Origin of the sequence: Pseudomonas sp. CFBP 13710 (assembly GCF_014842235.1) — a bacterium.
GTDB lineage: Bacteria > Pseudomonadota > Gammaproteobacteria > Pseudomonadales > Pseudomonadaceae > Aquipseudomonas > Aquipseudomonas baltica.
The window spans coordinates 113,658-169,855 of sequence record NZ_JACYVJ010000001.1; the positions used below are offsets into that span (position 1 = coordinate 113,658).

The 56,198-nt window shown below is 63.7% G+C and carries 51 protein-coding genes (2 of these 51 cut by a window edge); 29 read left to right on the forward strand and 22 right to left on the reverse strand.

Annotated features, from left to right (window positions below):
* Both IFT44_RS00530 and IFT44_RS00535 read right to left on the reverse strand, forming a co-directional pair.
* A protein-coding gene (locus IFT44_RS00530; RefSeq protein WP_192054391.1) for a heavy metal sensor histidine kinase crosses the window boundary here: on the reverse strand, positions 1-308 show its 5' portion. The gene continues 1,096 nt to the left of window position 1, outside the view; only the first 308 of its 1,404 coding nucleotides appear in the window; its start codon is at positions 306-308; its stop codon lies off the left edge, out of view.
* Complete coding sequence (locus IFT44_RS00535; RefSeq protein ID WP_122478529.1) at positions 281-976, reverse strand: heavy metal response regulator transcription factor; 696 nt, start codon at positions 974-976, stop codon at positions 281-283. Before IFT44_RS00535 ends, IFT44_RS00530 begins: the two co-directional genes overlap by 28 nt.
* A 222-nt stretch (positions 977-1,198) precedes the next feature.
* Here IFT44_RS00535 and IFT44_RS00540 point away from each other — a divergent pair, with 222 nt between their 5' ends.
* The 3 genes from IFT44_RS00540 to IFT44_RS00550 all read left to right on the forward strand — a co-directional run bounded on the left by IFT44_RS00540 (position 1,199) and on the right by IFT44_RS00550 (position 3,429).
* A complete protein-coding gene (locus IFT44_RS00540; protein ID WP_192054513.1) occupies positions 1,199-1,804 on the forward strand; it encodes a hypothetical protein in 606 nt (201 codons plus the stop codon).
* Positions 1,805-2,042: 238 nt separating this feature from the next.
* Positions 2,043-2,666, forward strand: a complete 624-nt coding sequence (locus tag IFT44_RS00545) for a cytochrome b/b6 domain-containing protein (protein ID WP_192175227.1) — start codon at positions 2,043-2,045, stop codon at positions 2,664-2,666.
* Positions 2,659-3,429, forward strand: a complete 771-nt coding sequence (locus IFT44_RS00550; protein WP_192102208.1) for a molybdopterin-dependent oxidoreductase — start codon at positions 2,659-2,661, stop codon at positions 3,427-3,429. The genes IFT44_RS00545 and IFT44_RS00550 overlap by 8 nt, the downstream gene beginning before the upstream one ends.
* 303 nt (positions 3,430-3,732) lie before the next feature.
* On the opposite strand, the gene IFT44_RS00555 is transcribed toward IFT44_RS00550, so the two are convergent.
* The 3 genes from IFT44_RS00555 to IFT44_RS00565 form a co-directional block, all read right to left on the reverse strand.
* Positions 3,733-4,698, reverse strand: coding sequence for a methyltransferase (locus IFT44_RS00555; protein WP_192102207.1), 966 nt, complete (start codon positions 4,696-4,698; stop codon positions 3,733-3,735).
* 16 nt (positions 4,699-4,714) lie between these two features.
* Complete coding sequence (locus IFT44_RS00560; protein WP_192102206.1) at positions 4,715-6,076, reverse strand: iron-containing redox enzyme family protein; 1,362 nt, start codon at positions 6,074-6,076, stop codon at positions 4,715-4,717.
* 85 nt (positions 6,077-6,161) lie between these two features.
* A complete protein-coding gene (locus IFT44_RS00565) occupies positions 6,162-7,679 on the reverse strand; it encodes an MFS transporter (RefSeq protein WP_342214247.1) in 1,518 nt (505 codons plus the stop codon).
* A gap of 104 nt (positions 7,680-7,783) precedes the next feature.
* Here IFT44_RS00565 and IFT44_RS00570 point away from each other — a divergent pair, with 104 nt between their 5' ends.
* The 9 genes from IFT44_RS00570 (at position 7,784) to IFT44_RS00610 (ending at position 19,778) form a co-directional block, all read left to right on the forward strand.
* Positions 7,784-8,836 (forward strand): LacI family DNA-binding transcriptional regulator, encoded by a 1,053-nt coding sequence (locus IFT44_RS00570; RefSeq protein ID WP_192054399.1) that lies wholly within the window; start codon positions 7,784-7,786, stop codon positions 8,834-8,836.
* A gap of 817 nt (positions 8,837-9,653) precedes the next feature.
* A complete protein-coding gene (gene gmd, locus IFT44_RS00575) occupies positions 9,654-10,685 on the forward strand; it encodes a GDP-mannose 4,6-dehydratase (protein WP_122478519.1) in 1,032 nt (343 codons plus the stop codon).
* A 43-nt stretch (positions 10,686-10,728) separates the two neighbouring features.
* Positions 10,729-11,883, forward strand: a complete 1,155-nt coding sequence (locus IFT44_RS00580; RefSeq protein WP_192047287.1) for an outer membrane beta-barrel protein — start codon at positions 10,729-10,731, stop codon at positions 11,881-11,883.
* A 26-nt stretch (positions 11,884-11,909) separates the two neighbouring features.
* Positions 11,910-12,416, forward strand: a complete 507-nt coding sequence (locus tag IFT44_RS00585; RefSeq protein WP_122478517.1) for a polysaccharide biosynthesis/export family protein — start codon at positions 11,910-11,912, stop codon at positions 12,414-12,416.
* A 1-nt stretch (position 12,417) separates the two neighbouring features.
* Entirely contained in the window at positions 12,418-14,640 is a 2,223-nt protein-coding gene (locus tag IFT44_RS00590) for a GumC family protein (protein ID WP_122478515.1), read from the forward strand.
* A 114-nt stretch (positions 14,641-14,754) separates the two neighbouring features.
* On the forward strand, positions 14,755-16,149 hold the full coding sequence (locus IFT44_RS00595; protein ID WP_122478513.1) for an undecaprenyl-phosphate glucose phosphotransferase: 1,395 nt from the start codon (positions 14,755-14,757) through the stop codon (positions 16,147-16,149).
* A 14-nt stretch (positions 16,150-16,163) separates the two neighbouring features.
* Positions 16,164-17,522, forward strand: coding sequence for a lipopolysaccharide biosynthesis protein (locus IFT44_RS00600; RefSeq protein ID WP_185793558.1), 1,359 nt, complete (start codon positions 16,164-16,166; stop codon positions 17,520-17,522).
* Positions 17,519-18,466, forward strand: a complete 948-nt coding sequence (locus IFT44_RS00605; protein ID WP_122478509.1) for a glycosyltransferase family 2 protein — start codon at positions 17,519-17,521, stop codon at positions 18,464-18,466. Before IFT44_RS00600 ends, IFT44_RS00605 begins: the two co-directional genes overlap by 4 nt.
* 28 nt (positions 18,467-18,494) lie before the next feature.
* Positions 18,495-19,778 carry a hypothetical protein gene (locus IFT44_RS00610; RefSeq protein ID WP_122478508.1) on the forward strand — a complete coding sequence of 428 codons (1,284 nt, stop codon included), beginning with the start codon at positions 18,495-18,497 and terminating at the stop codon, positions 19,776-19,778.
* Here the strand turns inward: IFT44_RS00610 and IFT44_RS00615 are convergent.
* Positions 19,762-20,811, reverse strand: coding sequence for a glycoside hydrolase family 5 protein (locus tag IFT44_RS00615; RefSeq protein WP_342214248.1), 1,050 nt, complete (start codon positions 20,809-20,811; stop codon positions 19,762-19,764). The genes IFT44_RS00610 and IFT44_RS00615 overlap by 17 nt on opposite strands.
* Positions 20,812-20,992: 181 nt before the next feature.
* Here IFT44_RS00615 and IFT44_RS00620 point away from each other — a divergent pair, with 181 nt between their 5' ends.
* Positions 20,993-21,727, forward strand: a complete 735-nt coding sequence (locus tag IFT44_RS00620; protein ID WP_122478503.1) for a WecB/TagA/CpsF family glycosyltransferase — start codon at positions 20,993-20,995, stop codon at positions 21,725-21,727.
* Between the two features lie 67 nt (positions 21,728-21,794).
* Here the strand turns inward: IFT44_RS00620 and IFT44_RS00625 are convergent, their stop codons facing one another.
* The 3 genes from IFT44_RS00625 to IFT44_RS00635 form a co-directional block, all read right to left on the reverse strand.
* Positions 21,795-22,007, reverse strand: coding sequence for a hypothetical protein (locus IFT44_RS00625; protein WP_185793556.1), 213 nt, complete (start codon positions 22,005-22,007; stop codon positions 21,795-21,797).
* 93 nt (positions 22,008-22,100) lie between these two features.
* Positions 22,101-22,775, reverse strand: a complete 675-nt coding sequence (locus IFT44_RS00630; RefSeq protein WP_122478499.1) for a histidine phosphatase family protein — start codon at positions 22,773-22,775, stop codon at positions 22,101-22,103.
* 184 nt (positions 22,776-22,959) lie between these two features.
* Positions 22,960-23,736, reverse strand: a complete 777-nt coding sequence (locus IFT44_RS00635; RefSeq protein WP_122478497.1) for an IclR family transcriptional regulator — start codon at positions 23,734-23,736, stop codon at positions 22,960-22,962.
* 146 nt (positions 23,737-23,882) lie between these two features.
* Here IFT44_RS00635 and IFT44_RS00640 point away from each other — a divergent pair, with 146 nt between their 5' ends.
* The 5 genes from IFT44_RS00640 to dld all read left to right on the forward strand — a co-directional run bounded on the left by IFT44_RS00640 (position 23,883) and on the right by dld (position 30,012).
* Positions 23,883-25,406 (forward strand): MFS transporter, encoded by a 1,524-nt coding sequence (locus tag IFT44_RS00640; protein ID WP_342214249.1) that lies wholly within the window; start codon positions 23,883-23,885, stop codon positions 25,404-25,406.
* 8 nt (positions 25,407-25,414) lie between these two features.
* A complete protein-coding gene (locus tag IFT44_RS00645; protein WP_240998795.1) occupies positions 25,415-26,443 on the forward strand; it encodes an HlyD family secretion protein in 1,029 nt (342 codons plus the stop codon).
* 1 nt (position 26,444) lies between these two features.
* On the forward strand, positions 26,445-27,851 hold the full coding sequence (locus IFT44_RS00650) for an efflux transporter outer membrane subunit (protein ID WP_192054411.1): 1,407 nt from the start codon (positions 26,445-26,447) through the stop codon (positions 27,849-27,851).
* Positions 27,852-27,916: 65 nt separating this feature from the next.
* The gene (locus tag IFT44_RS00655) at positions 27,917-28,333 is read left to right on the forward strand and encodes a RidA family protein (RefSeq protein WP_192175228.1); all 417 of its coding nucleotides are present in this window, start codon (positions 27,917-27,919) and stop codon (positions 28,331-28,333) included.
* Positions 28,330-30,012, forward strand: coding sequence for a D-lactate dehydrogenase (dld, locus tag IFT44_RS00660; RefSeq protein ID WP_192175229.1), 1,683 nt, complete (start codon positions 28,330-28,332; stop codon positions 30,010-30,012). Before IFT44_RS00655 ends, dld begins: the two co-directional genes overlap by 4 nt.
* A gap of 591 nt (positions 30,013-30,603) precedes the next feature.
* On the opposite strand, the gene IFT44_RS00665 is transcribed toward dld, so the two are convergent.
* The 4 genes from IFT44_RS00665 to IFT44_RS00680 are packed head-to-tail and all read right to left on the reverse strand — an operon-like array spanning position 30,604 to position 34,305.
* Positions 30,604-31,014, reverse strand: a complete 411-nt coding sequence (locus IFT44_RS00665) for a PPC domain-containing DNA-binding protein (RefSeq protein ID WP_122714218.1) — start codon at positions 31,012-31,014, stop codon at positions 30,604-30,606.
* Positions 31,011-31,562 carry a hypothetical protein gene (locus IFT44_RS00670; protein ID WP_122478483.1) on the reverse strand — a complete coding sequence of 184 codons (552 nt, stop codon included), beginning with the start codon at positions 31,560-31,562 and terminating at the stop codon, positions 31,011-31,013. Before IFT44_RS00670 ends, IFT44_RS00665 begins: the two co-directional genes overlap by 4 nt.
* Entirely contained in the window at positions 31,562-33,139 is a 1,578-nt protein-coding gene (locus tag IFT44_RS00675) for an acyl-CoA synthetase (protein WP_199861451.1), read from the reverse strand. The genes IFT44_RS00670 and IFT44_RS00675 overlap by 1 nt, the downstream gene beginning before the upstream one ends.
* Entirely contained in the window at positions 33,136-34,305 is a 1,170-nt protein-coding gene (locus IFT44_RS00680; RefSeq protein WP_192175230.1) for an acetyl-CoA acetyltransferase, read from the reverse strand. Before IFT44_RS00680 ends, IFT44_RS00675 begins: the two co-directional genes overlap by 4 nt.
* Before the next feature lie 412 nt (positions 34,306-34,717).
* Here IFT44_RS00680 and IFT44_RS00685 point away from each other — a divergent pair, with 412 nt between their 5' ends.
* The 3 genes from IFT44_RS00685 to IFT44_RS00695 are packed head-to-tail and all read left to right on the forward strand — an operon-like array spanning position 34,718 to position 38,437.
* Positions 34,718-35,749: a TRAP transporter substrate-binding protein gene (locus IFT44_RS00685; protein WP_122478479.1), complete on the forward strand. Its 1,032-nt coding sequence runs from the start codon at positions 34,718-34,720 to the stop codon at positions 35,747-35,749.
* Positions 35,746-37,629: a TRAP transporter large permease gene (locus IFT44_RS00690; protein ID WP_197975690.1), complete on the forward strand. Its 1,884-nt coding sequence runs from the start codon at positions 35,746-35,748 to the stop codon at positions 37,627-37,629. Before IFT44_RS00685 ends, IFT44_RS00690 begins: the two co-directional genes overlap by 4 nt.
* Positions 37,630-37,642: 13 nt before the next feature.
* Positions 37,643-38,437 carry an SDR family NAD(P)-dependent oxidoreductase gene (locus tag IFT44_RS00695; RefSeq protein ID WP_192054420.1) on the forward strand — a complete coding sequence of 265 codons (795 nt, stop codon included), beginning with the start codon at positions 37,643-37,645 and terminating at the stop codon, positions 38,435-38,437.
* A 267-nt stretch (positions 38,438-38,704) separates the two neighbouring features.
* Here the strand turns inward: IFT44_RS00695 and IFT44_RS00700 are convergent, their stop codons facing one another.
* Positions 38,705-39,607, reverse strand: coding sequence for a LysR family transcriptional regulator (locus IFT44_RS00700; RefSeq protein WP_122714213.1), 903 nt, complete (start codon positions 39,605-39,607; stop codon positions 38,705-38,707).
* 155 nt (positions 39,608-39,762) lie between these two features.
* On the opposite strand from IFT44_RS00700, the gene IFT44_RS00705 reads away from it, so the two are divergent.
* Both IFT44_RS00705 and IFT44_RS00710 read left to right on the forward strand, forming a co-directional pair.
* Positions 39,763-40,830: a sigma-54-dependent Fis family transcriptional regulator gene (locus IFT44_RS00705; protein ID WP_192175231.1), complete on the forward strand. Its 1,068-nt coding sequence runs from the start codon at positions 39,763-39,765 to the stop codon at positions 40,828-40,830.
* Between the two features lie 45 nt (positions 40,831-40,875).
* Positions 40,876-41,643: an SDR family NAD(P)-dependent oxidoreductase gene (locus IFT44_RS00710; RefSeq protein WP_192175232.1), complete on the forward strand. Its 768-nt coding sequence runs from the start codon at positions 40,876-40,878 to the stop codon at positions 41,641-41,643.
* On the opposite strand, the gene IFT44_RS00715 is transcribed toward IFT44_RS00710, so the two are convergent.
* On the reverse strand, positions 41,640-42,587 hold the full coding sequence (locus IFT44_RS00715) for an AEC family transporter (protein ID WP_185793546.1): 948 nt from the start codon (positions 42,585-42,587) through the stop codon (positions 41,640-41,642). The genes IFT44_RS00710 and IFT44_RS00715 overlap by 4 nt on opposite strands.
* 211 nt (positions 42,588-42,798) lie before the next feature.
* Here IFT44_RS00715 and IFT44_RS00720 point away from each other — a divergent pair, with 211 nt between their 5' ends.
* Positions 42,799-43,992 carry a sensor domain-containing phosphodiesterase gene (locus tag IFT44_RS00720; protein WP_192175233.1) on the forward strand — a complete coding sequence of 398 codons (1,194 nt, stop codon included), beginning with the start codon at positions 42,799-42,801 and terminating at the stop codon, positions 43,990-43,992.
* A gap of 136 nt (positions 43,993-44,128) precedes the next feature.
* Here IFT44_RS00720 and IFT44_RS00725 read toward each other — a convergent pair whose 3' ends face one another.
* From IFT44_RS00725 to potE, 3 genes are all read right to left on the reverse strand, one after another.
* A complete protein-coding gene (locus IFT44_RS00725) occupies positions 44,129-45,715 on the reverse strand; it encodes an ABC-F family ATPase (RefSeq protein ID WP_122478465.1) in 1,587 nt (528 codons plus the stop codon).
* A gap of 157 nt (positions 45,716-45,872) precedes the next feature.
* A complete protein-coding gene (locus tag IFT44_RS00730; protein WP_192175234.1) occupies positions 45,873-48,158 on the reverse strand; it encodes an Orn/Lys/Arg family decarboxylase in 2,286 nt (761 codons plus the stop codon).
* A complete protein-coding gene (gene potE / locus IFT44_RS00735) occupies positions 48,155-49,579 on the reverse strand; it encodes a putrescine-ornithine antiporter (protein ID WP_192175235.1) in 1,425 nt (474 codons plus the stop codon). The genes IFT44_RS00730 and potE overlap by 4 nt, the downstream gene beginning before the upstream one ends.
* A gap of 177 nt (positions 49,580-49,756) precedes the next feature.
* On the opposite strand from potE, the gene IFT44_RS00740 reads away from it, so the two are divergent.
* The gene (locus IFT44_RS00740) at positions 49,757-49,975 is read left to right on the forward strand and encodes a hypothetical protein (RefSeq protein WP_122478457.1); all 219 of its coding nucleotides are present in this window, start codon (positions 49,757-49,759) and stop codon (positions 49,973-49,975) included.
* A gap of 70 nt (positions 49,976-50,045) precedes the next feature.
* Here the strand turns inward: IFT44_RS00740 and IFT44_RS00745 are convergent, their stop codons facing one another.
* The gene (locus tag IFT44_RS00745; RefSeq protein WP_192057235.1) at positions 50,046-50,378 is read right to left on the reverse strand and encodes a DUF6388 family protein; all 333 of its coding nucleotides are present in this window, start codon (positions 50,376-50,378) and stop codon (positions 50,046-50,048) included.
* 166 nt (positions 50,379-50,544) lie between these two features.
* Here IFT44_RS00745 and IFT44_RS00750 point away from each other — a divergent pair, with 166 nt between their 5' ends.
* From IFT44_RS00750 to IFT44_RS00760, 3 genes are all read left to right on the forward strand, one after another.
* Positions 50,545-50,727 (forward strand): hypothetical protein, encoded by a 183-nt coding sequence (locus IFT44_RS00750; RefSeq protein ID WP_192136687.1) that lies wholly within the window; start codon positions 50,545-50,547, stop codon positions 50,725-50,727.
* A gap of 66 nt (positions 50,728-50,793) precedes the next feature.
* Positions 50,794-51,141: a hypothetical protein gene (locus tag IFT44_RS00755; protein WP_192057234.1), complete on the forward strand. Its 348-nt coding sequence runs from the start codon at positions 50,794-50,796 to the stop codon at positions 51,139-51,141.
* Positions 51,142-51,232: 91 nt separating this feature from the next.
* Complete coding sequence (locus IFT44_RS00760; RefSeq protein WP_122478450.1) at positions 51,233-51,451, forward strand: hypothetical protein; 219 nt, start codon at positions 51,233-51,235, stop codon at positions 51,449-51,451.
* A 2-nt stretch (positions 51,452-51,453) separates the two neighbouring features.
* On the opposite strand, the gene IFT44_RS00765 is transcribed toward IFT44_RS00760, so the two are convergent.
* Together IFT44_RS00765 and ku are read right to left on the reverse strand one after the other, a co-directional pair.
* Positions 51,454-54,249: an autotransporter outer membrane beta-barrel domain-containing protein gene (locus tag IFT44_RS00765; RefSeq protein ID WP_192175236.1), complete on the reverse strand. Its 2,796-nt coding sequence runs from the start codon at positions 54,247-54,249 to the stop codon at positions 51,454-51,456.
* 214 nt (positions 54,250-54,463) lie between these two features.
* Complete coding sequence (ku, locus tag IFT44_RS00770; RefSeq protein ID WP_185793537.1) at positions 54,464-55,342, reverse strand: non-homologous end joining protein Ku; 879 nt, start codon at positions 55,340-55,342, stop codon at positions 54,464-54,466.
* A 253-nt stretch (positions 55,343-55,595) separates the two neighbouring features.
* Here ku and IFT44_RS00775 point away from each other — a divergent pair, with 253 nt between their 5' ends.
* Entirely contained in the window at positions 55,596-55,853 is a 258-nt protein-coding gene (locus IFT44_RS00775; RefSeq protein WP_122714198.1) for a DUF1652 domain-containing protein, read from the forward strand.
* A gap of 121 nt (positions 55,854-55,974) precedes the next feature.
* On the opposite strand, the gene IFT44_RS00780 is transcribed toward IFT44_RS00775, so the two are convergent.
* Positions 55,975-56,198, reverse strand: the 3' portion of a protein-coding gene (locus tag IFT44_RS00780; protein ID WP_043189034.1) for a peptidylprolyl isomerase. It continues 52 nt past the right edge of the window; the window shows 224 of its 276 coding nt (coding positions 53-276); its start codon lies off the right edge, out of view; it ends in the stop codon at positions 55,975-55,977.

The following is a 56,198-nucleotide window of genomic DNA, read 5'->3' on the forward strand; positions in this document are numbered from 1 at the left end:
TGCAGCGGGTTGACTTGAATCACCGGTGGCTGGCCGGTCTCGGCAATGACGAAGATGTCGTCTTCGCTGCCGAGCATGTTCTGGAAGATCTGCGGGCTGCTCGACAGCTTGTCCAGGGTCAGGTCGTAGTGCAGCAGTTTGCGAAAGTGGTCGAGCCGCCCGAGCACGGCGTTGTCGCTGCGCTGCAGCACCGAAGCTTTCATTGATTCGTACAGGTACCAGCCGGCGCCGGCCACGGTGAGCATGGCCACCAGAGAGAAGGCCAGGGTCGAGCGCAGGGTCAGGGAAGGTTGGCGTCGGCTTCGCATGCCCGCACCTCGCAGACGTAACCGATGCCGCGCACGGTGTGGATGAGCTTGACCGGGTAGGGCTGGTCGACCTTGCTGCGCAGGCGCTTGACCGCAACGTCGACCACATTGGTATCGCTGTCGAAATTCATGTCCCATACCTCCGAGGCGATCTGGGTGCGCGAGAGCACGTCGCCCTCGCGCCGCAGCAGCAGGTGCAGCAGGGCGAACTCCTTGTTGGTCAGGGTGATCACTTCCTGTTGCCGCGTCACCCGGCGCCGCAGCAGGTCCAGTTCGAGGTCGGCGAGGTGGAAGCGATCGGCTTCACGGGCGCCGCCGCGGCGCAGGATGGTACGAATGCGCAACAGCAGTTCGGTGAACGAAAAGGGCTTTACCAAGTAGTCGTCGGCGCCCAGCTCCAGGCCCCGAATGCGGTCTTGCAACTGGTCGCGGGCGGTCAGGAACAGCACCGGTACATTCTGCCGCGCGCGCAGCACCTCCATGATCTGGAAGCCGTCGATGCCGGGCAGCATGACGTCGAGCACCAGCAGGTCGTAGGGATTCTCCAGGGCCAGGTGCAAGCCATCGGCGCCGTGCTGCGCCCAGTCGACGTTGTAGCCGGATTCGCCGAGGCCCTTTTTCAGGTACTCGCCGGTCTTGGTGTCGTCTTCGATCAAGAGGATGTGCATCGATCAGGCTCGCTCGGGCGTTCGCGGTTGCCGTGGAGGGTTCGTGGCGGGTGGGTTCGCACAGCGCAGTCTAACCAAGCGGCGCGGCGCTGTCGGTTACATTACCGTCATTGAGGCGCATGCCGCGCGAATGACAGAAATGTCATCGAGCGGTCATGCGCGCGTGCGGGTTGGTGGCCGAGGATGGGTGCACACCTACCGCAAGGAGTCGTACCGATGAAGATCAAAACTGCCCTGTCGACCACTCTGGGCACGTTGCTGCTCAGTGCCGCCGTGATGGCTTCGGCTGCAGACATGCCGGTGGTCAAGCCGATGCGTGGCACGGTCGATGGCCTGGACAACAACACCTTGTCTTTCACCACTCGCAGCGGCGCGCACCAGACCATCGGCCTGACCGACAAGACCGGCATCCGCTTGGTGTCCAAGGCCAACATCGACTCGATCAAGGCTGACAGCTTCATCGGCTCGGCGGCTACTCCCCAGGCAGATGGCACGCTGAAAGCGCTGGAAGTGACCGTGTTCGAACCCAGCCTGAAGGGCAGCGGGGAAGGGCACTACGGTTGGGAAAACGCCGACGGTACCACCGGCACCATGACCAATGGCACGGTCGGCAAGCTGGCCCAGGCCAATGGTCGGACCTTGACCGTGAACTACAAGGGCGGCGAGAAGCAGGTCGTCGTGCCTGAAGATGTGCCGATCGCCTATGTCGAAGCCGGCAAGTCGGAGCAGCTGGTGAAAGGCGCCAAGGTCGTCGTGTTCCCTGCCGAAGACGGCAAGACCGCCCGTGGCGTGGCAGTAGGCAAGGATGGCTTCCAGCCACCGATGTAACCTTTGTCATACCCCCGTGGCCGCGCTCCCACAGGTGGCAGGCGCATCCTTTTCCTTGTGGGAGCGGGTCTCTGCCCGCGAAGGGCGCGCCGCGGTATGGCTGATCCACCGCGGCGCCCTTTTCGCGGGCAGAGCCCGCTCCCACAGGGGATCGGTGCATGCTTCCCCCCATGTGGGAGCGGGTCTCTGCCCGCGAAGGGCGCGGTGGTGTGTTTACTTGACATGGGAGGGCCATTCCATGGCCGTGCGTCGCATACATTCACTGACGGTACGCCTCACCCACTGGATCAATGCCTTCGGCATGACCTGCATGTTCATGAGTGGCTGGGGCATCTACAACGCCTCTCCATTGTTTGCGTTCCGTTTTCCGCCCTCGTTCACTCTGGGTGGTTGGCTGGGTGGCGCGATAGCTTGGCATTTCGCGGTGATGTGGCTGTTGGTGATCAATGGCCTCGTCTACGTCCTCTACGGATTGATCAGCCGCCACTTCAAGCGTGATTTGCTGCCGATCACTCCCCGCGCGGTCAAACGCGACCTGCGCGATGCCCTGCGTTTGCGGCTGATCCATGAAAAGGGCGTCTACAACGCGGTGCAACGCCTCATGTACTGGCTGGTACTGGCGGCCGGGGTGCTGATTCTGGTATCCGGGGTAGCCATCTGGAAGCCCATCCAGTTCCAGGAGCTGGTAGCACTGCTGGGCGGCTACGATTTCGCCCGCTACGTCCATTTCGCCGCGATGTCTGCCATCGGCGCCTTTACAGTGGTGCACCTGGTCCTGGTGCTGCTGGTGCCCAAGACGCTGCCGCCGATGATCACCGGCGGGGTAAGGCCTTCGACTACCGGGAAGACCGATCATGAATGAACCCAAATCCCGCCGGGTGGCTCCGATAATCCTGGAACCGGCCCAGCGCAGCCAGCTCGAAAGCCTGCAACGCCGACATTTCCTGCGCGGCGGCCTCACCGTCGGCGCCATGGCGATGCTCAGCGGCTGCAATCTGCAGGACGGTGATCAGGTCGACAAGGTGCTCTGGGCCATGTCGCGCTGGAACGATCGAGTGCAAGCCTGGCTGTTCAACGGCCAGCGTCTGGCGCCTACCTACAGCAAGGCGCAGATGACCCAACCGTTCCCGTTCAACGCGTTCTACAGCGAGGACGACATCCCCGATATCGACGTATCGGGCTACGCCCTGGCAGTATCCGGCCTGGTGCGCGACAAGGCGTCGTGGACACTCGAAGGCCTGCGCAAGCTTCCGCAGCAGACAGACATCACCCGGCTGATCTGCGTCGAAGGCTGGAGCGCCATTGGCCAGTGGGGCGGGGTGCCGTTGAAAACCTTCCTCGAGCACATTGGCGCCGATACCACAGCCAAATTCGTCGGATTCAAGTGCGCCGACCGCTACTACTCGAGCCTGGACATGCCCACCGCGCTGCATCCGCAGACGCTCCTGGCCCTGGACTATGGCGAGGTTGCGCTGCCGCCCGAATATGGCTACCCATTGCGGGTCCGTGTGCCGACCAAGCTGGGCTTCAAGAACCCCAAGCACATCGTCGAGATCTTCGTCAGCAACGATTATCCCGGCGGCTATTGGGAAGACCAGGGCTACAACTGGTTCAGCGGCATATAGCCGCGCGCGACGCGGCTCGCGCCGCTGCTACAGGGGTTCAGCGGCATCTGGAAGCGCGCATCCCCCTGTAGCAGCGGCGCAAGCCGCGTCGGCGGTAAATGCGGCCCCCCCTGACACACCGCAGTAAACCCGGACGCGGCTTGCGCCGCTGCTACAGGGGTTCAGCGGCATCTGGAAGCGCGCATCCCCCTGTAGCAGCGGCGCAAGCCGCGTCGGCGGTAAATGCGGTCCCCCTGATACACCGCAGTGAACCCGGACGCGGCTTGCGCCGCTGCTACAGAGCTTTGCAAAACCCTCGCAAGGTCAGGTTCTGGTGACGGTGAGGACCACGGCGGCGATTCGTTCGGCCTGGCGATACCCGGGGGTTTCCAGCTCTTCGCCGAATACGTCCGGGTCCACCTCTTCGTAGGTCCATTGAAACCCTGGTACGTCCACCAGCGGCTGCACCTGGGTCAGAAACAAATCGACGCCGGCCATCGACGGCGCGCCGGTGTACAGCAGCAGACTGCCGCCGGGCGCCAATCGACCCAACGCCTCGCTGGCGATGCGCACCGACAAGGCCGACCCCAGTTCGCCGCCGCCGTCGCGGTAGGCCCGTGCCTGGGGATCCTGCATGTACGGAGGGTTGGCAACGATCAGATCGAAATCCCCGCTGGTGCCCTGCAGCACGTCGCTGTGCCAGGCCGCTACATTGGCTACGCCCGCCAGTGCCGCATTGACTGCAGTGAAACGCAACGCCGCAGGATTGATATCCACTGCCTGAACCTGCGCTTCGCGGCGCGCCAGGGCAATCAGAATCGCCCCTGCGCCGCTGCCGCAACCGATATCGACCGCGCTGCGGATCGGCTGCCGGGACTCGTGCAGGTGCTTCTCGATGGCCCGTGCAAAACGATAGGTATCGGGCCCAAAGAAAACCGAATCGTGGGCGACGGTCGGATAGGCCGAGTGAACGAACAACTGCCCGCCCAGGCTGGACCAGCGCACCTCGCTGCGCAGCAGCCCCGACTGCTCGCTGACGATGGCATTTTCCAGCAATGCCGCCGTCTCCACTTCGGGTAACAGGTTGGATTCGAACGGGCGACTCCAGCCGAACACATCGCGCAGGTCACGGGCGACCGCGTTGCCAGGCCGCTCGTTGTTGCGCTGATGGGTCAGCGGCGTCACCGTCACAAAGCGGTAGCCATCTGCTTGCAAGCGGCGACCCAGCTGGAGCAGCACCTGGTCCAGTTCCGCGCCCTCGACGGTTGGGCACACGTTCACCTGGTTCATGTCAGAGCCTCGTACCTCAATATTCATGGCTCAGCGCTCCCTCGCTCAGTCGCTGAGTGAATGCCCGGGTCGCTTCCAACCCCTCGGGCGATGCGTGCAGCGATGGCGACATCTTGCGAATCAGTGCCTGGGTCGGTTCCGCAGGCCGGGCTGTGCCGGTCGCAATGGCGACCGCGGGTGCGCGTTGGCGAAAGCGTGCCCTGAACGGATTGCTGGCGCCGGACTGATCGTCCAGCCAATCGCCGGCGATCCAGTCCTTGAGCAACTGCCGTTCGTAACCGTTGAACACGCCGAACATGGGCGCGCCCGGCCCATCGAGCATCTGCCAGAAACGGCTGGCCTCGGGGTCCTGGTGTCGCTTGATCCAGCCCTTGTTTTCCAGCGCGGTCAGAAAAGCGCCGCACTGGCCCGGCTTGGCCAGCCACTCGTTGACGGTCCTGCCTTCGAGGCGGCAGTAGTCTGAATGCATGTACTGGCCAAAGCCGCGCTTGCGCTCCAGCATCTGCACCACCTCATGGTCCAGATCGAAGCCCTCGATCACTGCGGCAGAGCCGATACCCAAGTCGTTGAGGTTGTAGCCTGCCCGCAGCCTCTGCAGAAACGCAGCGTTGTCCGCACCGCCCGGCAGCAGATCGAGCACGGCCGCTACCGCCTTGTGGGCATGCCCAGTGCCAGCGTTGTCGATGGTCACGTGCAAGGTGAAATAGTAAGGGTCGATGCCCAGCTCGTTCAGTTCGAACGCAGTGATCAGCAGGTGCAGCGGCAGTTGCTCGTAGCCCAGGTTGTAGCCGATCACCTCGGGCAGGAAGTCCTCGCTGGCCTGGCCCAAGGCCAACTGAATGGCGCCTTGCAGGTACAGCTCGTCGGCCAGGTCGTGGGTCGCCAGGCAGTCGTGCTCGGCCAACAGCGCGCGGTACAGCGTGACGTGGTTGAGTGAGGGATCACCGTCGCCCAACTCTTCGAGGTAGGTGCGGATCAGGCCGTGATAGCGCCAGTCCGCCGCATGCTTGACGGTGCCGAACAACCACGCGCCATCGACCAGCTTGCTCGGTGCCACCTGTTGCAGGAAATACAGGGCGTGGGCCTTGTTGCTGAAAAACCGTCGGGGCGCGCCGGCGTGGCGCAGGGCAAGATACTCGGAATACTGGCGACCCACCGCCGCGGCGTTGTCGGCCACCCACTGCAGCAGCTGCGCAGGGTTCGAGGGCATCGGGCAGGGCAGCTCGGCCGCCAGCGCCAGTTGTTCTTCGAGAAACTGCTTCGCCCGTCCTGGCTCGGTGGCGTCGGTCTGGTCGAGCAGCGACCGGTAGAGCGGCAGGGCAGTAGGCTCGGGCCTGGCCCCTGAATGCGGATGGCCAGTGGATTCAAGCGGGATCATGACAGCACCCATCGTGTTTTTGGTGTCTGGTTTCGAGTGAGCCCGCCTGCAGAAATTCACCTGGACCGACGAACGCCCCTGCCGATCACGCCGCTTGGCTGTGGGTGTGCCCATGGCGATGCAGCGCCACCCAGATCACTACACTGAGAACCCCGATCAAGGTCGCTGCCGATCCCAGCACCAGGTTGTGCGAAGTGCTGAACGCGGCTTGGCCAGCGGCGACCAGCTCGGCAGCCTGCGGGCCACCCAGCACCTTCGCCGCGCTCATGGTTTCACCGATCGAATGCCGGGCGGTCTCCGCGATTGCCGGGGGTAGCCCTTCAGGCAGCTGGATAGAGCGGGTGTAGCCGCTGCCCAGGACGATACCGAACCCGGTGATGCCCAGCCCTGTGCCCAGGTCATAGCTGGTGGCTTCGAGCGCGCCGGCCGAGCCGGCCTTGTGCGGCGGCGTACTGCTCATGATCGCTACCGACGATGCCGTCAGGCCAATGCTCAGGGACAGACCCAGCATCACCAGCAGGCCGATCACGGCCCATCCGCTGTGGTGCAGGTCAGCCATGGCCAGCCCTGCCAGGCTGGCGCTGGCAGCAGCCAGCGACAGACTGCCCACCCAGCGCAGGCCAATGGCACGCAACAGCAGACCCGCCAAGGGCCCGCCGACCGCCGAGGCGATCATCAACGGCAAGAGGAACATGCCGGCCTGGAGCGGTGTCTGGCCGAGCACGAATTGCAGCTCCTGGGCCAGCATCAATTCGACCCCGGCCAGGGCGCCCATCACCACCAATGCCATGACCACGCCTGCGCTGATCGCCGGTGAGCGGAACAGGCTGAGGTCGAGCATGGGGCGTGCGGCGTGCAATTGCTTGTGCCCGAACCAGCCCAGCATGCTCAGGCCGATCAGTGCCGAGGCGCTGGTGACGAACACCGAGCTGCCGGGCTTGAACCCGGACTTGAGCGCATAGACAGTGGCCATGATACCCAGCATCAGGATCAATGCCTGGCCGATGGTCCAGTTGCCGTCGCCGGTGATGGAGGTGCGCGGCACATGCTTGAGCACCAGCGGCATCACCACCAGCATCACCGGCACATTGACCAGAAACACCGCGCCCCACCAGAAATGCTCGAGCAGGGCGCCGCCCACCAATGGCCCGATGGCCGCACCTGCCGAGCCGGTGGCACCCCAGACGCCCAGCGCCAGGGCCCGCTCGCGCTCGTCGTCGAAGGTTTGGCGGATGATCGCCAACGTGCAGGGAATGATCATCGCCGAGCCGAAGGCCATGAACGCCCGAGCGGCGATCAGAGTGGCCACGCTGGGCGAGAACGCCGCAAGCACCGAGCCGAGGCTGAAGATGCACAACCCGGTGATCAACAGCTGGCGATGGCCGATCCGATCGGCGAGGGTACCCATGGGGATCAGCAGGCTGGCCATGATCAACGGGTAGATATCGATGATCCACAGCACCTCGGTGCCAGTGGCCTGCAGCGCCAGGGTCAGCGAGGGGACCGCCACGTGCAGGATGGTCACGTCCAGCACCACGGGCAGAAACACCATCATGACCGCGACCAGTACCCACCAGCGTTTTGCAGATTGAGACGACGACACGGGACTTCCTTGAATTATCGAACGGGCCGCAGGTGCGGCGGCCCGGCACGCGCTGATACCATCACGCCATTGTTCCTGAAGCAAGCTGAGGCATGCGGCACACCATGACGGCAAAGCAACCGGGCAGCAAGGGACGCAGTACCCGCGGTATCACCTTGGTGGATGTCGCGCGTCTGGCAGGTGTGGCGCCGATGACCGTCTCGCGTTATCTGAACGCGCCGGACGCGGTGCGCGAGGAAACCCGGCTGAAGATTCAGCAGGCCATCGTCCAGACCGGCTACGTGCAGAACCGCCTGGCCAGCTCCCTGGCGAGCAATCGCAGCCGTCTGGTCGCCGTGGTCCTGCCGATGGTCACCAATCCGCTGTTCTCCGACACCTTCCAGGCGATCAACGAACGCCTGATGCAGGCAGGCTACCAAGTGCTGCTCGGCGTTTCCGGTTATCAGAGCGAACAGGAGCAGCATCTGCTCGACGTCATCCTCAGTCGACGCCCCGACGGCATCATCCTCACCGGCACCCTGCACACCCAGGCCAGTCGCGCGCGCTTGCGTGCCGCGGCTGTACCCGTGGTGGAGACCTGGGACCTGACCGACGACCCCATCGACATGCTGGTGGGCTTTTCCCATGAACGCGTGGGCAGCGAGGTCGCGCAACGCCTGCTGCGACTGGGCTACCGTCGATTCGCCCTGCTGGCGGTGGACGATCCGCGTGGATTGCGCCGTGCCCAGAGTCTGCTCGATGCTCTCACCCAGGCCGGCATCGGCGATGTTCAGCAGCAGATCTTCGCCGGCTTGCCGACCCTGGAGCAGGGGCGACGGGGGCTCGCTGCGCTGCTCGAGGACGATTGGCCAACCCCGCAGACGCCACCCTTGATGGTGGTTTGTACCTCCGACACCCTCGCTCATGGCGTGCTCACCGAAGCGGCTGCGCGTGGCTTGCCGGTGCCCGAGCGACTGGGTGTGATGGGCTTTGGTGACATGAACTTCGCCAGCCATACCTTTCCGGCCTTGTCCACGGTGCGCATCGACGGTGCGCAGTTGGGTGCCTGTGCGGCTGACCTGTTGCTGCGCCGTCTGCAGCAGCCCGAGCAGGTTGCCGAGATCGTCGATATCGGCTTCTCCCTCATCGAGCGACAGAGCACTCGCGCCGTGTTCTGATTCAACACCGCTGGAAGTCTTCTGCGTCTGCCGAAGCGACCGAAACCGATTTGAAGGAGTGGGTTCAGTAACGTACCCACGGTGCCTGGTCTTGGCACAGCGCTGCGCACGCAAGTCAAGGCCCGTGCCGATGCACTGATCGATGAGACCCGTTGAGTCGGTTTACTGGCGTTTGTGCCTTCGCCATCGGTCAGGGTCCTGGCGGTACGGCCGCAAAACTGTTTCGCGTGCGTTGCACAGTGTTCCGTGGCCGATAGGTGCAGCCCTCGGCCACCGGGGGCTGTAGCGTGTCGGTCGTCGGGCGGTGGGCAATTTCGCCAATGAACCGTCGCTTTGCGCTGGCGATCTGCCATACACTGTCGCCATGAGCTTCATTGACGCCAATAAAATTGACGAATTGGGCCTGCAGATATTTGGCGCCATCAATCCAGTTTGCATAAGTAGCTGATTTATAAGAACTTTATAAAAAAATACAGCCCTGATAATTTATTTACATGCGGGTGATAGCACTCGGCTTGCACTGCCGGACTTCTGCCACCTAGTATCACCTCGCCTTACCGATGCCGCCCCAGAGTCGGCACTGACAAACAGCGACCTGTTGGTCGCACGAGATCGCCAATGCCTGGGTCACGCCGATTCGTTTCAGCGCCTTTGAGGACTAAACGAGACGTGTACCTGTTTTTTTTGCTCCGATGCTGCGTTTAAACGACGTCCGGACTGAACCTTGTCGCAATAGCTTGTCCAAGGTCAGCTTCGCAGGATGTGCCGTTGGCGTTGCACCGGTCGTTGTTGCTTACCAAAGACTCTGGAGATTTGCATGAAAGCGATTGTCACCGGTGTAACCGGCCAGGATGGAGCGTATCTGACGCAGCTGTTGCTGGAAAAAGGCTACACCGTCTACGGTACCTACCGCCGCACCAGTTCGGTGAATTTCTGGCGCCTGGAAGAGCTGGGTGTCGCTGGCCACGCCAACCTGCACCTGGTCGAGTACGACCTGACCGACCTGTCGGCCAGCATTCGCCTGCTGCAGAACACCGAAGCCACCGAGGTCTACAACCTTGCAGCGCAGAGTTTCGTCGGCGTGTCGTTCGACCAGCCGTTGACTACCGCCGAGATCACCGGAGTAGGGGTGGTCAACCTGCTCGAAGCGATCCGCATCGTCAATCCGAAGATCCGCTTCTACCAGGCGTCCACCTCGGAGATGTTCGGCAAGGTGCAGGCGATCCCGCAGATCGAGAGCACGCCGTTCTATCCGCGCAGCCCGTACGGTGTCGCCAAGCTCTACGCCCACTGGATGACCATCAATTACCGCGAGTCCTACGGGCTGTTCGCCACCAGCGGCATCCTTTTCAACCACGAGTCGCCACTGCGCGGCCGTGAGTTCGTGACCCGCAAGATCACCGACAGCGTGGCCAAGATCAAGCTCGGCAAGCTCGACGTGCTCGAACTGGGCAACCTCGACGCCAAGCGCGACTGGGGTTTCGCCAAGGAATACGTGGAAGGCATGTGGCGCATGCTGCAGGCCGACGAACCCGACACCTTCGTGCTGGCGACCAACCGTACCGAAACCGTGCGCGATTTCGTCAGCATGGCGTTCAAAGCGGTGGATATCAGCCTGGACTGGTCGGGCAAGGATGATGCGGAATGCGGCACCTGCCGCGCGACCGGCAAGGTGCTGGTCAAGGTCAACCCGATGTTTCACCGTCCGGCCGAAGTCGATCTGTTGATCGGTGATCCGGCCAAGGCGCGCGAGATACTGGGCTGGCAGCCGCAGACCAGTCTCGAGGAGCTTTGCCGAATGATGGTCGAGGCAGATCTGCGACGCAACGAAATCGGCTTTTCTTTCTAGGCGCCCTTGGCGTCTACCCCGAATCACGGCAGTGGGAATGGATATGAATAAACAACAGTGGATGGCATGCCTGGCGCTGGCGCCTTGGCCCTTGAGCGCTTGGGCGTTGGAACCGGCAAAAGTCGAGCTTGGTCCCGTGAACTTCACTCCGACTTTGGAGATAAGCGAACGCTACGACGACAACTTTCGTGCAGTGGATCGCAATGAGGACGCGTCGTGGATCACCTCGGTCAAGCCGACCCTGTTGTTTACCCGCGAAACCCGCAACACCGGCTACAAGTTCCAGTATTCGGCCGACAGCCAGACCTACCTGGACCACGCCGACGCCAGTCACATCGACCACGATGCCGAGCTGAGCGGCGTGTGGGCCTTCGATTCGCGCAATCGTCTGGACGCCATTCTCGACTACAAGCGTGGTGAAGAAACCGTCGATTCCGCCGACGAGCGCGAAAACGACAAGTACACCCGTCAGGGCGGTCGCCTGAAGTACACCTTTGGCGCACTCAGCGCCATGAACCAGATCGAACTGGGCGGCGGCTACCGCCAGCAGCGCTATCGCAATGCCGAAGGCATCAACGATGACAAGGAATACGACGCTACCAGCGTCAGCGGTACCTGGTTCCATCGCCTGGGCGGCAGCACCCGTGCCCTGGTCGAGCTGAACCACGTCGACTACGACTACCTGGACTTCGATCGTCGCAACAGCAAAGGCAACCGCGTGCTGTTCGGTATCGACCGCGATGTCACCGCCAAGCTCAGCGGTACCGCCCGCCTGGGTTACGAGCGCAAGGATTTCGAAAGCTCGCAGAGCAACGACTACGGCAGCGGCACCTGGGAAGTGGGCATGGACTACAAGCCACGCACCTATTCCACCATCTCGGTGAACATGCGCCGCGCCTTCGACGAAGGTGACGACGGTGCCAACACCGTGCACGTGACCAGCAGCCGCCTGGGCTGGCGCCACAGCTGGTCGTCGTTCTTCGCCACCGACGTCAACTATCGCTACGCAGATCGCGAGTACCTGGGCACGGGCGGTCGCGACGACAAGCAGAACGCCGCCGGCGCCGAGATCATCTACACCGCCAGCCGCTGGGCCGAGGTTGGCCTGGGCTACAGCCGCGTCGACAACAACTCGAACGTGAACAGCGAAGACTACGTTCGCAACATCTACCTGCTCAGCCTCAAGCTGTCCCTGTGAACTCAACCCAAAGGGGAGAAGCCACCATGTTCAAGCATGCATTGATTGTCGTACTGGCACTGTTCAGCCTGGGAGCCCAGGCCGATGCCTACAAACTCGCTTCGGGCGATGTCATCCGGGTGTCCGTACTGGGTGAACCCGATCTGACCAACGAGGAAGTCCACCTCAACGATTCCGGTACCTTTTCCTACCCCTTTCTCGGCAACGTGAAAGCCCTGGGCAAGACCACCGACGAGATCGAACGCGTCATCACCAAAGGTCTGAGCGGTGATTACCTCAAAGATCCGAAAGTGACCGTGAGCGTGGTCGAATACCGCCCCTTCTATATTGGCGGCGAAGTCAAGGCACCGGGTGGGTATCCCTACAAGCCGGGCCTGACCATGGACCGTGCCATCGCGCTGGCCGGCGGCCTGACCGAGCGTGCTTCGGTCAACCGCATCAACATCAATCGCGGCGGCAGTGCCAAAGCGGCCCAGTTGGCAACACCGGTAGAACCGGGCGACACCATCACCATTGACCAGGGGTTCTTCTGACATGAGCCAGATTGCCGTAAGAAACAGCCAGGGCGTTGCTCCCTGGCAGGCTGTGCCCGCGTCAGAAGAACGCGATGCGCTGGATTCGCGCAAACTGTGGCGCACGCTGTGGCGTCGCCGCGGCATGATCCTCGGCGTTTTCGCGGTAGGCACCGCCGCCGCCGTGATCTACGCGCTGAACATGACCCCGACCTATCGCTCCGTCGCCACTCTGGTCATCGAGCCCAGCGGTAACCAGGTCATCACGTTCCAGCAGACCCCGGACCGTCCCGATCCCAACAGCGATTACCTGCAGACCCAGATGGGCCTGATCCAGAGTCGCGAAGTGGCCGAGCGCGCCGTGCGCGAGCTCGACCTGTCGCACCACGAGGAACTGGACCCACGGCAGAAGCAGTCGCGCCTGGCCAAGATCAAGGCCCAGCTGTCCAACTGGCATGCCGACTGGTTCCCGCAGAGCTGGCATCAGGAGCTCAACTACACCGAGCAGCAGGCGTTCAACAGCGCCGTGATGGAACTGCGCCAGCGCACCAGCGTGACCGTCGTGGGCAAGAGCCACCTGGTCAGCATCGGCGTGACCATGGCCGATGCCGAAACCGGCGCGGCCACCGCCAACGCCTTGGCCCAGGGTTACCTGGCCAGCCGGCAGAACTCGCAGCAGCAGGAATCGCTGACCGCCAGCCGCTGGATGAACACCCGCATGGTCGAGCTGCGCACCCAGCTGCAGCAGGCTGAAAGCAAGTTGCAGGCTTATCGCGATGGCCAGGGCCTGGTCGATGTCGGCGGCGTGGCTACCATCACTGCCAACGAACTGGCTCGTACCAGCGACCGTCTGGTCGACGCACGCCGCGAACGTGCCGATGCCCAGAGCCAGTACCGTCAGGTGCAGGGTCTGTTGGCCCGCGGTGGCAACCTGGACCTGTCCAGCGTGCCTGCGGTCATCAACAACCCGGTGATCCAGCAGTTCCAGGCCGTGGCCGCTACTGCCCAGGCGCGGGTCGACGAGTACAGCCAGCGCTACGGCGACAAGCATCCGCAGATGGTTGCCGCACGCTCCGAACTGCAAGCCGCCCAGGCCAGCCTGCGCAGCCAGGTCAGCCAGGTCGTCGCCGGTCTGCAGCACAACTACCAGTTGGCGCAGGACAACGAGAACTCGTTGCGCTCCTCGTTCAACACCAACAAGCAGGAAATCCAGGACATCTCCCGCAAGGAGTTCGCCCTGCGTGAACTGCAGCGCGATGTCGACAGCAACCGTGACGTGTACAACACGTTCATGACCAAGCTGCGCGAAACCATGGCGACTGCCGACCTGGTCTCGGGCAACGCCCGCGTGGTCGACCCTGCCATTGCACCGCTGTTCCCGACCACGCCGCGCAAGGCCATTCTGGTAGTGCTGGCCGCGCTGCTGTCGCTGATCGCCGGTTGCGCCATTGCCCTGCTGCGTGAAGCCTTGAACAACAGCTTCAAGAACAGCGCCGACGTCGAGCGTGCCCTGCAGCTGCCGGTACTGAGCGTGGTGCCGTTGCTCAAGCGCCGCAACCGTTCGCGCATCCACCGCCAGTTCGAGCGCAACGACGACGCGGCATTCGCCGAAGCCGTACGTACCCTGCGCACCGGCGTGATGCTCAACGACGACGATGTACGTCGCAAGACCCTGGTCCTGACCTCGACCACTCCGGGCGAAGGCAAGACCACCCTGGCGATCAACCTGGCCGGTGCCATGGCCCGCGTCGAACGCGTGCTGTTGGTGGAAGCCGACCTGCGCCGTCCGAAAGTGGCCACCAACCTGGGCCTGGACGCTCAGCACATCGGCCTGGCCGAGTTACTGGCGGGCAAGGCGGGCGTCGATGACTGCCTGCAGACCATCGGTAGCCTGGACGTGATCTGCGCTGGTGAAATGCCCTACAACCCACAGGAACTGCTGGCCAGCACGCGCATGCAGACCTTCCTGGAGTGGGCACGCCACCGCTACGACCGCGTGATTCTGGACACCCCGGCCAGCCAGTCGGTGAGTGACGCAGCACTGCTGTGCGGCATGGCCGATTCGGTGATCTACGTGATCAAGTCCGAAGCCACCAGCATGCCGCTCGTGCGCAAGAGCATCGGTCAGCTGTTGCAGACCGGCGCGCCGATCACCGGTGTGGTCCTCAACCAGGTGTCGCGTCCCGAACCCGGTCAGCGTCGCGACCACTACTATGACTACCTGCCGGCAGCCCCGGCTCAGTAAACCTTTCCGACCTTGCAGCCGCGCCGCTCTCCCTTCGGGGTGAGCCGTGCGCACGGCTGGTCGCGTTACGGAAAATGCCCAACCACGCCGCACTTGTCTGCAGAGGATACATCTATGATTGCGCCTCGCTTGCACCCGATGGTAAATCGTCGGGGCCTGACGTTCTGGACCATGTGGCTCGCGGGTGCCACGCTGGCATGCGCGCTGACATTCAGTGTCCTGTACGCACACTTCAACGAATTCCCGCCCCAGTATCGGGTCCTGATGATGATCGGGGTTCTTGCTTCGGTCCCCGTCTACAGTTTCCTGCACGTTTACCACAAGCGCCTGAACTACCTGAGCGGCCTGTTGCGCCTGCTCGGCGGCTGGCTGACCCTGGTCGCGGCCCTGGCCGTGGTCATCTGGCTCAGTGGCAGCCCGCAGACGCTGGCGCCCGGCATGGCCGTCAAGCTGATCGCCTACGGTTTCCTGGCCCAGGCGGCAACCTTCATCCCGCTGCGCTTCCTGCTCAACCGCCACAACCAGCGCCTGAAGAACGAGCGCAAGGCCGTGATCATCGGCGCCGGTGAACTGGCCGGCAAGCTGGCGCGCCAGCTCAAGCCGCGGGTTCCGGTGCTGGGCGTCATCGCGCCGGACGCCGAAGTCGATGCCGACTGGGTACCGGTGCCGGGCGTGCCGCACCTGGGCGGTTTCGACGAACTGCGCGACATCGTTCAGCGCGAGCAAGTGCGTCGGGTGTACATCGCCCTGCCACTGGATCGCATGGTGCAGATCGAATCGATCTACGTCGACCTGCTCGACCTGGCGGTGGACGTGGTCTGGGTGCCGGACTTCGGCAGCATGATGCTGCTCAACCAGTCGATCTCGCAGATCGAGCAGTTCCCGGCCATCTACCTCAACGAAACCCCGCTGAGCTCGCACCCTGCTGCGGCCATGGCCAAGGACCTGATCGACCGCAGCCTGGCGCTGCTGGCGATCATCGCCCTGGCACCGGTACTGATCAGCTGCGCAGTGGCGGTCAAGCTGTCCTCGCCAGGCCCGGTGTTCTTCCGCCAGGGTCGCGACGGCTGCAACGGCACCGTGATTCACGTCTACAAGTTCCGTTCGATGCGCATGCACGACGACCAGGAAGTGAAGCAGGCCACCCGCAACGATTCGCGCGTAACCCGCGTCGGTGCGTTCCTGCGTCGTTCTTCGCTCGACGAGCTGCCACAGCTGATCAACGTACTGCGCGGCGAAATGGCCCTGGTCGGTCCGCGTCCCCACGCCATCGCCCACAACCATTACTACTGCGACAAATTGATGGCCTACATGGCACGTCATCGCATCAAGCCAGGCATCACCGGCCTGGCCCAGGTCAGCGGCTTCCGTGGCGAAACCGATACCCTGGACAAGATGCAGGGGCGCCTGGAGCGTGACCTGGCCTACATCAATCACTGGTCGTTGTGGCTGGACATCAAGATCCTGATCAAGACCCCGTTCACCCTGTTCTCACGGAACATCTATTGAGCCCGGAGGCTGGGATGGAACACGACTTGAGCCAGGGGCCGACACCGGCCCCCGGCCTCATTCAGCAGTTGCGCCAGAACCGCATGGTGCGGAATCTGGCGACTGCGCTCGGCGGCTCGGCCGGCGCGCAGCTGATCAACCTCGCGCTGATCCCGGTGATCATGCGTATCTACGGCCCCGAAGCGTTCGGGGTGGTGGGTACCTTCCTCAGCCTGACGATCATTCTGATCCCGGCCTGCAGCCTGACCTGGTCGATGGCCATCGTCCTGCCGCAGACCCACCGCGACGCCAGCGGACTGGCCAAGCTGGCGACCGTGGTCGCCTTGCTGGTTTCCATACTGGTTGCCGGCGTGCTGTTGTGGTGGGGGCCGATGCTGGCCGAGCGCTGGAACCTGTCACTGCTCACCCCGTACCTGATGCTGCTACCGCTGGTGATGTTCAGCTCGGCGGTGCTCGAAGTGCTGCAGCAGTGGCTCTATCGCCATGGGCGCTATCGCCTGACCGCCCGAGCCGCCACCAGCCATGCGCTGGTCTACAATGGCATGCGCAGTGTCGGCGGCCTGTTCAACAACAGCGCAACCATGCTGGTGGTCACCAGTGCTCTGTACTACGTGGTGCACAGCCTGCTGATCCTGATCGGCATGGCCATGAGCAAGCCGGCCCCGGCCGAGGTTGCCGAAACCGACGAGGCGCCGCGCAAGACCCTGCGCCAACTGGCCAGCGAATACCGCGACTTCCCACTTTTCCGTGCCCCGCAGGTGTTGATCAACGCCTTGTCGGTGCACATGCCCACACTGGTACTGGCCTCGCTGTTCGGCGCCATACCGGCCGGCTATTTCGCCCTGTGCCTGCAAGTGCTGGCAATGCCCAGCAACTTCATCGGCAAGGCCATGGGCAGCGTCTTCTACCCGCGCATCGCCGCCGCCGTCCATGCGCGTGAAGCGGTGGTCGGCCTGCTGCTCAAGGGCGTCGGCGCGATGACGGCGATCGGCTCGGCGGGTTTCCTGATCCTGGTCATTGCCGGGCCCTGGCTGTTCACCGTGGCCTTCGGTGCCCAGTGGCACGAAGCGGGCGAATACGCGCGCTGGCTGGCCCTGGCGGAATTGGCCCGGTTCGCGGCGATGCCGTGCGAAGTAGCCATCCCGGCCTTGCGCCTGCAGGCCTACTTCCTGGGCTTCGAAGTCTTCGCGACTTCGCTGCGCTTCGGCGCGGTGGCCCTGGGCGCCTTCTGGGGCGGCTCGGCCCTGGCGGTGGTGATGGCCATCGCGGCGGCAAACATTTTCATCTATCTGGCGATGCTGTCGATCGTCGTATTCAAGGCGCGTGCCTGGCAGAACCGCCAGCGTGGCACTCTACAGGAGGCTGAAGCATGACCAGATCCAATAATGACGTATGCGCGATCATCCTCAACTGGAATGGCGCCGATACCACCATCGACTGCATCCGTGCTCTGGACGCGCACTGCCGCGTTCCGGTCGTGGTGATCGACAACGATTCCAAGGACGACAGCGTGTCGCGCCTGCAGCAGTTCCTCAACGATTCGACCGGCCCGGACGTACGGGTGATCGACGAGCGTGCCGCCGGCAGCTATGACACGCCCCATGAGCGCGTCTTGATCGTCAACGAAGGCAACCACGGCTACGCCGGCGGCAACAACGTGGGCATCGACTACGCGATACGCGCAGGCTATCGCTACATCTGGCTGCTCAACAACGACGTGACCGTCGAGGCCGGTGCACTGGAAGCGCTGCGCGATACCCTGGAGCAGTCGCCCAAATGCGGCTTCTCGGCTTCCGTGCTGGTGTATTCGGACCGGCCACAGGTGGTCCAGTGCGTGGGTGGCGGAATGCTCTTCCCCTGGCTGGGCAAGACCAAGCTGATGGGCAAGAACCTGGATCGCACGCAACTGGCCACAGCCGGGCTGCCCGAGCCCGACTACCTGATGGGCGCCAGCCTGATGGTACGTCGCGAGGTGATCGAAGAGGTCGGCATGATGGACCACCGCTACTTCATGTATTCCGAAGAAGTGGACTGGGAACGTCGCGCCGCCGCCGTGGGCTGGCATGGTCGTGTCGCTCTGAACAGCTTCGCTCGCCATGGCGACAGCGGCAGCACCCGTGGCCGCAGCCACATGTTCCACTTCTACCGCAACCGCGCGGCCATCATGTACAACAAGCGCTTTCATTCGACCGCGTGCACTTTCGTCTCGGCGATCGCGCTGGGCGCGATCACCGTGCTGCAGAACCGCGGCAGTGCCAAGAACATCAAGTTCGGCATCAAGGGCATCACCGAGGGCTTGGCGTTCAAATGGCGCTGAGTGATCTATCGTCCACGAGGTAACGGACATGCTCCAGGCTTTGTTCAATCCGCGCACGTTGCTGTGCCTGCTGGTGGTGGTCAACTCCGGCTTCGTTTTCCTGACCGACAACAAGCTGGCGGGGCTGCCGTACCTGCGTGAGCTGTACCTGGCCGGTGTGGTGGGCGCAGCGGTGTTGTTGCTGGCCATGTGGCAACGCCCGTGGCAGTCACGGGCCAGTATGTGGATCCTGTTCATGGGCGTGGCCCTGCCGGTGATGTCCGCACTGTTCTCCTGGTATCACTTCGAGCAGCCGCTGTTCTACGGCCTGCTCGAAGAGCGCCGCAACTTCCTCTACCTGCTGTTCTTCCCGGCCTTGTACCTGATGTTGAAGGCGCAACCGACCCAGGAGCAGCTCGAGCGCTATTTCCTGATCGGTGGCCTGGCGTGCGTGGCGGTAGGCTTCCTCTACTACTTCAAGATCGTCCCGGAAAACGCCGCCGTGGCGTTCAACGTCGACGAGAAGGACTACGGCCTCAACCCGTTGCGTCCGGATCGCTTCAGCATTGGCGGGTCGTATGTGTCGCTGTGCGCGATGATGCTGATGTACCGCCTGCGCCGTCGTATCGAATTGGTCCCGGTGCTGTTGCTCGGCCTGTTCGCCGCCTACCTGTGGCTGGTTCTGCAGACGCGTAACACGATGCTGGTGTGGACCCTGGCGGCGCTGTGGATCTTCCGTGCGCACCTGCATGTGCTGGTCAAGCTGGGCCTGGCAATGATCGTGGTGGGCGGAATCGCCTACATGGTGATGCCGGCGCCGTTCGAAGCGCAGTACGAGCGACTGATGGCCCTGGTGCAGGAAGCGACCGAGCCGGGTGGGGTGCGTGCCGATACCACGGCGATCATTCTGCGTGACACCGCGGCGAACTGGTACGTAGGGATGGGGGCGTTGTCGCTGCAGTGGCAGGGCGGGTTCTCGCGCCTGTACAGCTCGTACTTCTACCTGTCGGACGTGGGCTTGCTGGGCGTGCTGTATCGCTACGGCTTCATCATGCCGCTGATCATTCTGGTGTACTTCGTCGGATTCTGGAGAATCAGCCGTCAGTGCCGCAACAAAGGCGACCTGCTGGCTGCCTTTGTCCTGGACATGTGCTTCAACCTGATCAACCTGTTCCTGTCGCCGGCCATGATGTACGACGGCAACATCGCAGCGCTCGCGGTTGCGGCATTCGTCTATTACGGTCAGGTGAGGGTGCCGGCATCGCAACCGGCCGATCGTCCCTTGGAACGACCGGCCGGCCCTGTGGGCCTGGCGATCAGGTCGGGCCGATAGCCTTGCACTTCGGCTCTTTCAGGTACCTGCCCATGACCGACCATTGAGGACGGGCCTTGCCGTTGATCGGCTCGACCGCCATGAAGTAGCCACCCCAGTAAGGGCCGCTCGACCAGTAGGTGAGCGGCATGCACTGCAGGGCCAGGTACTTGTGCAGCCGCTCGGCCGCGTCCAGCCAGCGGGGGTCATTGTCAGGGACGCCGAACTCGCCGATGTGGCCTTTCTTGCCGTTGCGCTTGAGCCACTCGACGAAGGGCTTGGCTCGGTTTACCCCGATATCCGGATCCCATTTGCCGGAAATTCGATTCTTGTAGTTACCACTGCCGTCTGGATCGATGTAGATATGCGCGGAAAAGATCAGCTTGTTCGACGGGTCCTTGAGTTTGAGCAGCTCGTCGTTATAGTGCGGCCAGCGTTCGGCACTGGCCCACGAGCGGCCCTCGACGTAGATCGGACGAGTCTTGTCGATGCTGCGTATGGCGTCGATGCCAGCCTGCGCCGCAGTCGGCCAGATGGCGTCGGATTCGTCGTGCGGCTCGTTCATCAGGTCGTAGCCGGCCAGCGCACTGTAGGGGCTCCAGCGGCGGGCCATCTGAGTCATGAGGTTCTTGTAGTGAGCCACGGTGACTTCCCTGGTGCCGATGATCTTGCCGCGGTAGCGCCCGTAGTTGTGCACGTCGAGGATCACTTGCATGTTCGCCTGTGCAGCCTGCACCAGCATCTTGTCGATCAACTTGGCATAGGTGGGGTCGAATGCCCCACCCAGCGTGGGTTGCAGGCGCTCCCACTTGAGCGGAAAACGCACGCTTTGAATGCCGCGACGCTTCCAGTTGGCAAAGAAACCTTCGCGCGGAAAGAAATAATGCGTACCTTCCACGCCCGGAAACGCATTCTCGGAGAACTCCGCCCCCGATACGTTGATCTGAACCATCGGCACATCCGCGAATGCGGCGCCAGAGCCCAGCACCAGCGCCATCGACATCGCCGCACTCAACAGTGCACGACGAGGACGAGACGGGTGGAGTTGAGGCACGAAAGGTACTGCGCGCCCGGAATCTGCACGTGAATACAACCTTTTGCTGTTCATTGGCTCAGCCTATGGATGGAAACCAGTCAATTACCATGCTTCAGACGAATAAGCCGAATCGTCCAAGCTCCCGCAGCCTTTCTATGGCGCTGCATTAACGCATTCTAGAACTGATAGGACGGCCTGGATGAAAGTTTTTGGAATAGATTTCTACAAAGGTGACCAAACGCACTTGATCCGTGCCATCAAGGGCGACGTGAACAAGCCGTTTGGCTACGTGGTTACCGCCAACGTGAACCACGTTGTGCTGCTTGAAAACGACTCGGTTTTCCGCAATGCCTATGACGCGGCGGCCTACCGGGTCTGCGACAGCCGCGTACTGATGCCCGTGCTGCGCAAGTTCGACGCCGGTGTGCCCGAAGCCATCCCAGGCAGCACCCTGACCGTGTCGGTGATGGATGAAGCCCAGCGTGAAGGCTGGACCGTGACGGTCGTCGGCTCGACCACCGATGTGCTGCAGGTGCTGGCCCAGCGCTACCCGGCGGTGACGTTCCTGCACTACAACCCGCCGATGGGCTTCATCGACAACCCTGCAGAAGTGGAGGCCACCCTGCAGTTCGTCGAACAGCATCGGGCGCAGCTGGTGATCATGTCGGTCGGTTCGCCGCGCCAGGAACTGCTGTGCAAGATGATCGCCGACCGCGGCCTGGCCCACGGCGTAGGCTTGTGCACGGGCGCAGCGCTGAACTTCCTGTCGGGCAAGGTGCAACGCGCGCCGATGTGGGTGCAGAAGCTGTCACTGGAGTGGCTGCACCGCATCCTCAGCGAGCCGCGTCGCCTGGCCGGGCGCTATTGGCACGACGGACGGCGTATCGTGCCGATCATCGCGCGGCAGTATTCCCAGCAGCGCCAGAAGCCCTGAAAATCACAAAGCCACCCTAGGGTGGCTTTGTCGTTGTGCATTCCGGGGTTTTGCCTACGGCGGGCGCTCAGCGCTTGCCCATGGAGCGGCGCGTGCCGTTCGGCGCGCGGCCTGGGGTCTTGTCGTGGTTGGACTTGCCGGCGCCGGGGTAGCGAGCCGCTTCCTTGGCTGCGAAAGCACCGGGCTTGAACGGGAAGGTGAACGCCGGGACCGCTGCCTGGCTGTCGAGCTCGGCGTCCTGGACGAGCGGATCGGCATCGGGATGTTGACTGACAGGCATGGTGACTCCGGGGCAAGCGCGTTGAAAGGGAGGGGCAGTATACCCGAGCCTCCCTTGCAGCGCTTGGTGCCACTCACACGGCCCTGGCCGGTGTCAGACCGGGCAAGCCGTATGGCCGTTGTCCAGACCCTGCTTGACGTTGCGCGAGAGCAGGCTGGCCTTGCCGTCGTGCCAGGTCAGGGTCAGCACGTAGAGTGAGTCGAAATCGCCGGATTCCCAGTCGTCGGTGATGTTCATTTTCTGGCCCACGGCGCGGCCGGCCACTTCGTTGATCAGTTCCGGTAGGTAGCCATGCGACCAGGCGGTGTAGATGACGGCATTGTGGTACTTGTCGCGCATCAGTTCCTTGGCCAGGTCTTGGGTGTCGTTGGCGCCGTATTCGATGTTCACCGGCAGGCCGAGCTTGATGGCGCTGGGGCTGATGGTCATGAGCGGGCGCAGGTAGCTGTAGGATTCGTCGTTCTCGCCTTCCTCGACGTGCCGGCCAGGGTCGGCGGCGAACACGAAATCGGCATTGCCGAACCGTTGTGGCAGCACCTCGGCCAGATTCAGCGCGCGGTTGAGGCCCTGACAGTTGAGCTGGCCGAGGCCACCTGCGGGTTTCTCGGCGTGGCGCAGGAACACCAGGGTCTGCGTGCCATCCACTGGAGCCGCACGGCTGTCGCTGATTTCGAAGGCCAGGAAGGAACAGGTACCGGCCAACAGCATGGCGGGTAATGCATAGTAGTAGCGTTTCAACTGCCGGGCACAGTTGCTCAAAGTTTTCATAGGATGGGTCTTGAACTCTCTTTGGGTTAGCTGACACACCCGTCCAATGCGTGCTGCGAGCAGCCGCCTGGGTCTCCCTGTCTTTGTTTTTCCTGCCTGTTATCCTGTGGCAGGGGCGACTCTCTGAGTGTCATGTTGCCTTTAGGTTCGGCACTTGTGCCAATCAAGATAGTGGCATTTTGTTTCAAATTGACGACGTCTCGCCTGTGCGCAGGCCTGCGCCCAGAGCACGCGTCAAGGCTTGGCGGGTATCGAACAACGCCTGGCGAAACACCTCATGCTGCGCCTCGACCCTCCATACCGGACCTACCAGCGCCAGGGCGTACTGACCTTGCGAGGTCTGCAGGGCCACGGCCACGGCACCAACGCCCATCATGTGCTCATTGGCGTCGCAGGCATAGTCCCGCGCGCGGACCTCAGCCAATTGTTCAAGCAAGTGCGGCAGGTCCGGTGTGCTGGGCGTCAGCGGCTCGAGCACCGGGCCGAGCAGTTGCACGACGGCTTCGTCGCTCATCTTGGCCAGCAATGCCTTGCCCCCCGAGGTCGCGTAGACGCTGAGGAAACTCCCGGAGGAGGGCGCCACACGCAGCGGCTGCGGCGACACCACCGAGTGCAGCAGCATCAGGTGGGTGCCGTTGCGGTTGACCAGTACCGAGGTTTCTCCGGTGCGCTCGGTCAGTGCCTCCATATAGGGGCGGACCTGCTGGATGATGTCGACATGGCTGTTGGAGGCCAGGCGCATCAATGCCGGGCCCAGGCACACGCCGCCGGCGCCGTGCACCTTGAGCAGCTCTTCGTGGGCCAGGGCGTCGACCAGCCGCTGCACCGTGGAGCGGGGTAGCTCGATGCGCTTGGCGATTGCGCCCAGGCTCAAGCCGTCGGGTTCGCTTTCGAGGCAGCGCAGGATAGCCGCTGCCCGGGAAATGACTTGAATACCGTTGCGATCGTTGTCGCTGCTCATGCAATTTGCCTTTTGTATCGCTGTTCGGTACAGTGTATCGCATAAGTTACCAAGCCAACAGGTTAACCAGCCAACAGGTTAACCAGCCAACAGGTTACCGAGCCAACAGTCAGTCTGTCGTTGGTTGCCGCCAGCAGGATTTCTTTGTGTCCCCACCTTCACCCCCAGCCCCGACCCCTTTCGGCGGGCGCCTGGCACTCGGCCTGATCGGCGTATTGATCGCCGCGCTGACGTCCGGCATCAATGACCGTGTCACCGACATTACCCTGGCCGACCTGTTGGGCATCTACGGTTTCGGCCATGATGAAGGCAGTTGGGTCAGTTCTGCCTATGCGGCCGCCGAGGTCTCGGCGATGCTGCTGGCGCCCTGGCTGGCGGTGACGTTTTCGCTGCGCCGCTTCGCCATCGTGGTCACCGTGGCCTTCGCCGGTTTCGGCGCACTGTGCCCGTTCGCGCCCAACCTGGAGAGTCTGCTGGTTTTGCGCGTGCTTCAGGGCCTTGCCGGAGGGGCGTTGCCGCCGCTGCTGATGACCGCCGCGCTGCGTTTTCTGCCTTGGCACATCAAGTTGTACGGGCTGTCGGCCTATGCGCTTACCGCCACCTTCGGGCCGAACCTGGCGATGCCGCTCGCCGCGCTGTGGACCGAGGGCGGTGACTGGCGCATGGTGTTCTGGCAGATCATTCCAGCGTGCCTCATCGGCGCTGCCTGCATTGCCTACGGCCTGCCCCAGGATCCCTTGCGCCTGGAGCGCTTCAAGCAGGCCGACTGGCGCGGTGCCTTGCTCGGGACCGCGGGCATCAGCATGCTGATCATCGGCCTGACCCAGGGCGAACGGCTCGACTGGCTCGACTCGCCGTTGATCGCCTTGTTGTTGATCGGCGCCGGCGTCTGCCTGCCGCTGTTTCTGCTCAACGAGTGGTTCCACCCGCTGCCACTGTTCAAGCTGCAGTTGCTGGGCCGGCGCAACTTCGCCTTTGGCATCACCACGTTGTGCCTGTTCCTGTTCGTCGGCATGGCCGGCAGCGCGATTCCGGCAGGCTACCTGACCCACATCCAGGGCTACCGGCCGCTGCAGACCATGCCCACCGCGCTGTGCATCGCCTTGCCGCAGCTGCTCGTCGCGCCACTGGTGGCGTTCGTCATCAACCGCAACTGGGTGGATTCGCGCTATGTGATGGCGGCCGGTTTCGGCCTGCTGACCCTGGCCCTGCTCGGCGGCTCGCAGATCACCGGCGAGTGGATCCGCGACGACTTCTATCTGTTGCAGGCTTTGCACACGTTTGGCCAACCGATGGTGGTGGTGCCGTTGCTGATGATCGCCACCGGCGTGATTCATCCGCTGGAGGGCCCGTTCGCCTCGTCCATGGTCAACACCCTGCGCGGGCTGTCTTCGGTGGTGGCCGGCGTGGTGCTGGAGAATTTCGTCACCGCCCGCGAGCACCTGCACTCCAACACCTTGCTCGATCAGCTCGGCAACAGCTACCAGAGCCTGATGCCGCTCTACGGCGAACCGGCCGCCGAGATGGCCGGTCGCGTGCGCGCGCAAGCGTTCGTGCTCAGCTACAGCGACGCATTCCTCGCGCTGCTGGCCTTCATCGCCGTGCTGCTGGTGGTGTTGGTAACCCTGCCCAAACGCGCCTATCCACCGCAACCCCCGGTACCGTCATGAAATCCGTTATGAACAACCGAACCGCTGTATCCCTCATCGGCGCCGCCATCCTCGTCTGCGCGGCCTATGGCCTTTATCACGTGCTGCACAGCGATGGTGTGCAGCGCACCGACGATGCCTACATCCGCGCCGACTCGGTGCTGGTGGCGCCACGGGTAGCCGGGGTGGTCACCGAGGTGCTGGTGCAGGACAACCAATCGGTCCAGGCCGGGCAGTTGCTCGCGCGTCTGGACGAGCGCGACTACGCGGCATCGGTCGCGGCCGCCCAGGCCAATGTCGGTGCCGCACAGGCACAGGTGAAGAATCTGCGCGCCAGCATCGAGCGTCAGGCGGCCGTGATCGACCAGGCCAGCGCCGCGACCCGTGCCACTGCCGCTTCGCTGAAGTTTGCCCAGGCCAACGCCCAGCGTTACCGCAACCTGTCCCAGGCCGGCGCCGGCACCCAGGAAGAGCGGCAGAAGGCCGAGGCCGAACTGCAGGGCTGGGAAGCCTCGCGTGACCGCGATGCGGCCTCGCGGGTCGCGGCCCAGCGCACCCTGGACGTGCTCAAGGCCGAACTGGAAGTGGCCGAGGCAGCAGTGGACAAGGACCGCTCGGCGTTGCAGCAGGCCGAGCTGAACCTGTCGTACACGCAGATTCTGGCACCCGCCGATGGCATGATCGGCCAGCGTTCGGTGCGTGTGGGCGCCTACGTCGCGCCGGGCCGACCCCTGCTGGCCCTGGTGCCGCTGCACCAGGCGTTCGTGGTCGCCAACTTCCGCGAAACCCAGTTGGCGCACATGCACGCCAGGCAGCGTGTGGACATTCGTGTCGACAGCATTCCCGACCAGGTATTCCGCGGCCATATCGACAGCGTGGCACCGGCCACCGGCCTGTCGTTCGCGCCGATCAGCCCGGACAACGCTACCGGCAACTTCACCAAGGTGGTGCAGCGCATCCCGGTCAAGGTGGTGTTCGAGGCCGACCAACCGCACCTTGACCGTCTGCGGGTGGGCCTGTCGGTGGTCGCGTCGGTCGATACCACCCAGGAGCCCTGAAATGAAACGTGCATTGCTGGTTCTAGCCTTGAGCAGCCTGGGCGCCTGCAGCGTCGGCCCGGACTTCCAGCGTCCTCGGGCAGCGTTGCCAACCCAGTGGCAGGACAGCGCCGGGACGCGCGCCGACGCGGCGCTTGACGCCGCCTGGTGGCAGCAGCTGGGCGACCCGCAACTGACCGCGCTGGTCACCCGTGCGGCCAAAGCCAACCTGGACATCCGCTCGGCGAGCAACCGCGTGCAGCAAAGCCAGGCCCTGCGCCAGGTCAGCGGCAGCCAGCAATTGCCCGGGCTCAGCGCGCGTGGCGGCTACCAGCGCGAGCGCAACAGTGGCGAGGGGTTGAACGATCCGTCCGGCCAGAACGGCCGGGCGCCTTTCGAACTGTGGAGCGGGGCGCTCGACGCCAGCTGGGAAGTGGACCTGTGGGGCCACGTCCAGCGCAGCGTGGAGATGGCCGAGGCCGACGTCCAGTTCAGCCAGGCCGAGCGCGATGCGGTCGGCTTGAGTATCGCGGCGCGCACCGCCACCGACTACATCCGCCTGCGTGGCGTGCAGGCACGCCTGGCGGTGGCGCGGCAGAACCTGGATATAGCCCGGCAAAGCCAGCGCCTGACGCAGACCCGGTACGACAACGGCGTCACCACCAACCTGGACACCGCCAACGCCGCCGCACTGGTGGCAACCATCGAAGCGTCGCTGCCGATGCTGCAGGCGCAACAGGACCGCTTGATCAACGCCCTGAGCTACTTGCTGGCGGAGCCGCCCCGGGCCCTGGCCGACGAACTGCGCACCCCGCAGGCCATTCCCAACCCCGCCCCGGACGTGCCCATGGGGGTGCCCTCGGAGCTGGCGCGGCGCCGGCCCGACATCCAGCGCAGCGAAGCCGCCCTGCATCGCGCCACGGCAGCCATCGGCGTGGCCAAGGCGGATTTCTATCCGCGGGTCAGCCTGGGCGCCAGCTTCGGTTTTCAGGCGCTGGCCGGCTCGGACCTGGGCGGCTGGGATTCGCGCAGCTGGTCGTTCGGCCCCAGCCTGTACCTGCCGATCTTCCAGGGCGGGCGACTGACCGGCACCCTCGAGCTGCGCGAGCACCAGCAGCAGCAAGCGGCGCTGGACTACCAACGGGTGGTGCTGGCGGCCTGGCACGAGGTCGACGATGCCATGAGCGACTATGCCGCCGAACAGCAGCACCACGCGGCGCTGGGCGAGGCAGTGCGGCAGAACACCGTGGCCCTGGGCACTGCCCGCGACCGCTACAACCAGGGCGCCACCGACTTCATCAACGTACTGGGTGTACAGCGCGCGCTGCTGGCCACGCAAACCCAGCTGGTCGACAGCGCCACCGCGGCGGCGATCGACCGTGTGCGTCTGTATCGGGCCCTTGGCGGAGGATGGCCGAAAGACGCCTGAAGAACCCGCGATGTGCCCGGCCAGCCGTGCTAGGGTAAGGTCTGTCAGCCAACAGGAGCCTGCCCATGCCCGACCTCGCCCCGCTCACGCTCAGCAACCCGCCCGGCCTTTTCGACCCGGCGCCTTATGGCTACTCCCATGTGGCCGAGGTCGCCGCTGGCAGCAAGTTGCTGTTCATCGCCGGCCAGGGCGGTGAAAGCCTGGACAGCAGCATCTCCGCGGACTTCCAGCTGCAGGCCGGGCAGGCCCTGGCCAACCTGCGCACCGCGCTGGCCTCGGTCGGTGCCGATTATTGCCATGTCGCCAAGCTGACCGTGCTGGTGGTCGATCACGACCACGAGCGCCTGGCCATCTGGAGCGACACCCTGCGCGAGGCGTGGGGCGACGAAATGACCCCTGCCTGCACGTTGATCCCGGTGCCGCGCCTGGCCCTGGACGGCATGCTCATCGAAGTCGATGCCGTCGCGGTGGTGCCGCAATGAACGAGTTGATCAGCGCCCTGCGCGGCATCGTCGGCGCCACCCACGTGCTGACCGAATCGGCCGAGACCGAACGTTTCCGCCAGGGCTTCCGCTTTGGCAGCGGCAACGCACTGGCCGTGGTCCGCCCCGGCTCGCTGCTGGAGCAGTGGCAGGTGGTCAAGGCCTGCGTGGCGGCGGACGTCATCGTCATCATGCAGGCGGCCAATACCGGCCTGACCGGTGGTTCCACGCCCGACGGCGGCTACGACCGCGAAGTGGTGATCATCAGTACCTTGCGCATGCGCACGGTGCATGTGATCGAGGAGGGTCGGCAGGTCATCTGCTTCCCCGGTTCCACCCTCGATCAGCTGGAAAAGGTGCTCAAGCCGCTGGGCCGCGAGCCCCATTCGGTGATCGGTTCTTCGTGCATCGGAGCGTCGGTGTTCGGCGGTGTCTGCAACAATTCCGGCGGCTCGCTGGTGCGCCGCGGCCCGGCCTATACGCAGATGGCCGTGTATGCCCAGCTCGGCGCGGACGGCACCTTGCAGCTGGTCAACCACCTTGGCGTCGAATTGGGCGACACGCCCGAGCAGATTCTGGGCAACCTCGACGCCCAGCGCTACACCGCAACCGACATCAAGGCCGATGCCGGGCTCGGTTCCGACCATGGCTATGCCGCCTATGTGCGCGAGGTCGACGCGCCTACCCCGGCGCGCTTCAACGCCGACCACCAGCGCCTGCACGAGGCCAGCGGCAGTGCCGGCAAGCTGGCGGTGTTCGCCGTGCGCCTGGACACCTTCGCCGCCGAGCGCGACACCGCCGTGTTCTACATCGGCAGCAACGACACCGCCGACCTCACGCAGATTCGCCGGCACATGCTCGAGCAGTTCGACGAACTGCCGATTGCCGGCGAGTACATGCATCGCGACGCCTATGACGTGGCTGCCGAGTACGGCAAGGACACCTTCCTGATGATCCACCACCTGGGCACGCAGCGGCTGCCCAGGATGTTTGCCCTCAAGAGCCGCGCCGACACCTTTCTCAAGCGCTTTCCCTGGCTGCGCGCCAACCTCGCCGACCGGGTCCTGCAGGTCGCCGCGCGCTGCTTCCCCGATCACCTGCCACCCCGCATCCGCGATTTCCGGCAGCGTTACGAGCATTACCTGATGCTCAAGGTGTCAGCCGGCTCGGTGGCACCGACCCAGAAGCTGCTCGAAGGATTGTTCGCCGGGCGCGAGGGAGACTTCTTCCGCTGTACCGCAGAGGAGGGCAGCAAGGCCTTCCTGCATCGGTTTGCCGCTGCCGGTGCGGCGGTTCGCTATCGCGCGGTGCATGACCGCGAGGTAGAGGACATCGTGGCCCTGGATATCGCCCTGGCGCGCAACGATCGGCAGTGGTTCGAGACGCTGCCCGACGACATCGAGCAGCAGATGATCGTCAAGCTGTACTACGGGCATTTCTTCTGCCACGTCTTCCACCAGGACTACATCCTGCGCAAGGGCAGTGATTGCCTGGCGGTGGAGCATCGCATGTGGGCACTGCTCGACGAGCGCGGCGCCGAGTACCCCGCAGAGCACAACGTCGGCCATCTGTACCCGGCCAAGCCGGCGCTCAAGGCGTTCTACCAGCAGCTGGACCCTTGCAACGCGTTCAACCCGGGTGTCGGCCAGACATCCAAATGTCGCCACTGGCAGGAGTGATAGAGCGGGCAATCCGAGATTGTGCACGACCCTGTAGGAGCGGTCCGTGGCCGCGAAAGGTTGACGCGGTAGGCCTGATCCACTGCGATAGCTTTTTCGCGGCCGCTGACCGCTCCTACGGGGAACCGAAAACCGCGCAGAACCTTGTAGGAGCGGTCCGTGGCCGCGAAAGGTTGACGCGGTCGGCCTGATCCACCGCGATAGCTTTTTCGCGGCCGATGACCGCTCCTACGGGGAACCGAAAACCGCGCAGAACCTTGTAGGAGCGGTCCGTGGCCGCGAAAGGTTGACGCGGTCGGCCTGATCCACCGCGATAGCTTCTTCGCAGCCGCTGACCGCTCCTACGGGGAACCGAAAACCGCGCAGGACCTTGTAGGAGCGGTCCGTGGCCGCGAAAGGTTGACGCGGTCGGCCTGATCCACCGCGATAGCTTTTTCGCGGCCGATGACCGCTCCTACGGGGAACCGAAAACCGCGCAGAACCTTGTAGGAGCGGTCCGTGGCCGCGAAAGGTTGACGCGGTCGGCCTGATCCACCGCGATAGCTTCTTCGCGGCCGCTGACCGCTCCTACGTGAGGGCCACGGGGGGGCGTCAGTCCGGCAGCCACTCCTGCAGGGTCAACTCGACGGTGATGAACGACAGGTTGCGGCCGCGCTCCAGCCGTCCGGCGAAGATGTTGCCGTCGGCGTCCGCAACCACCGCCTGCAGGCGACTCTCGCCGATGACGATCTCGCCACTGATGCTCAGAATCTCCACTCCCGGTCCCGGCACGTTCAGGGTCTTCATGCCGTGTCGGCCCAGATAGCCCAGCTGTGCATCGATCAGGCTGCCCAGCCCGCCACGAATCACGGCCAGTGCAATCCCGTGGCTGGCGCACAGCGCTTCGGCGCTTTCAACGATGTCTTCGTTGGGTTTGAGCCGGGCGACCACGAGTCGGCCCAGGCGGCCGGTCTGGATGCTGGAAGCGGACAGGTCGGGTTCGAGTACGGCGCTGGCGTTCATGAGGCCTCCTGGTCGATCGGGTGCAAGAGATTGAAGTGGGTTTCGGCATCGGGCTGTGCCTGATAGGCGACCTGATCGAACAGGCACAGGCGGATCACCAGGTTTTCGCTGCCCACAATCAGTTTGTCGAGCACCAGATGGCCACCGTGCTGCTGCCCGTCGCGGTCCAGGAACCCGGCGTGGCAATGCAGCAACGGCATGTTCTGCGCATCGCGGCCCACGGTGATGGCGCCGCTGATGAACGTGATGTAGCCGTCCAGTACCACTGGCGCACCGTAGTCGTAGGGGCGCTCGGCCTTGTCGGTGACCACCATGCGGTGGTAGCTCAGGTGCGCCGCGCCGCCACAGAGGATGCGCCCCACCGCGCTGCCGTAGCGGCGCCCGCGCAGGGCGGCCAGCAAGCCTTCGGCGACGTTGCACGCCAGGGGCAACACGATGCGCAACTCTTCACCCTGGGCCACGCTGCGGTCCAGGCGCCGCGGCTGCTGCGCCGGCCCGCCGTGGACGAACACCCGTACGCCATCGCGCTGTTCGAAATGGGGGTTCATCAGGCTACCTCCTCGCGTTCCTGCAGCAGTGCGCGGATCTGCTTCTTGACGATCTTGCCGTAGCCGGACTTGGGCATGTCGTCCCAGCGCACGAAGTGCTTGGGCCATTTGTAGCGAGCCAGACGCGGTTCCAGATGGGCCAGTAACTGCTCGTCACTGACCGGGCCGGTGGTGACGATCACCGCGCAGCCGCATTCGCCCCATTTCGCGTCCGGCATGCCCAGCACGGCCACTTCGTTGACAGCAGGGTGGGTCAGCAGGGCTTCCTCGACCTCGCGCGGGTAAACGTTGGAACCGCCGGAAATGTACATGTCCGAGGCCCGGCCGGTGATGAACAGGTAGCCGTGCTCGTCGACGTGGCCCAGGTCGCCGGTGTGGAACCAGCCGTGCTTGAAGCAGCTGGCGTTGGCCTCGGGGTTGTTGTAGTAGCCGCTGAACACCGCCGGGCCTCGCACGCAGATCTCGCCGTCCTCGCCGGTCGCCAGTTCCTGGCCCGACTCGTCGAGAATCGCCACTTGCATGCCAGTGCGCGGATAGCCGCAACTGCCGACCTTGGCGGCCGGGGAATCCTCGGCATCGTGGCAATCGGCGGGCAGCACGGTGATGTTGCCGGTAACTTCGCCCAGCCCGTAATACTGCACCAGCACCTTGCCCAGCTTGCGCAGGGCGTGACATTGGTCGGCGCGGTACATCGGCGCGCCGGCATAGATCACCTGGCGCAGGCTGCTGTGGTCGTAGCGGTCGACGGCCGGGTCTTCGGTGAGCATCTTGACGATGGTCGGCACGGTGAACAGGTTGTCGACCCGGTGTTCCTGCACCAGGCGCCAGGCTTCGTCGCAGTCCAGTCGATCGCCGGCCGGCAACACGCAGGCGGCGCCGCGTGCGACGTTGACCAGCGCATGGATGCCGGCGCCATGGGACAACGGCGCCAGCACCAGGGAGCGCGAATGCTGGGTCAGGCTGGGCATCAGGTCGGCGATGTGGTTGTTGATGACGAAGGCCATCTGCCCGTGGGTGAGCACTCCGGCCTTGGGGTGGCCGGTGGTGCCCGAGGTGTAGAAGAACCACAGCGGGTCATGGTAGTTGACGTCGGCGGGGCGGAAAGCGCTGGCGTGCGGCGCGCCTTCGTCCAGCAACTGCCCGTAGCTGAGTTCGCCTTCGCGGGGTTCGCCAAGGGCGATCACATGCACCAGGGCCGGCGACTCGGCGCGCACGGCATCCACGTAGTGAGCCAGGCCGTCGTCGTAGAACATGGCCACCGCGCCGCTGGAACTGCCCAGATAGGCAGCCTCGGGCGGAGTGATGCGCACGTTGGTCGGTACCCATACCGCGCCCAGGCGGAACGCCACCCAGGCGCTCTCGAACAGCGGCAGGTTATTGCGCGAATGCACCAGCAATTTGTCGCCCTTGCCCAGCCCGCGCGCGCGCAGTGCGGCGGCGACGCGGTCGACCCGCTGCGAGATGCTGCGCCAGGTGTGCACCTGGTCACCGCGGATGAACCCCGGTGCATCCGGGTAGCGGCGGGCAATCTGGTTGAGCAGTTCGCCCAGGTTCATCACATTGTCGATGCCGGTCATTGCACGCGCTCCAGAATGCTCACGTAGTTGGTCACCGCAGCGCCGCCCATATTGAACACGCCAGCGCGGTCGGCCTTGGCCAGTTGCATGTCGCCGGCCTGGCCGCTGAGCTGCATGGCCGCCATCACGTGCATCGACACGCCGGTGGCGCCGATCGGGTGGCCCTTGGACTTGAGCCCGCCAGAAGGATTGATCGGCAGCCGGCCGTCCTTGCGGCTGATGCCCTCGGCGATCACCCGTGCGCCCTGGCCGCGTTCGGCCAGGCCCATGGCTTCGTATTCGAGCAGTTCGGCAATGGTGAAGCAGTCGTGGGTTTCCACCAGCGACAGGTCGGCCAGGCTCAGGCCAGAGGTGCCCAGCGCTTGCTGCCAGGCGCGCGCCGCGCCTTCGAAGAAAGTCGGGTCGCGGCGCGACAGCGGCAGGTAGTCATTGACCTGCACTGCCGCGCGGAAACTCACCGCCTGGCCACGGCCGGGCGCATGGTCGTCGCGACTGATGACCAGGGCGGCGGCGCCGTCGGTGATCAGCGAGCAGTCGGTGCGCTTGAGTGGCCCGGCCACGAACGGGTTCTTTGCCGACGGCTCGCGGCAGAATTCATAGCCCAGGTCGCGACGCATGTGTGCATAGGGGTTCAACGCGCCGTTGGCGTGGTTCTTCGCGGCGATCATCGCCAGCGCGTCCGACTGGTCGCCGTAGCGGTCGAAATAGGTCTGGGCGATGGTGCCGAACACCCCGGCGAAGCCACCCTCGATCTGTGCTTCCTCCTTGGCGTAGCAGCATTTGAGCAGGATCTTGCCGACTTCCTCGGTGGGCAGCGTGTTCATCTTCTCGAAGCCCACCACCAGCGCGTGGCGCGCCTGGCCGGAGAGCACTGCCTGCAACGCCGAATGGATCGCCGCCGAGCCGGTGGAACAGGCGTTCTCTACGCGCACCGAAGGGGTGAAGCGCAGGGCCGGAATGTGGTTGGCGAGCAGGGCGGAGGGGAAATCCTGATAGAGAAAGCCGGCGTTGAAATGGCCGACGTGGACCGAATCGATCTGTTCGGCGTCCAGCCCTGCATGCTCGAGCGCGGCCACGGCCGCATCGGCCATCATCTGCTCGGGGTCGAGCTGGTCGAATTTGCCGAAGGGGGAGTGGTACCAACCGCTGATGACTGGCGAACCCATGAGGTCTTTCCTCGAATGAAATCTGGATTGATGTTGTTTGCCAAGGTCGATAGCAAGAGCGGTGCCAAGGGCTTGAAACGCCGGCCCGTGGCGGGCTGGCTGTTACCGTGGCGAGGTGTCGTGTCGCCACAGGTGTCGCTTCGTTCGCGGCAGGCGACACCTGCGGGAGACACCTGTTACATCAGGCTGTACGGCGCTTTAGGCGTGAAACGTGCGGATACATTCGAGTCGGTACAGTTTTGTTCAAGCAAAACAGGGGCTTGCTTGCCGGCGGGCGCCCTTGGATACGCTTTTTGCGCCGACGGGGCAGGGGTGGCACCCGATTTGCTTTCTCACCCTGCATCCCCAGCGCCAGCCACGGCAGCCCGGTCATCAAACCGGTCAATAAAAACAAGAAGGTCAGGAGAGCTACATGAGTGATTTCTCGCGCCGCAGTTTCATCAAGACCGCCACCCTCGCATCGGCGGCGGTCGCAGCCACTGGCCTGGGCTTGTACAGCTCGAAAAGCCAGGCGGCGGACTTCAAGCTCAAGTTCGCCAACAACCTGCCCATGATTCACCCGATGAACGTCCGGGCGCGGGAAATGGCCAAGGCGATCAAGGAAGAGACCGACGGCGCGGTGCAGATCCAGGTGTTCCCCAGCAGCCAGTTGGGCAGCGACACCGACACCCTGGCCCAGGTGCGCTCCGGCGCGGTGGACATGTTCGCCCTGTCGCCGGTGATCCTCGGCACCCTGGTGCCTTCGGTACAGATCAGCGCCGTGGGCTTCGCCTTCAAGGACTACGACCAGGTCTGGAGTGCGATGGACGGCGAGCTGGGCGCCCATGTCCGCGGGGAGATCGCCAAGACCGAGACCCTGTTCGCCTTCGACAAGATCTGGGACAACGGCTTTCGCGTCACCACCACCAGTACCCGTCCGGTGCTCAAGCCCGAAGACCTGGTCGGCATGAAGCTGCGCGTGCCGCCCAGCCCGATCATCATGTCGATCTTCAAGGCGTTCGATGCGGCGCCCACCAGCATCAACTTCGCCGAGGTGTATTCGGCCCTGCAGACCCGCATCGTCGAGGGTCAGGAAAACCCGCTGACCCTGGTGTCGTCGGCCAAGCTCTATGAAGTGCAGAAGTATTGCTCGCTGACCAACCACGTGTGGGACGGCTTCTGGATGCTCGGCAACAGCAAGTCGTTCGCCCGCCTGCCGGCGGACATGCAGGCCGTGGTGCGCAAGCACGTCGATGCCGCGGTCATGAGCCAGCGCGCCGACCTGGCGGCCTTGCAGGGCAGCATCCGCGACACCCTCAAGGAAAAGGGCCTGGAGCTGGCCGACACCGAGCCGCAGGCGTTCCGCGAGAAGCTGCGCAGCGCCAACTACTACGCCGACTGGCACGAGAAGTTCGGTGAAGCGGCCTGGGCCATCCTCGAAAAATACTCCGGGAAGCTGGCATGATGAGCGCCGAGGCGATGCCGGTCGAAAACGCTGCCATGCCCCTGCCGGCCCGGGCGCTCATCTGCCTCAACCGCGGCGCCATGCGCGTGGTCGAGGTGCTTGCCGTAGCCTTGATGCTGGTCGAGACCTGTGTACTGCTGGCCGGCGTGGTCTCGCGCTACGTGTTTCACAACCCGCTGGTGTGGACCGATGAGCTGGCCTCGTCGCTGTTCATCTGGCTGGCGATGTTCGGCGCCGTGCTGGCCCTGGATCGGGGCGAGCACATGCGCATGTCGGCGCTGGTGAACAAGCTGCCACCGGCCTGGCGTGGTTTCAGCGAAACCCTGTCGGCGCTGATCGTGGTGCTGTTCGTGGCCATGATCATCACCCCGGCGATGGTCCACTCCCACGAGCAGATGGCGATCACCACCCCGGCGCTGGGCATCCCCGACGGGGTGCGCGCGGCAGCCTTGCCGGTTGGCGCCATGCTCATGCTGCTGGCAGCGGTGTCACGCATGGCGCGCTACTCCACGCTGCGCCAGTTCGTGGCCGGCGTCGCCGTGGTCGCGGTAGTCGGCGGCACGCTGTGGCTGTCCCAGCCGCTGCTGGCGGAGATCGGCAACTACAACCTGGTGGTGTTCTTCCTGGTGCTGCTGGGTGCCTGCGTGTTCGGTGGCATCCCGATCGCGTTCGCCTTTGGCACCGCGACCATGGCCTATCTGGCGCTGGCCACCCATGCACCTTTGTCCATCGTGGTCGGGCGCATGGACGAGGGCATGTCGCACATGGTCCTGCTCGCCGTGCCGCTGTTCGTTCTGCTGGGGGTGGTGTTGCAGCTGTCGGGCATGGCCCGCACCCTGATCGATTTCATGGCCTCGCTGCTGGGCCATGTGCGCGGTGGCCTGCAATACGTGCTGCTCGGCGCGATGTTCCTGGTGTCGGGAATCTCCGGCTCCAAGGTGGCCGACATGGCCGCGGTGGCGCCGGCGCTGTTCCCGGAAATGAAGAAGCGCGGCTCCGAGCCGGAAGAACTGGCCGCCTTGCTGGCCGCCACCGGCGCCATGACCGAGACCATTCCGCCCAGCCTGGTGCTGATCACCATCGGTGCGGTGTGCAGTGTCTCGATCACCGCGTTGTTCATCGGCGGGCTGATGCCGGCGGTGGTGGCCACCGTGGTCATCGCCATCGTCTGCTGGTGGCGTTCGCGCAAGGAAGCCATGCCCACCGTCAAGCGCGCACCGATGTCGGTGGTCGCCAAGACGTTCATGATCGCCTTGCCGGCCCTGGCGTTGCCGCTGCTGATCCGCGTGGCCGTGCTCGAAGGGGCGGCGACCGCCACCGAGGTGTCGACCATCGGTGTGGCCTACGTGGTGCTGGTGGGGCTGGTGATGCACCTGTTCATGCGCCACATCGAGTTCCGCAAGGTCTACCCGATGATGATCGAGGCTGCGGCACTGTCCGGGGCAATCCTGTTGATCATCGGCATGGCTTCGGCGATGGCCTGGGCCCTGACCCAGTCGGGGTTCTCGGCCAACCTGGTCGACCTGATCAGCGAGATACCGGGCGGGGCGATCGGCTTCATGTTCGTCACCATCGTCACTTTCCTGATCCTGGGCAGCGTGCTCGAAGGCATTCCGGCCATCGTGCTGTTCGGCCCCTTGATGTTCCCGTTGGCCGAAATGCTCGGCATCCACCCGGTGCACTACGCCATGGTGGTGATCCTGGCCATGGGCATCGGTCTGTTCGCGCCGCCGTTGGGGGTGGGTTTCTACGCTGCCTGTGCCATCAGCAAGACGTCGTCCGACCACGTCATCCGGCGTGTCTGGGGGTACTTGGCGGCACTGGTGGTGGCCTTGGTCATCGTTGCCTGTTTCCCGTGGATTTCCATCGGTTTCCTTTAAGAGAGTCCTGGTCATGAGCCAAGCAGTCAGACAGCTTTCAAGCACCACCGGCGTGAAGAGCATTGGCGCAGGTCGGGTAGCTTTCATCACCGGCGCGGCCATGGGCATTGGCGCGGCAATCGCCCAGCGCCTGGGCGAGGACGGCCACCGCGTGGTGGTCGCCGACATCAACCGCGGCGCCGCCGAGGAAATGGTCGCCGGCCTGCGCGCGCAGGGGATCGATGCCGAGGCGGCGATGATCGACATCGGTGATGCCGAGTCGATCGCCGAGGTGTTCGCGAGCCTGCCGCGCTGCGACGTGCTGGTGAACAACGCCGGCATCGCCAGGACGCAAGCCTTCCTGGATTGCGACCTGGCCGATTGGCAGCGGGTACTCAACATCAATGTGACCGGCGCACTGTTGTGCGGTCAGCACGCGGCACGCTTGATGAAGGCGCAGGGCTGGGGGCGGATCATCAACGTCGCCTCCATCAGCGGCATGCGCGCGAGCGCGGGGCGCACCGCGTACGGCACGTCGAAGGCAGCGGTCATTGGCCTCACCCGGCAAATGGCGATCGAGCTGGCCGAGTACGGGATTACCGTCAACGGCATCGCGCCGGGGCCGGTGGACACGCCGCTGACCCAACGCCTGCACTCGAGTGCCACCCGCGAGTCCTACGCCCGCGCCGTGCCCATGCGTCGTTACGGCACCCCCGCGGAAATGGCCGGCGCGGTGGCCTTCCTGGCATCCGACGATGCTTCCTACATCAGCGGACACGTGATCCCGGTGGACGGCGGCTACATGGCCTCCGGCATCCTCGAAATCTGACTGCCAGGTAAAAATACACTGCGGCGTGTCAGGCATACCGCGTCAACCCTTCGCGGCCACTGACCGCTCCTACAAAGGATCTGCACAATCGCAAGCTCTCCTGTAGGAGCGGTCATCGGCCGCGAAAAGGGCACCGCGGTGTGTCAGGCATACCGCGTCAATCCTTCGCGGCCGCTGACCGCTCCTACACAGGCCCTGCACAATCGCAAGGCCCCCCTGTAGGAGCGGTCATCGGCCGCGAAAAGAGCGCCGCGATACCTCAGGGGTTCACTGATCCTGCAGCGTCGCCTCTTCCCCGGCGCGCATGGCGCTTTCCACGAACGTGGCGATGCAGGGGTTGTGGTTGTCGGCCTTCCATACCGCGACCACTTCGATCACCGGCGGTGCCACCAGCGGCCGAAAGGTGGTGGTGGTCAGGCGCATGTTACGCATCGAACGCGGAACGATGGCGATGCCCAGCCCTTCACCCACCAGATTGACGATGGTCTGCTGCATGTTGATTTCCAGCCCCACGTTGGGCGTCACGCCATGCTGCAGGCAATAGTTGACGATCATGTCATGCAGGGCCGGGGCGATGCGTCGCGGCACGATGATGAAAGTCTCTGCGGCCAGATCGCGCGGATCGATCAACGGCTGCTCCAGCAACCGATGCCCAGGCGGTAGCACCACCGTCATCTCCTCGCGGTAGATCGTCACCGTTTCCAATCCACTGCAATCCTGTGGGCGGTACATGATCGCCACATCCTTGTGGCCGCTGCTGATGTCTTGGGCCAGGTCCATGGGCAGTGTTTCGGTGAGCTTCAGATTCACCTGCGGATACTGCGCTGCGTAACGCCGGGTTATCGCGGGCGTCACGCTGTAGGCCGTCGACATCATGAACCCCACCGACAATTCCCCGGCCGCCCCGCGAGCCGCCGCCAGCGCATTGCGCTTGGCCTGCTCGAACGCCGCAAACACCGTTCCGGTGTCCAGATAGAAACGCTGGCCGGCATCGGTCAATTCCACCTGCCGCCGCGAGCGGTCGAACAGCTTTACCCCCAACTCGTCTTCCAGCAAGGCGATCTGCCGCGACAACGGCGGTTGGGAGATGTGCAGCCGCTCGGCCGCGCGGCCGAAGTGCAGGGTTTCGGCCAGCGCACGAAAGTATTGTAAATGCCTGAGCTCGATCATTGATGCTCGCAAAGGTATCAGTGGGTGCCTGATTATGGATTGGAAAACATAACTCCGCCTGCCGTATTGTGAAATGGCCACAGCGTCGAGGCTTGCGTCACGAGCGCCAGACCTCGAGATAGTCACAAGCTATAGAACAATAAAAGGTGACGCCGATGTCTTCTGTATGCGAACACACCGCACGTGCTTCGACTTCTTCGCCCGCACTTTCTTCGCCCGCCGCGTGCGATTCCGATATTGCCAACGACAGCGACCCGCAGGTTCGCCAGGCCTTTCGTCGCGCCCTGCGCCTGATGGAGCGTGGCATTGCCGTGCTCATCCAGGGCGAAACCGGCACCGGCAAGGAAGTGCTGGCCCGCGCCCTGCACGCCCACAGCCAACGCCATCGGGCGCAGTGCGTCGCGCTCAATTGCGCCTCGATTCCACAAAGCCTGATCGAAAGCGAACTGTTCGGCTACTCGCGCGGCGCCTTCTCCGGCGCGTTGCCCTGCGGCAAGAAAGGCAAGGTCCAGCAGGCCGACGGCGGCACCCTGTTCCTCGATGAGATCGGCGACATGCCGTTCGAACAGCAGACGCGCCTGCTACGGGTGATCGCCGAACGCGAAGTCACACCCTTGGGCGCCGAGCGCAGCGTCAAGGTCGACTTCGCCCTGATCTGCGCGACTCACCAGAACCTCACTGGCCTGGTGCAACAAGGCACGTTTCGCGAAGACCTGTTCTATCGCATCGCCACCGGTGTGGTGCAATTGCCGCCGCTGCGCGAGCGCACCGACCGCGCCGAATTGGTCTGCCGCATGGTGGCCAGCGAATTGCCCGGCTGCGACCCTCGGCAACTCATCGCCTCGGATGTCTGGCCACTGCTGCTCAATCATCCCTGGCCAGGCAACCTGCGGCAGATGCGTGCGGTGATTCGCTACGCCTGTGCCGTGATGGAAGGTACCCGCATCCAGCGCGCCGACCTGCCGGTGGACTTCATCGCCCAGGGCAGTGCGCCCTCCGTGTCGCCTGCCAACGTTACGCCGATCCGTCGTCCGGTGATTCTTGCCGCACCGGTGGACGAGCGCGCCGACGTGCTCGATGTGCTCAACGCCTGCCGCTGGAACATGTCGGCGGCGGCGCGTGCCCTGGGCATCTGTCGACCATCGCTGTATCGCGTCCTGCGCCGCCTGGGCATCCCGCCGCTCAAGGACCAACTGGCCCAGGGCGCCTACCTGCCAGCCTGACGCAGCCTCTGTATTGCCTGATCTTCAACCAAGGGAACAACAATAATGAATGCCCCTATCAGTCTTGCCATCACCGGCCAGGTGGCGGTGGTGACCGGTGCCGCGCGCGGCATCGGCCTTGCCATCGCCCAGGCGCTGGGTCAATGCGGTGCCCGGGTGGCAATTGCCGACCTCGACGGCGCGGCCGCGCGCGCCGCTGCCGGGCAGTTGTGCGAACTGGGCATCGATGCTATCGGTGTGGCGGTGGATGTGTCCGACGAAGCCCAGGTGCAAGCGATGGTCGACAGCGTCGAACGGGCGCTGGGCGGCATCGACATCCTGGTCAACAATGCCGGGATCGTCTCCACCGGACCGCTGCTGGAAGTCAGCGCTGCCGAATGGAACCGGGTCATGGCCATCGACCTCACCAGCGTGTTCTTCTGCGCCAAGGCCGTGTTGCCGGGCATGATGGCCCGGCGCGCCGGACGCATTATCAATATCGCTTCGGTGGCCGGCAAGCGCGGTGGCGGCCTGCTGGGCAACAGCTGCTATGCAGCGGCGAAGGGAGGAGTGATCGCCCTGACCAAGGGCCTGGCCCGTGAAGCCGGGCCGTTCAATATCACCGCCAATGCCATTACTCCCGCCTTGACCGACACCGACATGACCCGCGCCCTGAGCCCCGAGGCGCGCGCCAAAGTGCTCGCCGACATGCCGCTCGGCCGTGCCGGCTCGCCACGCGACATCGCTGCAGCGGTGTGCTTCCTGGCCAGTGGCGCGGCCAGCTTCGTCACCGGCGAGATCATGGACGTCGACGGCGGCTACATGCGCGACTAGCGCTGCACCCCGGCCGGTATCAAGGCCAGGATCAGCGACACCGTGACCAGCGACAACAGGGTCGAGACCAGGATCGCCCGCGACATGGTGTCGGCCTCACGGCCATACAGCGCAGCCAGCATGAACGGCCCGTTGCCGATGGGCAGGGCGCTCACCAGCAGTGCCGCCCAGGCCCACATCGCCGGTATGTCGAACACCCAGAACGCCAACCAGGCGGTCAGCGCCGGCTGCACCAGCAGCTTCATCGCCACCAGCATGGCCAAGGTCTTGCCGTCGGCCTTGTGCGATTTTTCCGCCGCCAGGAACAGACCGATCGACACCAGCGCACAGGGTCCGGCCGCCGCGCCGAGAAACTGGAACAGCTGGCGCACGCCCACCGGCAGCACCAGCCCGCTGTAGGCGACCAGCGAACCCAGCACCGGGGCGACCATGATCGGATTGCGCAGCAGCGATTTGCCGACTTTGAGCAGGGTACGCCCCAGGCGTTTCTCGGTTTGCTGGAAGGTCTCGATCATGATGATGGCGACAGCGAACAGCAGGCAGGCGGTCATCACCGCGCCGATCACCGCCGGGGCGATACCGGGGTCGCCGAACGTCAGCAGGCACAGCGGGATGCCAAGAAACCCGGAGTTCGGATAACCCGCCCCGAGGGCATCGATGGTGGCATCGAGAAAGTGCGCACGGGCCCGCACGCGCAGCCACAGCGTCAACAGAAACACGATGCCCATGCCCAGGCCGAAAGCCACCACATAGCCCATGTCCAGCCCGTGCAGTGTGCCCAGCCGCGCCATGGCCTCGAATAACAGGGCCGGCAAGCCGAGGTAGATCACGAAACGGTTGAGCTCGATCGAGGCATTGGGCCCCAGGACGTTGCGCCGACGGCAGACGAAACCTACCAGAATCAACCCGAACACTGGAAAGGCGACGTTGAAGATTGCGAGCATCGGGTGCTGTGTCCTGTGGACTGTTGGAAGCCCCAGTGTAGCAGCGTCGCCACCCGTGGCACGGCTAGTTGCGCCGGGTCGGCGCAATTGGCCACACCCCAACTCTCGACGCGGACCTACCGTTGGGCAACTCGTCGTTTTTTACTTGAATGCAGGGGGGGAGCTGCATCTACACTGATGGCACTATCACATTAGGAGGCGATAGTGTGTCATGACAGCCAATAACCTGATGGACCTGGTTGCGCTGAAGCCGTTGTCTGCCACCGAGGCAGGCTGTGTGGATCGCGTGTTGCGCGCCATGCGCACGCACTTGGGCATGGATGTAGCGTTCGTTTCTCATTTCCGCCAGACCGACCGCGTGTTCACTCACGTCGACGCGGCGGCGTTGATACCCCTGAGCCCCGGCGATGTGCTGGAGATGAGCGCCGGCTACTGTCGCGGCGTGGTCAGCGGCGAACTGCCTGGGATTATCCGCGATACCGGTCAATTGCCGGCTGCGATGGCCATACCGCAGACCCCCGGCCTGCCAATCGGTGCGCACATGAGCGTGCCCATTCATTTGAGTGATGGCCGCCTGTACGGGACGTTCTGCTGCTTCAGTCACGCACCGGATCCGGGGCTGACCGAACGCGACCTGAAGATGATGAAGGTGTTCGCCGAACTGATTGCCGAGCGCTTGGAGTCCGACCTGCAAATGGTCCGCGATCATGACGACAAGGCGCTGCGCGTGCTGGACGTGATCCAGTCGCAGCAGCCACGCGTGGTCTATCAACCGATCTACGACCTGCACACCATGCACGTGGCAGGCTGGGAATGCCTGTCGCGCTTCAACGGCCAACCGGCGCGCACCCCGGACGTGTGGTTCAAGGAGGCCGCCGAAGTCGGTTTGGGCAAGGAACTGGAATGCCTGGCCGTTGCTGTGGCCCTGGCCGGTCTGGCGCGGCTGGCGCCGGGCACCTACCTGAGCATCAACTGCTCACCCGAGCTGGTGCTCAGCGGACGATTGCTGGGTCTGTTCAAGAACTACCCGGCCGAGCGCCTGGTGCTGGAGATCACCGAGCATGCGGTGGTACAGGACTATGCGTCGTTGCAAGTGGCCCTGCAGCCGCTGCGGCTGCGGGGTGTGCGCGTGGCCATCGACGATGCCGGCGCCGGCTATGCCAGCATGCGGCACATCCTGCAGGTGCGTCCGGACATCATCAAGCTCGACATGAGCCTGACCCGTGGCATCGACCAGGATTTCCAGCGACGCGCCATGGCGTCGGCGTTGATCGCGTTCGCCCGCGAGACGGGGAGTGTGATCGTTGCCGAAGGCGTGGAAACCGAAGCCGAGTTGGCGCAACTCAAACGCCTGGGCGCCGCCAACGCCCAAGGCTTCCTCCTCGGCCGCCCGCAACCGTTGTAGCAGCGGCGCAAGTCGCGTCGGCGACACATGCGGTGGGTCAGGATAAACGCGATGCCCCCGGACGCGGCTCGCGCAGCTGCTACAGAGATCGCGTGATCCGCGTCCGGGGGTATGTGGGTCGAAATGCGTTGAACCCTTAGAAAACCACGCCCTGGCTGCGCAGGTAATCATCGTACGTGCCGCTGAAATCGATCACGCCATCGGCGCTCAGCTCGATGATGCGGGTGGCCAGCGACGACACGAACTCGCGGTCATGGCTGACGAAGACCAGCGTGCCCGGATAGTTCTCCAGCGCCAGGTTCAGTGCCTCGATCGACTCCATGTCCAGGTGGTTGGTCGGTTCGTCCATGAGCAGCACGTTGGGCTTCTGCAAGGTCAGCTTGCCGAACAGCATGCGGCCCTGTTCACCACCGGAAATCACCTTCACCGACTTGAGAATCTCGTCGTTGGAGAACAGCATCCGGCCCAGGGTGCCACGTACCATCTGCTCGCCCTGGGTCCACTGGCCCATCCAGTCGAACAGGTTCATGTCGTCTTCGAAGTCGTGTGCGTGGTCCTGGGCGTAATAGCCCAGCTCGGCGCTCTCGGTCCACTTCACCGCGCCCGCGTCCGGGGTCAGCTCGCCGACCAGGGTGCGCAGCAGGGTGGTCTTGCCGATCCCGTTCGGGCCGATGATCGCTACACGCTCGCCCGCTTCGACCACGAAGCTGAAGTTCTCGAACAGTGGCTTGCCGTCGAAGCCCTTGGACATCCGCTCGACGGTGACCGCCTGGCGGTGCAGCTTCTTGTTCTGCTCGAAGCGAATGAACGGGCTGACGCGGCTCGAGGGCTTGACCTCGGCCAGCTGGATCTTGTCGATCTGCTTGGCCCGCGAGGTGGCCTGCTTGGCCTTGGAGGCGTTCGCCGAGAAGCGCGAAACGAAGGTCTGCAGCTCGGCGATCTGGGCTTTCTTCTTGGCGTTGTCCGACAGCAACTGCTCGCGCGACTGGGTCGCAGCGGTCATGTATTCGTCGTAGTTGCCGGGGAACAGGCGCAACTCACCGTAGTCCAGGTCGGCCATGTGGGTGCAGACGCTGTTGAGGAAGTGCCGGTCGTGGGAAATGATGATCATGGTGCTGTTACGCGCCGTGAGAATGTTTTCCAGCCAGCGAATGGTGTTGATGTCCAGGTGGTTGGTCGGCTCGTCGAGCAGCAACACTTCCGGATCCGAGAACAACGCCTGCGCCAGCAGCACCCGCAGCTTCCAGCCCGGCGCCACTTCGGTCATCGGGCCAAAATGCTGTTCCAGTGGAATGCCCAGGCCCAGCAACAGCTCGCCGGCACGGGACTCGGCGGTGTAGCCGTCCATTTCGGCGAACTCGGTTTCCAGCTCGGCGACGGCCATGCCGTCTTCCTCGCTCATTTCCGGCAGCGAGTAGATGCGATCACGCTCGGCCTTGACCTTCCACAGCTCCTCGTGGCCCATGATGACCGTGTCGATCACCGTGAAGTGCTCGTAGGCGAACTGGTCCTGGCGCAGCTTGCCCAGGCGCACGTTCGGCTCGAGCATGACCTGCCCGCCCGACGGCTCCAGATCGCCGCCCAGGATCTTCATGAACGTCGACTTGCCACAGCCGTTGGCGCCGATCAGGCCGTAGCGGTTGCCGTTGCCGAATTTCACGGAAACGTTCTCGAACAGCGGCTTGGCGCCAAACTGCATGGTGATGTTAGCGGTGGAGATCAAGGAGCTTACCTATCAATAACTGGGGGAGCGATGGTTTCGGTGGCCGAACTGCTGGGCGATACGCGGGGAATTCAAACCGGACATTGTGCGTATTGTCGCATAGGTATGGCAGCAGTTGTACGGCGCCCGACAGTCAATTCCCCCAGCAGATGCATCCTCACTTGAGCACCAACAACCGATACTCCCCCCCATCGCTTTCAATGCCATGGGTGTCATGGGTAAACCCCGGGAATGACCGGTCGAAGCTCTCCAGAGCCCGCAGGTAGGCCAGCAGCGGTCCATCGGCGGCGCCGGCGTTTTCTCCAGGCATCAGCAACGGAATGCCAGGCGGGTAGGGCACTATGCCTGTGGCGGCGATGCGTCCGGCTGCGTTCTCCAGAGTGACCTGTTCCACTTCGTTCCTGACCAGCTTCTCGTAGGCTTCCACCGGGCTGAATTCGGCCTTGGGCAGCATGCCAAAGGCCGCGGCCATGGCTGCAGTGGTGCGGGTTTCCTTCATTGCCGCGAAAATTTCTTCGGCCAGATCGCGCAGGCCCATGCCGCTGTAGCGCTGTTGGGTGGCAGCAAGCAGGTCGGGCAGGCACAACTCCAGCTCCAGGTTGGCATCGTAATCGCGCTTGAAGTCCAGCAGCGCATTCACCAAGGTGCCCCACTTGCCTTTGGTGATACCGATGGAGAACAGGAAGAGCAGGGTGAAGTCGGTGGTCTTCTCGACCACGATGCCCTGCCGGCCCAGATACGCGCTGATCACACACGCTGGTATGCCGAAGTCCAGAAGCTCGCCGTCGTCGCCCATGCCGGGGCTCAGTATCGACACCTTGATCGGGTCGAGCATGCAGTAGCCGTCTTCGATGTCGCCGAAACCGTGCCAGACTTCGTTGGGGTGCAGGACCCAGCAGTCGGGGTCGGATTTGAGCTTGATCGGGTCGACTTCATGGAACGCGATGGCGGCACCGCCGACCGCTATCGACGGCGGCTGCCAGCAGGACACGAACCAGTCGCCGTTGGCGAGCATGTCGCTGTGCATGCGCGAGATCACCTGGCGGAAAGCGATGGCCTCCTCGAGGGATTCGTTGGTGAGAATCTGCCCGCTGGGTGCCTCCATCATGGCCGAGCTGACGTCGCACGACGCCATGATCGCGTAGTTGGGCGAGGTCGAGGCGTGCATCATGTACGACTCGTTGAAGCGTCCGTGGGGGATCGGATTGCGCCCGTTGCGCACGTGGATCATCGACGCCTGGGACAGTGCTGCGAGCAACTTGTGGGTCGACTGCGTGGCGAACACCGTGGGCTTGGACGCGTCGTGATCGTCGGGACTGCCATGCATCGCGAAGCGGTCCTTGTACAACGGATTGAACCGCGCATAGCCGTACCAGGCCTCGTCGAAGTGCAGGCGGTCGACGCTTTGCCCGAGCAACTCCTCCACGCGCGTCACGTTATAGGTCAGGCCGTCGTAGGTGGAGTTGGTGACGATGGCATGCACCGGCGTGGGGTCGATGTGACTCTTGACCAGCGGGTTGCCTGCAATCGCCGCGCGCACCCCGTCGGCACTCAAGGTCTGCGGCAGAATCGGACCGATGATGCCGAAGCGATTGCGCGTCGGCACCAGGTAGGTCGGAATCGCCCCCGACAGCGTCATCGCGTGCTCGGCAGACTTGTGACAGTTGCGGTCGCACAGCGCGATCTGGTCGCGGGTGACGCTGGCCATGAGGATCACCCGGTTGGACATCGACGAGCCGTTGGTGACGTAGTAGGTGCGATGCGCGCCAAACACCTTGGCCGCGTAGCGCTCGCCCTGGCCGATGGGCCCGCTGTGGTCGAGCAGGGAGCCCAGCTCGCCTACCGAGATGGACAGGTCGGAACGCAACAGGTTTTCCCCGAAGAACTCGTAGAACGCCCGGCCCGCCGTGCTCTTCAGAAACGCCGTGCCGCCGGCATGCCCCGGCGTATGCCAGGAGTATTCATAGCTGCGGGCAAACTTGAGCAGCGCGCCGAACATCGGCGGCAACACCGCCTGCCGATAGCGCTCGATGGCGGCCATGATCCGCCCACTGAGAAAGCGGCTGGTGTCTTCCGGCAGCCAGATGAAATCGTCGGCGTGTTGCATGACGATCAGCGGCACATTGGCGGCAGTGCTGCGATCGCTGATCAGAAACACCGGGACCCGAGTATTGCGTTCGCGCAGGGCGACCAGCAGGTCGATGCACTGCTGGTGGTGATCGCTCTCGTCCATTTCCCAACTCAGCAGCACGCACTGGATCGCCGGGTCGGTGCTCAGGATGGCCTTGGCGTCGCGCACGCTTTCCGAAGTGATCACGCTGACCGCGCGCTCTTCCACATCGGCGATGAGCTGGATCAGCGCCCGGCCGAATACCGTGCGTTTGTCGGGCTGGTTGCTGACCAGCAGTGCCAGCATCCCCAGCAGGTTTCTATGTTCCGTCATGGTCGTGCCTCCAGTGCAGGGCTGTTCAATGTCGAGTGGGGCAGACCGTTCACGGGAATCGGCTCGCCGACGATGTGCTGGGCGGCGACGGTCTGGGTCGGGGCGCTGTTGTTGACCGCTTCCAGGCGGATCAGGCGGTTGTTGACAAAACCGAACAGCGTATAGCCGACGATGGTCGCCACACCGCCAAGCATCAGCGCCTGGGCGCCCGAGCTATACAGCGCCAGGTAGCTGTAGGCCGCTGCGATCCAGGCGACGATGTTGGTCACCAGGGCTTTGTTGGCCGGTACGTTGGACACCTTCTGCAAGGTCATCAGGGTGGCCATCGACAGGATGTAGGGCACCAGGTTGGTAACCACCGCCAGGTTCACCAGGGTATCGAACTGCTTGGCCAGGTCGGGGCTGATGGTCAGCAGGGCCAGGGCCGTCTGGATCGCCAGCAGGACCAGCATGCTGATGATCGGCACACCGTGCTGGTTGACCTTGGCAAAGATCGGCAAAAAGTAACCGGTGTCGGCAGAACTCTTGAACACCTGTGCGACCGTGAACTGCCAGCCCAGCAGCGAGCCGATGCAGGCCAGGACCATCAGGCCCATGACCAGATTGCCGATCATCGGCGTGAACATCGTGGCGAACACCAGGCCGAACGGTGCGGTAGAGGACACCAGCTCGGCATTGCCGACGATGCCCGCGATGACGTTGGTGGAGACGATGTAGATCACCGCCGCGCCCAGGGTCCCGCCGAGCACGGCGATAGGCACGTTCTTTTCCGGGTTTTCCACGGCATCGCCGTTGGCGCAGGCCGACTCCAGGCCCAGGAACGCCCACAGCGTGATTGCCACCGAGGCACCGGCCGCTTCGTACCAGGGCATGTCGTGGGGGTTCCAGCCCGCCGCATAAGTGCTGCTGTTGAACCAGAACCAGCCGACCGTCGATACCAATACGACCGGGGCAATCACGCCCCACACCGTGATCGCGCCGATCTTGCCAGTGATGTTGGCCCCGCCGAAATTGGCGAAGGTGGTGATCCACAGCAGCGCAATGGTCGCCAGGCCCACTTGCAGCGAATCGAGTTTGATACCGAACAACGTCTGGATATAACCAACCGCCGTGATGCTGATCGCCACGTTGGCGATCAACAGTGACAGTCCATACGTGTAGTTGGTGATGTAGTTGCCCGACTTGCCGAACGTATATTCCGCATAGCCACCCATGCCGCCGGTCTTGCGGCTGAGCATGCCACACCGGGCGAAGGCATAGGCCAGGGCCAGGGAGCCGGTGGCCGTGATCAGCCAGGAGAGAATCGAGATGCCGCCGACTTCGGCGAGTTTCGTGGGTAACAGAACGATGCCGGACCCCAGCATGTTGACGGCTGTCAGCATGGTCAGCTGACTTACACTCATCTTCTTCATGACGGCCACTCCATTGCCAGGATCATCAGCGAGGTCTTTAGCTATAGCAAAGAATCGACAGAAGACAAGGCGACGCGTGGTTGGTCGAAGTCAGGATGCCGCTCGTCAAGCCGACGGCACTTCCAGCGCGGTTGCCGTCTCCCACTATCAGGCGCGGATGAACCGTGCCACGAAAGGAGACATATCATGGTCCAAGACAACAACCACCCGGATAACCCCTATCAAGGGCCGGCCGAGCCCGGCAGCGGGGAAGAGGGTTACCCTGATATTCACGAGAAGGACGAGAAGCACGACGAGCACGACGATGACCATGAAGGCTCGCCGGGCAACAAGGCGGTAGATGAACCAGGCCGCAACTCGCCTGTCGATGAAGACGAAGAACATTCCCTCGGCAACAGCCTGTAAGCCGCACGTTTGACTACCAGGCACACCTGCACCCTGCCGAGTGCGGGGTGCCCTTGTGAGGCGTGATTCGTCAGCTCTCTTTCAGCCCGTTGAGCTGCATGTATTCGTCCCACGGCATGCCCGCCATTTCGGCCACTTCCTTGTGCACTTCCAGACGCTGGGTTTCGAACTCCTGCGGTGTAGCCGCGGTGAGTTGCAGGGTCAATTCCCAGGCAAACATGCCTTGCGCATCGGCGAATTCCTCGAACGCCTCGTGCAGGCGCTCCGCACGGTATTCCGTGACGCTGAGCCCGGCTGCACGTGCGGCCAGCGGGTTGAGAGTGTCCAGTTCGGTTTGCAGCTCGGGACGCGCTTCGAGAAAGCGGTCCAGGGCGGCCTGGTGACGCGAATCGGGTTCTGCCATGGGGCCTTCGATGGGTAATGAGAGAGCACGGATTGTGCAGCCACGGATGCCGGCAGGCAATGCCACTGATGCGCGCTTTTGTGACGAAGTGCACGCAACGCTTTGGAACGAGCCCTGCAGCGAGGGCACTAAGGCCTATCTTCATTCATCACCGCGGGACCTTGCGATGGCCTATGTGTTGTTGCTGTTGGCAGGCGCCGTATTGGCGACTTCGGCCGCTTTGTGGCCGCAATTGTACGGCGTGTACGGCGCACCTCGGCGTTCCCGCCTGGGCGCCTGGGTGCTGGGTCATTTCGAGGTGCTTGGCGCTTTCGTTCTGTTCCTCATGGCCATGCATCTTTGTCAGTGATGGGTCGGTGATGCCGGCATCACGTGGCAGTGATACATTCGCGGTTTATTTCGAATGGAAACGACGATGCGCATCATCGCAGCAGCACTGGGCTTGTGTGTACTTACCGGTTGCACGGGCCTGAACATGAAACAGGCGCGCAGCGCAGCGCCGGTGCAAACCATGAACTCGGAAAAAACCGCGCAGAAAATAGCCCAGTGCGTTCAGTTCAGCTGGCAGGACGAAGCCATGTTCGGTGTCATGACCGATGCCTCTTCGGAGGCCAGCGAGGGCGGGTACACGGTGTTCACACCTGCGGCGACCTATTTCGCCGACATCCGCCCGCGCGGCGCCGGCAGTCTGGTCAGCTTCTATGCCCGCGAGCAGGGCGAGGTGGCCACACGTCGCCTGGCTTCGCTGGCCACCTGCCTCTGAGCGCAAGGCCTTGCGCTGCAAAGCAATCTGCACCTCGGCGCTGCGACGGCGTCATATGCGCTGAACCCCATGTGCTTTCAGCGAGGATGATATGGCACCCAGCAGTTCGACGCAGATTCCCGACCCTTTGGATCGTCCCAACGATCCGATCGAACCCGAGCCGTTTGCCGAGGGCAAGCCTGCCGAAGACCCACGTCCCGGCGACGAGAATCTTTCGCCCGTACCGATGGACCGCGATCGGGAGATGGATCCGCGTGAGGTCCGCACCCAGACCGGTGAGGCTGACATGAGCCCTGACGATTCCGCCTGAAGCTACCAACTGATGCGCACCCCCAGGCTGCCTTGCAGGCTTTCCTGGGGTTGTGCGTCCAGGCTGCGGGCGTAGTCGGCATTGAGGTACAGGCTGACATCGCTGCTCAATCGGGCTGCGATGCCCAACCCGAGCTGAGCCTGCGTGCTGCGATGCTGGGTGCGCAAGGTGTCGCTGTCATCGAACGTCACTGCGTCTTCGCCCTGGAAGGTGTGCCACAGGTTGGCCCGTACGTAGGGCTCGACCGGGGTACCGCTGACACGGTACTCGCCCTTCAAGCGCGCGCCCAATCTGGCGCGCCAATAGTCTTCGCTGTCGAAGTCCACTTTCGATACCGGGTCGCGAGCCGTGTCCAGCGTGATCCTCTGGCCGATCAGTTGCGCCTGCGGCTCCAGTGTCCAGTCCCCGGATAAAGCAATCGGATAGCCGCCTTCCACGGAAAGGGTGATGCCGTGTCCATCGAGATCCAGGCTATAGCCGCGTTCGGAGCGGCTGCGTCCGGTGAACCGGGTGCCCATGGCCACCACGTCCACGTAGCCGCCGGCCGGGCCCACCAGGGTCCAATAGGCACCTAGATTGTCGGCGCGCAGGCGGATGTCGCCGGAGGGGGTGTCGTCGAACCCCAGGGCGAAGCCACGCACCTGGCCGTCCACACGTGAATGCCCAGCGAACAGTCCTGCATGCTGGCGATAGCCGCCGTCGCCGAGGGTGGCGAACAAGTCGTGACCGACCTGGTAGCCGCGGGTGTTGCCTTTGAGGCTTGGCGCTGCGGCCCCGGCCCATTTCTGCCGCCCGTGGCTGCCGAATGTGCGTGCCCAGCCCGCCGCCAGGGCGCCGCGCTCACCGAGCAGGCTTTGTTCGCCCTGCCGCTCGTGGAAGCTGCCCAGGCTGTCCAGCGCCAGCAAGGCGGCGGCCGGAGGTACGACGCTGTAGGCCGGCACCTCGATCCGGTAGAGCACGATACGCTGGCCCGGAGTGGCCTGCGGCAAGGTCGGCGTGCCGACCGCAGCAACGGGTGCCTGGGCGGCTGGAGCCGGTTCCGTTGGTGCCGGTTCGGCCACAGGTGTTTCCGGCTGCACGGGCGCCGGCGGCACGAATGGCTCGACCGGGGTCTCCTCGGGCAGTTCGGCGTCCGGCGGTGTTACCGGTGGCGGCTCATCGACCGGGGGTTGCGTCACCGGAGGTTGGACAACGGGCGGCTCGATGATCGGAGGTTCGGCTATCGGGGGTTCGACCACCGGGGGCTGAATGATCGGCGGTTCGACCACAGGCGGTGTCACCGGCGGCGCTGCCACCACGGAAGACCGCAGGAACCAGCTGTTCTCGCTGCCTGCGGTCACGCCGCCCTTGAACAGGTAATACTGATAGGCCCCGACCGACAAGTCTTGCGCCAGGTTGAAAGCGCCGTCAGTGCTGGTCGCGCCCTGCGTGGCCTCGACCACGGCAATGCCGTTGGCGAGGGTCAGCGCGCCCTGGCCGTCGAGGTTGTCCACCGTGATCGCCGTGCTGCCGCTGATGGTGCCGCGCGCCACGATCAGCCGGTCGGCAGGCGCGTCGTCACCACCCAGCACGCTCTGCAAGCGCAAACGCGCGTCATTGCCCACATAGTTGCCAATCACAGTCAGCCGGTCACTCGCGTCGGCGCCACTGCGGGTCAGATCGATCAGGCCGGCGTTGTTCAGGGTCACCGTTTGCGCGGCGACTATCGGCCCGACCCAACCCTGGGTGGCGCCCAGCGTACTGGTGCGGTCAAGGTTGAGCAGACCGCTGTCCAGCGGCGTCGAGTCATCGGCCAGGCTCAGCCGGTCGGGCAGGTCCAGCACCGAGCCGTTGTTCAGGTTGATGGTTTCCCAGTAGCTGTAGCGCGCGCCGCCGGTGGTGCGGCTGTTGTCCAGGGTCAGGGTATCGACCCCGGCATCACCGTAGACCAGGCTGGGGGAGGCCAGTTGTGTCTCGCCCAGGTTGCTCAGCAGCGCCGTATCGTTGCCTGGGCCCAGGCTGATGGCGCCGTGGATCAGGCCCGCGTCGCGCCAGATGAAGCGGTCGTCGCCGAAGCTGAGCAAGACGTTGCCGCCGATATCACCACCGCTTACCGTCACCTGGTCGGTGCCGCCACTGACGCTGATGTTGCCGCCGATGCTGCCTGCGGAAACGGCGATGGTGTCATTGCCGAAGCCGGCAACCAGGTTGCCGTTGATGCGCCCGCCGGACAGCTCGAACAGGTTGTTGTCGAGCTTCATGTCGACCCGGCCGATGGTGCCGCCGCTCATCCGCGCGATGTCGCCGTCCTCGAAGGCGCCGACGATAGTGCCGTCGGTCATGAGAAAGGTATCCAGCCCGTCACCTTGCCCCAGAGCCTGGATCTGCCCGCCGCGCATGATGAAGTTGTCGATGCCGCTGCCTTGGTTAACCGTACCGCTGACGGTACCGCCAACGACTTCGAGCGTATCGGCGCCATCGCCTTGGGTCAGGGACAACAGGCGCCCGGCGCTGATGAACACGGTATCGGCACCCGCGCCGGTGTTCAGTGCGCCGCCCACAGTGCCCGAGCGCATCAACAAGCTGTCCTGGCCAGGGCCGAACTCGACCGCGCCGGTGATGGTGCCCGTGCCGTCGGCGGGCAGGGTAAGGCTGTTGTTGCCCAGCAGGTCGGAAAGCCCCGGCGCCGTTCCGCTGTCGCACACGTAGGCGTCATTGCCGACGCCGGGGCTGAAGGTGCAATCGGACCGGGCGTATTCGCACGGTACGGCCAGTGCGGTCAGTAGACTGGTGCGTATCAACAACTCGTTGGTATTCATTGGCAACTCCCACAGCCACGCGCGCGGATTAAACAAGGCGCGGTGGGCGATCAGGTGGTCAATGCAGACTTGCAATGCAACGAGTGTAGTCGAGAGGTTTTTAAAGTTGGTATTGAAAGCAGCTTTATATCAAGTTATTCAATAACGGTATTGATGAAAATATCTATTCATCAATACCGTTGGCAGTGAGCGCATTGTTGCTGTCTATCGATATTCAAGAAGCCTTGCGCGGGCTGCGACGTGCAGGCGTTTTTTTCGTCGCGGATTTTTCCTTGGCAGGCTTGGCCTTCGACGTGGTGGGCGATTTGCCAGCGAGGCTGCGCTTGAGCAGTTCGGTCAGGTCGATGACATCCGCAGTCTTGCGCGCTTCCTGGCCGACCTCGGTTTCCACGTCTTCGATCTCACCCTTGTTGGCCTTTTTCTCCACCAGCGCCATGATCTTCTGCTCGAACTTGTCGACGTACTCGTCAGGCTGCCAGTCGCCACTCATGTCTTCGACCAGGCGCTTGGCCATGTCCAGTTCCTTCTTGGTCAGTTCGGGTTTCTTCACCTCTTTGCCCAGCTCGAGTATGTCCAGGTCGCGAACTTCCGAAGGCCAGCGCAACTTGACCATCACCAGCGCGCCGTCCAATGGCATCAGTGCCGCCAAGTACTGGCGGGTGTGCAATACCACCAACGCAAGTGCAACTTTCTTGGTACTGATCAGCGTTTCGCGCAACAGCGCGTAGACTTTCTCGCCACGTCGGTCAGGTGCCAGGAAGTAGGGTGTGTCGATATTGGGCAGGGGGATCTGGTTGCGGTCGACGAAGGAGAAAATATCGATGGTCTGGGTTGAAACAGGGTGAGCGGCGCGGATCTCGTCTTCACTCAGCACCACGTAGCGGCCTTTTTCGTACTGCACGCCTTTTACGATGTTTTCCTTGTCCATCTCCTTGCCGGTTTTCTTGTTGATACGCTTGTAGCCGACCGGGTCCATGCTGCGTTTGTCCAGCCAGTCGAAGTCGACGCCCTGGGAGGCAGTGGCCGATACCAGCGCTACGGGAATATGAACCAGCCCGAAGCTGATCGCGCCTTTCCAGATTGCTCGTGCCATGGTGAAGGGTGCTCCTGCGCGGTGTGTTTGCAGGTGACCTTGCAGCCGCTCGCTAAGTTTCAATGCGCTGAATGCTGTGCAATTTGCAACGCTGTTGCACCTGGATATTGCACAATGCACGATACGGTTAGGCGCTTTAGTGGGTAAGTGTTTGATTTGTATGGCGAGTGCATGGCGGGGCGTGGGGCATGGAACGTGCACTGTATTCGGGCAAGCCCGATCTCAGGGATAAGACCAAGAATGGAGTGTCATCATGTTGTCCACCCTTGAACTGCGCAATATCATTGAAAGCAGTTTTCTGCCGCAACGCTGCCAATGTACCCAAGCCCATGACCGTTCGCTGACCGTGCGCGTGTTCGACCGTACTTCGCACAAGGTGGATTACATGCTCAGCGGCATTCGCACCGAGCAATTGACCAGCAGCCGCGCGATCTCGAACCTCATCGCAGGCATGCGCACCGACCTCAAATTGCAGCACCAAAGGCCCAAGGCGGTTGGCGAGTACCTCTAACCTTGTAGCAGCGGCCTTTTTCCGCCGTAGGAGCGGTCTGTGGCCGCGAACCAGACACCGCGGTGCATCCGCAGGTACGCGTTGGGCCTTCGCGGCCGCTGACCGCTCCTACAGATGCTCGTCAATCGCGGTAGAACACCTGCACCAGGTGATAACCGAACTTGCTTTTCACCGGCCCGTGCACCGTACGCAGCGGTTTCTTGAAGATGATCTGGTCGATGGCGCCAACCATCTGCCCCGGTCGCACTTCACCCAGGTCACCGCCGCGCTTGCCTGACGGGCAGGTCGAATACTTCTTCGCCAGCACATCGAACGCCTCACCTTTGGCAATCCGCAGGCGCAGCG

What these genes read in the sequence shown, in the direction of transcription:
- IFT44_RS00535 (WP_122478529.1), bottom strand. Translation starts at nt 976, where the DNA reads ATGCACATCCTCTTGATCGAAGACGACACCAAGACCGGCGAGTACCTG.
- IFT44_RS00545 (WP_192175227.1), top strand. Translation starts at nt 2,043, where the DNA reads ATGGCCGTGCGTCGCATACATTCACTGACGGTACGCCTCACCCACTGG.
- IFT44_RS00550 (WP_192102208.1), top strand. Translation starts at nt 2,659, where the DNA reads ATGAATGAACCCAAATCCCGCCGGGTGGCTCCGATAATCCTGGAACCG.
- IFT44_RS00555 (WP_192102207.1), bottom strand. Translation starts at nt 4,698, where the DNA reads ATGAACCAGGTGAACGTGTGCCCAACCGTCGAGGGCGCGGAACTGGAC.
- IFT44_RS00560 (WP_192102206.1), bottom strand. Translation starts at nt 6,076, where the DNA reads ATGATCCCGCTTGAATCCACTGGCCATCCGCATTCAGGGGCCAGGCCC.
- IFT44_RS00570 (WP_192054399.1), top strand. Translation starts at nt 7,784, where the DNA reads ATGACGGCAAAGCAACCGGGCAGCAAGGGACGCAGTACCCGCGGTATC.
- gmd (WP_122478519.1), top strand. Translation starts at nt 9,654, where the DNA reads ATGAAAGCGATTGTCACCGGTGTAACCGGCCAGGATGGAGCGTATCTG.
- IFT44_RS00580 (WP_192047287.1), top strand. Translation starts at nt 10,729, where the DNA reads ATGAATAAACAACAGTGGATGGCATGCCTGGCGCTGGCGCCTTGGCCC.
- IFT44_RS00585 (WP_122478517.1), top strand. Translation starts at nt 11,910, where the DNA reads ATGTTCAAGCATGCATTGATTGTCGTACTGGCACTGTTCAGCCTGGGA.
- IFT44_RS00590 (WP_122478515.1), top strand. Translation starts at nt 12,418, where the DNA reads ATGAGCCAGATTGCCGTAAGAAACAGCCAGGGCGTTGCTCCCTGGCAG.
- IFT44_RS00595 (WP_122478513.1), top strand. Translation starts at nt 14,755, where the DNA reads ATGATTGCGCCTCGCTTGCACCCGATGGTAAATCGTCGGGGCCTGACG.
- IFT44_RS00600 (WP_185793558.1), top strand. Translation starts at nt 16,164, where the DNA reads ATGGAACACGACTTGAGCCAGGGGCCGACACCGGCCCCCGGCCTCATT.
- IFT44_RS00605 (WP_122478509.1), top strand. Translation starts at nt 17,519, where the DNA reads ATGACCAGATCCAATAATGACGTATGCGCGATCATCCTCAACTGGAAT.
- IFT44_RS00610 (WP_122478508.1), top strand. Translation starts at nt 18,495, where the DNA reads ATGCTCCAGGCTTTGTTCAATCCGCGCACGTTGCTGTGCCTGCTGGTG.
- IFT44_RS00620 (WP_122478503.1), top strand. Translation starts at nt 20,993, where the DNA reads ATGAAAGTTTTTGGAATAGATTTCTACAAAGGTGACCAAACGCACTTG.
- IFT44_RS00625 (WP_185793556.1), bottom strand. Translation starts at nt 22,007, where the DNA reads ATGCCTGTCAGTCAACATCCCGATGCCGATCCGCTCGTCCAGGACGCC.
- IFT44_RS00630 (WP_122478499.1), bottom strand. Translation starts at nt 22,775, where the DNA reads ATGAAAACTTTGAGCAACTGTGCCCGGCAGTTGAAACGCTACTACTAT.
- IFT44_RS00635 (WP_122478497.1), bottom strand. Translation starts at nt 23,736, where the DNA reads ATGAGCAGCGACAACGATCGCAACGGTATTCAAGTCATTTCCCGGGCA.
- IFT44_RS00645 (WP_240998795.1), top strand. Translation starts at nt 25,415, where the DNA reads ATGAACAACCGAACCGCTGTATCCCTCATCGGCGCCGCCATCCTCGTC.
- IFT44_RS00650 (WP_192054411.1), top strand. Translation starts at nt 26,445, where the DNA reads ATGAAACGTGCATTGCTGGTTCTAGCCTTGAGCAGCCTGGGCGCCTGC.
- IFT44_RS00655 (WP_192175228.1), top strand. Translation starts at nt 27,917, where the DNA reads ATGCCCGACCTCGCCCCGCTCACGCTCAGCAACCCGCCCGGCCTTTTC.
- dld (WP_192175229.1), top strand. Translation starts at nt 28,330, where the DNA reads ATGAACGAGTTGATCAGCGCCCTGCGCGGCATCGTCGGCGCCACCCAC.
- IFT44_RS00665 (WP_122714218.1), bottom strand. Translation starts at nt 31,014, where the DNA reads ATGAACGCCAGCGCCGTACTCGAACCCGACCTGTCCGCTTCCAGCATC.
- IFT44_RS00670 (WP_122478483.1), bottom strand. Translation starts at nt 31,562, where the DNA reads ATGAACCCCCATTTCGAACAGCGCGATGGCGTACGGGTGTTCGTCCAC.
- IFT44_RS00675 (WP_199861451.1), bottom strand. Translation starts at nt 33,139, where the DNA reads ATGACCGGCATCGACAATGTGATGAACCTGGGCGAACTGCTCAACCAG.
- IFT44_RS00680 (WP_192175230.1), bottom strand. Translation starts at nt 34,305, where the DNA reads ATGGGTTCGCCAGTCATCAGCGGTTGGTACCACTCCCCCTTCGGCAAA.
- IFT44_RS00685 (WP_122478479.1), top strand. Translation starts at nt 34,718, where the DNA reads ATGAGTGATTTCTCGCGCCGCAGTTTCATCAAGACCGCCACCCTCGCA.
- IFT44_RS00690 (WP_197975690.1), top strand. Translation starts at nt 35,746, where the DNA reads ATGATGAGCGCCGAGGCGATGCCGGTCGAAAACGCTGCCATGCCCCTG.
- IFT44_RS00695 (WP_192054420.1), top strand. Translation starts at nt 37,643, where the DNA reads ATGAGCCAAGCAGTCAGACAGCTTTCAAGCACCACCGGCGTGAAGAGC.
- IFT44_RS00700 (WP_122714213.1), bottom strand. Translation starts at nt 39,607, where the DNA reads ATGATCGAGCTCAGGCATTTACAATACTTTCGTGCGCTGGCCGAAACC.
- IFT44_RS00705 (WP_192175231.1), top strand. Translation starts at nt 39,763, where the DNA reads ATGTCTTCTGTATGCGAACACACCGCACGTGCTTCGACTTCTTCGCCC.
- IFT44_RS00710 (WP_192175232.1), top strand. Translation starts at nt 40,876, where the DNA reads ATGAATGCCCCTATCAGTCTTGCCATCACCGGCCAGGTGGCGGTGGTG.
- IFT44_RS00715 (WP_185793546.1), bottom strand. Translation starts at nt 42,587, where the DNA reads ATGCTCGCAATCTTCAACGTCGCCTTTCCAGTGTTCGGGTTGATTCTG.
- IFT44_RS00720 (WP_192175233.1), top strand. Translation starts at nt 42,799, where the DNA reads ATGACAGCCAATAACCTGATGGACCTGGTTGCGCTGAAGCCGTTGTCT.
- IFT44_RS00730 (WP_192175234.1), bottom strand. Translation starts at nt 48,158, where the DNA reads ATGACGGAACATAGAAACCTGCTGGGGATGCTGGCACTGCTGGTCAGC.
- IFT44_RS00740 (WP_122478457.1), top strand. Translation starts at nt 49,757, where the DNA reads ATGGTCCAAGACAACAACCACCCGGATAACCCCTATCAAGGGCCGGCC.
- IFT44_RS00745 (WP_192057235.1), bottom strand. Translation starts at nt 50,378, where the DNA reads ATGGCAGAACCCGATTCGCGTCACCAGGCCGCCCTGGACCGCTTTCTC.
- IFT44_RS00750 (WP_192136687.1), top strand. Translation starts at nt 50,545, where the DNA reads ATGGCCTATGTGTTGTTGCTGTTGGCAGGCGCCGTATTGGCGACTTCG.
- IFT44_RS00755 (WP_192057234.1), top strand. Translation starts at nt 50,794, where the DNA reads ATGCGCATCATCGCAGCAGCACTGGGCTTGTGTGTACTTACCGGTTGC.
- IFT44_RS00760 (WP_122478450.1), top strand. Translation starts at nt 51,233, where the DNA reads ATGGCACCCAGCAGTTCGACGCAGATTCCCGACCCTTTGGATCGTCCC.
- IFT44_RS00765 (WP_192175236.1), bottom strand. Translation starts at nt 54,249, where the DNA reads ATGAATACCAACGAGTTGTTGATACGCACCAGTCTACTGACCGCACTG.
- ku (WP_185793537.1), bottom strand. Translation starts at nt 55,342, where the DNA reads ATGGCACGAGCAATCTGGAAAGGCGCGATCAGCTTCGGGCTGGTTCAT.
- IFT44_RS00775 (WP_122714198.1), top strand. Translation starts at nt 55,596, where the DNA reads ATGTTGTCCACCCTTGAACTGCGCAATATCATTGAAAGCAGTTTTCTG.